50 protein-coding genes, 2 tRNA genes and 1 riboswitch (1 of these 53 only partly in view) are annotated in these 56825 nt (G+C 64.5%); of the genes, 28 read left to right on the top strand and 24 right to left on the bottom strand.

The genetic code is table 11. The annotated features are described in order from the left end of the window. Window positions 1-338: the 5' end (the start) of an MATE family efflux transporter gene (locus WI560_RS32190; RefSeq protein WP_375306372.1), read on the bottom strand. The gene continues 1039 nt to the left of window position 1, outside the view; only the first 338 of its 1377 coding nucleotides appear in the window; its start codon is at window positions 336-338; its stop codon lies beyond the left edge, outside the window. Between the two features lie 91 nt (window positions 339-429). Continuing rightward, on the bottom strand, window positions 430-1026 hold the full coding sequence (locus tag WI560_RS32185) for a DUF2239 family protein (RefSeq protein ID WP_375306371.1): 597 nt from the start codon (window positions 1024-1026) through the stop codon (window positions 430-432). A 166-nt stretch (window positions 1027-1192) separates the two neighbouring features. Here WI560_RS32185 and WI560_RS32180 point away from each other — a divergent pair, with 166 nt between their 5' ends. Next, complete coding sequence (locus WI560_RS32180; RefSeq protein ID WP_375158060.1) at window positions 1193-1858, top strand: glutathione S-transferase family protein; 666 nt, start codon at window positions 1193-1195, stop codon at window positions 1856-1858. 73 nt (window positions 1859-1931) lie between these two features. On the opposite strand, the gene ggt is transcribed toward WI560_RS32180, so the two are convergent. Next, window positions 1932-3680: a gamma-glutamyltransferase gene (gene ggt, locus WI560_RS32175; protein ID WP_375306370.1), complete on the bottom strand. Its 1749-nt coding sequence runs from the start codon at window positions 3678-3680 to the stop codon at window positions 1932-1934. 103 nt (window positions 3681-3783) lie between these two features. On the opposite strand from ggt, the gene WI560_RS32170 reads away from it, so the two are divergent. Then, window positions 3784-5169: an MFS transporter gene (locus tag WI560_RS32170; protein ID WP_375306369.1), complete on the top strand. Its 1386-nt coding sequence runs from the start codon at window positions 3784-3786 to the stop codon at window positions 5167-5169. A 141-nt stretch (window positions 5170-5310) separates the two neighbouring features. Here WI560_RS32170 and purH read toward each other — a convergent pair whose 3' ends face one another. The 3 genes from purH to WI560_RS32155 form a co-directional block, all read right to left on the bottom strand. Further along, window positions 5311-6903, bottom strand: a complete 1593-nt coding sequence (gene purH / locus WI560_RS32165; protein WP_375306368.1) for a bifunctional phosphoribosylaminoimidazolecarboxamide formyltransferase/IMP cyclohydrolase — start codon at window positions 6901-6903, stop codon at window positions 5311-5313. Window positions 6904-6928: 25 nt separating this feature from the next. Next, window positions 6929-7010, bottom strand: a riboswitch (ZMP/ZTP riboswitch). Between the two features lie 57 nt (window positions 7011-7067). Next, window positions 7068-8786: a heparinase II/III family protein gene (locus WI560_RS32160; RefSeq protein WP_257179157.1), complete on the bottom strand. Its 1719-nt coding sequence runs from the start codon at window positions 8784-8786 to the stop codon at window positions 7068-7070. Window positions 8787-8941: 155 nt separating this feature from the next. After that, a complete protein-coding gene (locus WI560_RS32155; protein ID WP_375306367.1) occupies window positions 8942-10288 on the bottom strand; it encodes an RsmB/NOP family class I SAM-dependent RNA methyltransferase in 1347 nt (448 codons plus the stop codon). 190 nt (window positions 10289-10478) lie between these two features. Between WI560_RS32155 and WI560_RS32150 the strand changes: the two genes are divergently transcribed. After that, a complete protein-coding gene (locus WI560_RS32150) occupies window positions 10479-10694 on the top strand; it encodes a DUF1674 domain-containing protein (RefSeq protein WP_257179159.1) in 216 nt (71 codons plus the stop codon). Between the two features lie 77 nt (window positions 10695-10771). Here the strand turns inward: WI560_RS32150 and cysN are convergent, their stop codons facing one another. The 4 genes from cysN to WI560_RS32130 all read right to left on the bottom strand — a co-directional run bounded on the left by cysN (window position 10772) and on the right by WI560_RS32130 (window position 16527). After that, window positions 10772-12667 (bottom strand): sulfate adenylyltransferase subunit CysN, encoded by a 1896-nt coding sequence (gene cysN, locus WI560_RS32145; RefSeq protein WP_375306366.1) that lies wholly within the window; start codon window positions 12665-12667, stop codon window positions 10772-10774. Further along, window positions 12667-13629 carry a sulfate adenylyltransferase subunit CysD gene (gene cysD / locus WI560_RS32140; RefSeq protein WP_375306365.1) on the bottom strand — a complete coding sequence of 321 codons (963 nt, stop codon included), beginning with the start codon at window positions 13627-13629 and terminating at the stop codon, window positions 12667-12669. The genes cysN and cysD overlap by 1 nt, the downstream gene beginning before the upstream one ends. 5 nt (window positions 13630-13634) lie before the next feature. Continuing rightward, window positions 13635-14654, bottom strand: coding sequence for a sulfotransferase family protein (locus WI560_RS32135; protein WP_375306364.1), 1020 nt, complete (start codon window positions 14652-14654; stop codon window positions 13635-13637). Between the two features lie 154 nt (window positions 14655-14808). Next, window positions 14809-16527, bottom strand: a complete 1719-nt coding sequence (locus tag WI560_RS32130; RefSeq protein WP_375306363.1) for a methyl-accepting chemotaxis protein — start codon at window positions 16525-16527, stop codon at window positions 14809-14811. Window positions 16528-16727: 200 nt separating this feature from the next. Between WI560_RS32130 and WI560_RS32125 the strand changes: the two genes are divergently transcribed. Next, window positions 16728-17309, top strand: a complete 582-nt coding sequence (locus WI560_RS32125) for a thermonuclease family protein (protein ID WP_375306362.1) — start codon at window positions 16728-16730, stop codon at window positions 17307-17309. Between the two features lie 54 nt (window positions 17310-17363). On the opposite strand, the gene WI560_RS32120 is transcribed toward WI560_RS32125, so the two are convergent. Both WI560_RS32120 and acs read right to left on the bottom strand, forming a co-directional pair. Further along, on the bottom strand, window positions 17364-17879 hold the full coding sequence (locus WI560_RS32120; protein ID WP_375306361.1) for a L,D-transpeptidase: 516 nt from the start codon (window positions 17877-17879) through the stop codon (window positions 17364-17366). A gap of 408 nt (window positions 17880-18287) precedes the next feature. Continuing rightward, entirely contained in the window at window positions 18288-20234 is a 1947-nt protein-coding gene (gene acs / locus WI560_RS32115; RefSeq protein ID WP_257179166.1) for an acetate--CoA ligase, read from the bottom strand. Between the two features lie 402 nt (window positions 20235-20636). Between acs and WI560_RS32110 the strand changes: the two genes are divergently transcribed. Continuing rightward, on the top strand, window positions 20637-21803 hold the full coding sequence (locus WI560_RS32110; protein WP_257197451.1) for a DNA topoisomerase IB: 1167 nt from the start codon (window positions 20637-20639) through the stop codon (window positions 21801-21803). 123 nt (window positions 21804-21926) lie between these two features. On the opposite strand, the gene WI560_RS32105 is transcribed toward WI560_RS32110, so the two are convergent. The 3 genes from WI560_RS32105 to tsaD all read right to left on the bottom strand — a co-directional run bounded on the left by WI560_RS32105 (window position 21927) and on the right by tsaD (window position 24502). After that, a complete protein-coding gene (locus tag WI560_RS32105; RefSeq protein ID WP_375306360.1) occupies window positions 21927-22340 on the bottom strand; it encodes an EVE domain-containing protein in 414 nt (137 codons plus the stop codon). Window positions 22341-22452: 112 nt separating this feature from the next. Continuing rightward, a complete protein-coding gene (locus tag WI560_RS32100) occupies window positions 22453-23433 on the bottom strand; it encodes an NAD(P)H-dependent glycerol-3-phosphate dehydrogenase (protein WP_375306359.1) in 981 nt (326 codons plus the stop codon). 1 nt (window position 23434) lies between these two features. After that, the gene (tsaD, locus tag WI560_RS32095; protein ID WP_375308962.1) at window positions 23435-24502 is read right to left on the bottom strand and encodes a tRNA (adenosine(37)-N6)-threonylcarbamoyltransferase complex transferase subunit TsaD; all 1068 of its coding nucleotides are present in this window, start codon (window positions 24500-24502) and stop codon (window positions 23435-23437) included. A 158-nt stretch (window positions 24503-24660) separates the two neighbouring features. Here tsaD and WI560_RS32090 point away from each other — a divergent pair, with 158 nt between their 5' ends. From WI560_RS32090 to WI560_RS32070, 5 genes are all read left to right on the top strand, one after another. Next, window positions 24661-25407, top strand: coding sequence for a uroporphyrinogen-III synthase (locus WI560_RS32090; RefSeq protein ID WP_375306358.1), 747 nt, complete (start codon window positions 24661-24663; stop codon window positions 25405-25407). A gap of 64 nt (window positions 25408-25471) precedes the next feature. Then, entirely contained in the window at window positions 25472-26692 is a 1221-nt protein-coding gene (locus tag WI560_RS32085) for a COG4223 family protein (protein ID WP_375306357.1), read from the top strand. Between the two features lie 36 nt (window positions 26693-26728). Continuing rightward, window positions 26729-28498 (top strand): heme biosynthesis protein HemY, encoded by a 1770-nt coding sequence (locus WI560_RS32080; RefSeq protein WP_375306356.1) that lies wholly within the window; start codon window positions 26729-26731, stop codon window positions 28496-28498. A 98-nt stretch (window positions 28499-28596) separates the two neighbouring features. Then, window positions 28597-28672 (top strand) — tRNA-Thr (locus WI560_RS32075). Between the two features lie 443 nt (window positions 28673-29115). Then, a complete protein-coding gene (locus WI560_RS32070; RefSeq protein ID WP_375306355.1) occupies window positions 29116-30414 on the top strand; it encodes a hypothetical protein in 1299 nt (432 codons plus the stop codon). Here the strand turns inward: WI560_RS32070 and WI560_RS32065 are convergent. The 3 genes from WI560_RS32065 to WI560_RS32055 are packed head-to-tail and all read right to left on the bottom strand — an operon-like array spanning window position 30395 to window position 34093. Further along, window positions 30395-31477 carry a hypothetical protein gene (locus tag WI560_RS32065; RefSeq protein ID WP_375306354.1) on the bottom strand — a complete coding sequence of 361 codons (1083 nt, stop codon included), beginning with the start codon at window positions 31475-31477 and terminating at the stop codon, window positions 30395-30397. The genes WI560_RS32070 and WI560_RS32065 overlap by 20 nt on opposite strands. After that, complete coding sequence (locus tag WI560_RS32060; protein WP_375306353.1) at window positions 31470-32123, bottom strand: hypothetical protein; 654 nt, start codon at window positions 32121-32123, stop codon at window positions 31470-31472. The genes WI560_RS32065 and WI560_RS32060 overlap by 8 nt, the downstream gene beginning before the upstream one ends. Next, entirely contained in the window at window positions 32120-34093 is a 1974-nt protein-coding gene (locus WI560_RS32055) for a hypothetical protein (protein ID WP_375306352.1), read from the bottom strand. The genes WI560_RS32060 and WI560_RS32055 overlap by 4 nt, the downstream gene beginning before the upstream one ends. Window positions 34094-34482: 389 nt before the next feature. Between WI560_RS32055 and WI560_RS32050 the strand changes: the two genes are divergently transcribed. Both WI560_RS32050 and WI560_RS32045 read left to right on the top strand, forming a co-directional pair. Further along, window positions 34483-34731 carry a hypothetical protein gene (locus tag WI560_RS32050; protein WP_375306351.1) on the top strand — a complete coding sequence of 83 codons (249 nt, stop codon included), beginning with the start codon at window positions 34483-34485 and terminating at the stop codon, window positions 34729-34731. Between the two features lie 1755 nt (window positions 34732-36486). Continuing rightward, entirely contained in the window at window positions 36487-36891 is a 405-nt protein-coding gene (locus WI560_RS32045) for a hypothetical protein (protein WP_375306350.1), read from the top strand. A gap of 133 nt (window positions 36892-37024) precedes the next feature. On the opposite strand, the gene WI560_RS32040 is transcribed toward WI560_RS32045, so the two are convergent. Continuing rightward, window positions 37025-38071 carry a polysaccharide deacetylase family protein gene (locus tag WI560_RS32040; protein WP_375306349.1) on the bottom strand — a complete coding sequence of 349 codons (1047 nt, stop codon included), beginning with the start codon at window positions 38069-38071 and terminating at the stop codon, window positions 37025-37027. 253 nt (window positions 38072-38324) lie between these two features. On the opposite strand from WI560_RS32040, the gene WI560_RS32035 reads away from it, so the two are divergent. Together WI560_RS32035 and WI560_RS32030 are read left to right on the top strand one after the other, a co-directional pair. Further along, window positions 38325-38633, top strand: coding sequence for a hypothetical protein (locus WI560_RS32035; protein WP_257179192.1), 309 nt, complete (start codon window positions 38325-38327; stop codon window positions 38631-38633). A gap of 175 nt (window positions 38634-38808) precedes the next feature. Further along, a complete protein-coding gene (locus WI560_RS32030) occupies window positions 38809-39024 on the top strand; it encodes a cysteine rich repeat-containing protein (protein ID WP_375306348.1) in 216 nt (71 codons plus the stop codon). A 47-nt stretch (window positions 39025-39071) separates the two neighbouring features. On the opposite strand, the gene WI560_RS32025 is transcribed toward WI560_RS32030, so the two are convergent. Beyond that, window positions 39072-40760: an MFS transporter gene (locus tag WI560_RS32025; protein ID WP_375306347.1), complete on the bottom strand. Its 1689-nt coding sequence runs from the start codon at window positions 40758-40760 to the stop codon at window positions 39072-39074. 147 nt (window positions 40761-40907) lie between these two features. Between WI560_RS32025 and WI560_RS32020 the strand changes: the two genes are divergently transcribed. The 7 genes from WI560_RS32020 to WI560_RS31990 all read left to right on the top strand — a co-directional run bounded on the left by WI560_RS32020 (window position 40908) and on the right by WI560_RS31990 (window position 48702). Continuing rightward, on the top strand, window positions 40908-42278 hold the full coding sequence (locus WI560_RS32020) for a hydrolase (protein ID WP_375306346.1): 1371 nt from the start codon (window positions 40908-40910) through the stop codon (window positions 42276-42278). 34 nt (window positions 42279-42312) lie between these two features. Then, window positions 42313-43683, top strand: a complete 1371-nt coding sequence (locus WI560_RS32015; protein ID WP_375306345.1) for a cytochrome P450 — start codon at window positions 42313-42315, stop codon at window positions 43681-43683. A gap of 50 nt (window positions 43684-43733) precedes the next feature. Further along, the gene (locus WI560_RS32010) at window positions 43734-45143 is read left to right on the top strand and encodes an adenylate/guanylate cyclase domain-containing protein (RefSeq protein WP_375306344.1); all 1410 of its coding nucleotides are present in this window, start codon (window positions 43734-43736) and stop codon (window positions 45141-45143) included. 220 nt (window positions 45144-45363) lie between these two features. Next, a complete protein-coding gene (locus tag WI560_RS32005) occupies window positions 45364-45894 on the top strand; it encodes a TerB family tellurite resistance protein (protein ID WP_375306343.1) in 531 nt (176 codons plus the stop codon). A gap of 183 nt (window positions 45895-46077) precedes the next feature. Beyond that, a complete protein-coding gene (locus tag WI560_RS32000; protein WP_375306342.1) occupies window positions 46078-46857 on the top strand; it encodes an SDR family NAD(P)-dependent oxidoreductase in 780 nt (259 codons plus the stop codon). A gap of 124 nt (window positions 46858-46981) precedes the next feature. Next, on the top strand, window positions 46982-47776 hold the full coding sequence (locus WI560_RS31995) for a glutamine amidotransferase (RefSeq protein ID WP_375306341.1): 795 nt from the start codon (window positions 46982-46984) through the stop codon (window positions 47774-47776). A gap of 113 nt (window positions 47777-47889) precedes the next feature. Then, complete coding sequence (locus WI560_RS31990) at window positions 47890-48702, top strand: enoyl-CoA hydratase (RefSeq protein ID WP_375306340.1); 813 nt, start codon at window positions 47890-47892, stop codon at window positions 48700-48702. A gap of 111 nt (window positions 48703-48813) precedes the next feature. Here the strand turns inward: WI560_RS31990 and WI560_RS31985 are convergent. Further along, window positions 48814-48889 (bottom strand) — tRNA-Ala (locus tag WI560_RS31985). Between the two features lie 200 nt (window positions 48890-49089). Here WI560_RS31985 and WI560_RS31980 point away from each other — a divergent pair. The 3 genes from WI560_RS31980 to folD are packed head-to-tail and all read left to right on the top strand — an operon-like array spanning window position 49090 to window position 50635. After that, window positions 49090-49380 carry a YggT family protein gene (locus tag WI560_RS31980; RefSeq protein ID WP_319339602.1) on the top strand — a complete coding sequence of 97 codons (291 nt, stop codon included), beginning with the start codon at window positions 49090-49092 and terminating at the stop codon, window positions 49378-49380. 15 nt (window positions 49381-49395) lie between these two features. Continuing rightward, the gene (locus WI560_RS31975) at window positions 49396-49740 is read left to right on the top strand and encodes a DUF167 domain-containing protein (protein ID WP_257197465.1); all 345 of its coding nucleotides are present in this window, start codon (window positions 49396-49398) and stop codon (window positions 49738-49740) included. A gap of 10 nt (window positions 49741-49750) precedes the next feature. Beyond that, complete coding sequence (gene folD, locus WI560_RS31970; RefSeq protein ID WP_375306339.1) at window positions 49751-50635, top strand: bifunctional methylenetetrahydrofolate dehydrogenase/methenyltetrahydrofolate cyclohydrolase FolD; 885 nt, start codon at window positions 49751-49753, stop codon at window positions 50633-50635. A gap of 157 nt (window positions 50636-50792) precedes the next feature. On the opposite strand, the gene ppa is transcribed toward folD, so the two are convergent. After that, window positions 50793-51329, bottom strand: a complete 537-nt coding sequence (ppa, locus tag WI560_RS31965) for an inorganic diphosphatase (protein ID WP_246923598.1) — start codon at window positions 51327-51329, stop codon at window positions 50793-50795. 194 nt (window positions 51330-51523) lie between these two features. Next, window positions 51524-52033: a GNAT family N-acetyltransferase gene (locus tag WI560_RS31960; RefSeq protein WP_024338772.1), complete on the bottom strand. Its 510-nt coding sequence runs from the start codon at window positions 52031-52033 to the stop codon at window positions 51524-51526. A gap of 266 nt (window positions 52034-52299) precedes the next feature. Between WI560_RS31960 and WI560_RS31955 the strand changes: the two genes are divergently transcribed. Genes WI560_RS31955 through WI560_RS31940 form a run of 4 tightly spaced genes read left to right on the top strand, consistent with a single transcriptional unit; the run spans window position 52300 to window position 55398 of the window. After that, entirely contained in the window at window positions 52300-53199 is a 900-nt protein-coding gene (locus WI560_RS31955) for a dienelactone hydrolase family protein (protein WP_375306338.1), read from the top strand. After that, the gene (locus WI560_RS31950) at window positions 53196-53663 is read left to right on the top strand and encodes a DUF2269 family protein (RefSeq protein WP_375306337.1); all 468 of its coding nucleotides are present in this window, start codon (window positions 53196-53198) and stop codon (window positions 53661-53663) included. The genes WI560_RS31955 and WI560_RS31950 overlap by 4 nt, the downstream gene beginning before the upstream one ends. Window positions 53664-53671: 8 nt before the next feature. Next, window positions 53672-54991 carry an SDR family oxidoreductase gene (locus WI560_RS31945; protein WP_375306336.1) on the top strand — a complete coding sequence of 440 codons (1320 nt, stop codon included), beginning with the start codon at window positions 53672-53674 and terminating at the stop codon, window positions 54989-54991. Next, the gene (locus WI560_RS31940; protein ID WP_375306335.1) at window positions 54991-55398 is read left to right on the top strand and encodes a thiol-disulfide oxidoreductase DCC family protein; all 408 of its coding nucleotides are present in this window, start codon (window positions 54991-54993) and stop codon (window positions 55396-55398) included. The genes WI560_RS31945 and WI560_RS31940 overlap by 1 nt, the downstream gene beginning before the upstream one ends. Before the next feature lie 179 nt (window positions 55399-55577). On the opposite strand, the gene WI560_RS31935 is transcribed toward WI560_RS31940, so the two are convergent. Beyond that, the gene (locus WI560_RS31935) at window positions 55578-56825 is read right to left on the bottom strand and encodes a flavin monoamine oxidase family protein (RefSeq protein WP_375306334.1); all 1248 of its coding nucleotides are present in this window, start codon (window positions 56823-56825) and stop codon (window positions 55578-55580) included.

Here is a 56825-nt window from a genome sequence, read left to right as displayed (position 1 = left end):
TGACGGGTGAAGAGGCCGCCGATCAGCGCAACCGAAGTGGAGAGCAGAAGGCCGATCGCGAGCGTCGTGCCTGCGATGCTTCTGATCTTGTCGTGCTCGCGCGCGCCGAAGGCCTGGCCGATCAGGACGGTCGCCCCGGTGCTGAGGCCCATGACGAAGGCGAACAGGAAGAACATCACGGGGAAGAACACCGAGACCGCCGCCAGCGCGTCGACGCCGATCATCTGGCCGAGATAGACGTTGCTGACGGTGCCGAACAGCGATTGCAGCGCGTTGCTCAGCATCAAGGGCGCGAGGAAGCGGAGGAATGTTGTCCAGAGCGGTTTTGGGGCGGACATGGATCAGCCTTTCGTCAGGGCATGCGAAGCCGTTGCCGCGCAAGGTGCGCGGCCCGGCCGTCGATGGAGGTTGTGAAGAGCGCCGCGCGGTTTACGCGCGGTCGCTGTAGGCGAGCTTGACGATGTGGTCGCGGATGTCGGCCGGCCAGTCGGCGATCAGCGCGGTGAAGCGCCGCCGGTCGTCTGCAAACAGCGCGCGCGAAGCGTCCTCGAACCGCGGCAGATTGCCGGCCATGGTCGACATGAAGTGATAGGCCGCATCGCGCGCCTGCCGCTCGCGGTCCTTGTCGCCGCTGGCGCGCCTCGCCTCGTCGACGAGCTTGCGCAGCGCGACTGAGGCGCCGCCCGGCTGCGCGCCGAGCCACTCCCAGTGCCGCGGCAACAGCGTCACCTCGCGCGCGACGACGCCGAGCTTGGGCCGGCCGCGGCCGCGCGGCTCGCTCGGTGGCGTGCTCTCCTCGACCGGCGGCGGGACGAGCTTGGCCAGCCGCGCCAGCACCTCGCGATCGCCGCCACGCAGATCGAAGTCGATCGATCGGCCCGTGGCGTCCTCGAAGATGATGATGGCTTCATCCGGCCGAGGCGCCACCCGCTTGACGACAAGCGCGACTTCGCCGGCGGGTCCGGACACTAGGCGACGTGGTCCCTGGAAGGCGGTGAAAGTCCTTTGCATTGAAATCATTGCCATATTGATGAGGCTAGGGGCCATTTAATACCCGGGTAAATTATAAAGGTCAATATACCCGGGTGAAAATATCCGCACCCCGGCTCGACATTGCGCCCCTGGGCTGGCACCAACGGCGCCGCCGCACGACCGCGCTTAGCCACCACGCCTAGCCCTGGGGACCTCACCGATGCTGATTGTTCACCACCTCAACAATTCCCGCTCGCAGCGCGTGCTGTGGCTGCTCGAGGAGCTAGGCGTGCCTTACGAGATCGTGCGCTACCAGCGGCAGCCGGACATGCGTGCGCCGAAGGAGCTGCGCGCCATCCACCCGCTCGGCAAGTCGCCCGTCATCACCGACAACGGCAACACCATCGCCGAGTCGGGTGCGATCATCGAATATATTGTCGCGACCTACGGCAATGGCCGGCTGATTCCGCCGCCGAACACGCCGGAGCGGCTGCGCTTCACCTATTGGCTGCATTATGCCGAGGGGTCGGCGATGCAGCCGCTGCTGCTGAAGCTGCTGTTCACGCTGATGCCGAAGCGCGCGCCCGCGCTACTTCGTCCGCTGGTGCGCAAGGTCTCGAACCAGGCGCTGACCACGCTGGTCAATCCGCAGCTCAAGCAGCACATGGACTATTGGGAAGGCGAGCTTGCGAAGAGCGAATGGTTCGCCGGCAACGAATTCACCGCAGCCGACATCCAGATGAGCTTCCCGCTCGAAGCTGCGCAAGCGCGCGGCGGGCTCGAGCAGGGCCATCCCAAGGCGATGGCATTCCTCGAGCGCATCCACGCACGCCCGGCCTATGCGCGTGCGCTGGAAAAGGGCGGGCCGTACGAGGTGGGGCGGTAAGCTTCGCGCCCGTCATTCCGCGGCAGTGGCAGCTATGGTGCGCATTGCGCACCTGGTCCTGCAAGCAAAGCGGTTACTGGCCGGCCGCTTCTGCGCCCCTTGTGCGGGGGTCGGGCGCGCCGAGCGGCCCGTTCGGCGACACGAGAATCGAATTGGCCGATGTCTGCCCCATCGGCTCGACGATCGCATGGCCTCTCGCCTTCAGTTCGAGCAGCACATCCTCGGCAAAGCCGCGCTCGATCCGCACTTCGTCGGGCAACCATTGGTGATGCAGCCGTGGCGCCGCGACGGCGGCCGCGACATCCATCTTGTAGTCCAGGACGTTCACGATCACCTGCAGCACGCTGGAAATGATGCGGCTGCCGCCGGGCGAGCCCGTCACCAGCACCGGCTTGCCGTTCCTGAGCACGATGGTCGGCGACATCGACGAGAGCGGACGTTTGCCAGGTCCGGGCAGATTGGCCTCGAAGCCGACGAGGCCGTAGGCATTGGAGGCGCCGACCGCGGCGGTGAAATCGTCGAGCTCGTTGTTGAGCAGCACGCCGGTGCCGTCGGCAACGAGGCCGACGCCGTAGCTGAAGTTCAGCGTGTAAGTGTTGCTGACCGCGTTGCCGCGGGAATCCACCACGGAGAAATGCGTGGTGTTGCTGCCCTCGCGCGGCGAGGGAGCCGCGGCTGCGAGCTCTTTCGACGGCGTGGCGCGATCGACCGTGATGCCGGAGCGCAGTTTGGCGGCGTAGTCCTTCGCGGTGAGCGTCTCGATCGGTGCGTTGACGAAGGCGGGATCGCCGAGATAGCGCGCGCGGTCCGCATAGGCCCGCTTCATGGCCTCAATCAAGAGATGCAGGGATGCCGGCGATCCCTGCTTCAAATCGCCAAGCTGAAAGCCCTCGAGGATGTTGAGCGTTTCCACCAAGACGGTGCCACCGGACGAGGGCAGCGGCATCGACACGATGTCGTAGCCGCGATAGGTGCCGCGCACCGGCGCGCGGATCACGGCCTGATAGGCCTTCAAATCGGCCGGCGTCATGATGCCGCCGGCATCAGCCACGGCTTTGGCGAGCTTTTCCGCGACCGGTCCCTCATAGAAGCCGCGCGGTCCCTGTGCCGCGATGGCCGACAGCGTTTCGGCAAGCTCGCCCTGCATCAACCTGTCGCCCTCGCGAAGCGGCGTGCCATCGGGCCGCGAGAAGATTTTGGCGGTCGAAGGCCAGCGTGCCAGCCGCCGGTGCCAACCGGGCAGCGTATCGGCGATGTCGTCGTTGACGACAAAACCGTCGTGCGCGAGCGCGATCGCAGGCTCGAGCAATTGCGCCAGCGTGAACCGGCCCGAACCGTATTTCTCCAGTGCCAGACTGAGTCCCCTGACCGTGCCGGGCACGCCGACGCCAAGGGCGGAATCCCGCGACTTCGCCGGATCGGGCTTGCCGTCGGCGCCGAGAAAGATCTGCGGCGTGGTCGCCGCCGGCGCCGTCTCGCGGTAGTCGATCGTGATGTCTTCGTTGCGGTCGGCGGAATGGATCACCATGAAGCCGCCGCCGCCGATATTGCCGGCACGCGGATAGGTCACGGCCATCGCAAAGCCGGTCGCGACGGCCGCATCGACCGCATTGCCGCCGCGCCGCAGGATCTCGGCGCCGACTTGCGCGGATATCTTCTCCTGCGCGACCACCATGCCGTGTTCGGCGGCAATGGCGCGCACCGTGCCGGGCGCGGCTGGAACATAGGCCTGTCGCGCATCCTGGGCAGTCGCGGCTGCGAGACCGAACGCCAGAGCGGCTATGACGGCGAAAAATGTCCGCCGTGTCGAATGTGACGACATTATCAAACTTCCGCCGGGACCTCGGACCAGTTCACACGCCTCGCCGCAATGCTATACGGTCTGGCTCAAGAGAGGCAAAACTGTTCGTGATGAGGCCTGCGTGATGACGACGATCGCCCCGGATGCGCGCATGGCCGATGTGCTGCGGACCTATCCGCCCCGTACCGCCGTCGTCAGCTGGATCTTCTTCGATTGGGCCGCGCAGCCCTATTTCACGTTGATCACGACCTTCGTGTTCGCGCCCTATTTCGCCACCAGCATTGCGCCGAATCCCGCCACCGGCCAGTCGCTATGGGCGTTTGCGATGGCATCGGCGGGCCTTGCAATCGCGCTGTTGTCGCCGGTGCTGGGAGCCATCGCCGACGCCGCGGGCCGCAGGAAACCATGGATCGCGGGATTCGGCACGGTGCTGGTGCTGGCATCGTGCACGCTTTGGATCGGCAGGCCCGGCGATGTCGCCGTCATTCCGTTGCTGCTCACCGCGGTTGCGCTCGCCAGCGTCGGTGCCGAGTTCGCCACCGTCTTCAACAATGCGATGATGCCGACCCTGGTGCCGCCGGAGCGGATCGGCCGGCTCTCCGGCACCGGCTGGGCGACCGGCTATGTCGGCGGCATCGTCAGCCTGATCATCGTGCTCGGCCTGCTCGCCGCCAATCCCGAGACCGGCCGCACGCTGCTCGGCCTCACGCCATTGTTCGGGCTCGATCCCGTGACGCATCAGGGCGACCGGGCCGCCGGGCCGCTGACCGGGCTGTGGTTCATCATCTTCGTGACGCCGATGTTCCTGTTCACGCCGGACTATCCGGCCAAGCGCCCACTGCGCGAGGCGCTGCGCGAGGGCCTGTCGGAGCTCAGGCAATCGATCAAGCATCTGCCGAGGCAGAAATCGCTCGCGGCATTCCTGCTCGCCAACATGATCTACACCGACGGTCTGGTGTCGCTGTTCGCCTTCGGCGGCATCTATGCCGCCGGCACGTTCGGCTGGCACACGATCCAGATCGGCACGTTCGGCATCATGCTCGCGATCGCCGGCGCATTCGGCGCATGGTTCGGCGGCAAGCTGGATGATCGTCTGGGGCCGAAGCGCGTCATTGCCGGCAGCCTGCTGCTTCTCTTGCTGTCCGTGGCGGCGATCCTGCTGGTCGACAAGGACAGCGTGTTGTTCGTCAAGGTCGCGCCGCCGCAAGCGGGCGGGGGCTTGTTCTCGAGCGCGGCCGAGCGCGCCTATCTCGTGCTGGGCTGCCTGATCGGCGCGGCCGGCGGTCCGCTCCAGGCCGCCTCCCGCACGCTGCTGATCCACCTCGCACCGAAAGATCGTATCGCGCAGTATTTTGGCCTATTTGCACTGACCGGGAAGGTGACGTCCTTCATCGGACCGCTTCTGATCGGAATGATCACGGCGGTGACCGCGAGCCAGAAGGCCGGCATGGCCGTGCTGGTGGTGTTCTTCGTCGCAGGTCTGGGATTGCTGATGCGGGTGCGGGATTAGCGTCCCCATCGTCATTCCGGGGCGCGCCGAAGACGCGAGCCCGGAATCCATTTCTCTGCATGGGACGCAGCACGATAGATCCACAGGTGCGCAATTGCGCACCGTAGTTCGCGCCTCGCGCGTCCCGGAATGACAACAAGCTCAGTGCCTGAAGTGCCGCGTACCCGTGAACACCATGGCAATGCCGTGCTCGTCGGCGGCCTTGATCACCTCGTCGTCGCGCATGGAGCCGCCGGGCTGCACCACGGCGGTGGCGCCGGCCTCGATGCAGGCGAGCATGCCGTCGGCGAAGGGGAAGAAAGCATCCGAGGCTACAACCGAACCCTTGGTGAGCGGCTCGGCGAGCTTCAGCTCGCTCGCCGCGTCCTGCGCCTTGCGCGCGGCGATACGGGCTGAATCCACCCGGCTCATCTGCCCCGCGCCGATGCCGACGGTGGCGAGATCCCTCGCGTAGATGATGGTGTTGGACTTGACGTGCTTGGCGACGCGGAACGCGAATTTGAGGTCGCGCATCTCGGCATCGGTCGGTGCCCGCTTGGTCACGACCTTGAACGTCATGTCGTCGACCACGGCATTGTCGCGGCTCTGCACCAGCAGGCCGCCGGCCACCGTCTTGGCGGTGAGGCCCGGCGCACGGGGGTCGGGCAGGCTGCCGGCGAGCAGCAGGCGCAGGTTCTTCTTGCCGCCGATGATGGCGATCGCTTCCTCGGTGGCGTCGGGCGCGATGATCACCTCGGTGAAGATCTTGGTGATCTCGCGCGCGGTGTCGGCGTCGAGCGGACGGTTCATCGCGATGATGCCGCCGAAGGCCGAGGTGGAATCGCAGGCCAGCGCCCTGCGATAAGCCTCGACGAGGTTCGATCCTTCGGCGACGCCGCAGGGGTTGGCGTGCTTGACGATGACGCAGGCCGCGGTGCGCTTGGCGTCGAACTCGCCGATGCATTCATAGGCCGCATCGGTGTCGTTAATGTTGTTGTAGGAGAGCTCCTTGCCCTGGAGCTGCCGCGCGGTCGAGACGCCCGGGCGCTTGTCCGGCGTCGCATAGAACGCCGCGGTCTGGTGCGGGTTCTCGCCGTAACGCAATGACTGGATCAACCTGCCGCCGAAGGCGCGGAAGTCGGGTGCGTCGATATCGAGCTGCCGGTTGAACCAGTTCGAGATCGCGGCGTCATAGGCCGCGGTGCGTGCATAGGCCTTTGCCGCAAGCCGCCGGCGCAGCTTCAGCGTGGTCGCGCCGTTGTTGGCGGCGAGCTCGTCGAGCACGGCCTGATAGTCCTGAGCCTCGACCACGACGGCGACGTCGTCATGGTTCTTAGCGGCGGCGCGGATCATGGCGGGGCCGCCGATATCGATGTTCTCGATGCAATCCTCGAAGCCCGCGCCTTTGTCGACGGTCGCTTCGAACGGATAGAGGTTGACGACGAGCAGGTCGATCGGCGCGATGCCGTGGGCCTTCATCGCCTCCGCATGCTCCTTGTTGTCGCGGATCGCGAGCAGGCCGCCATGCACCTTCGGATGCAGCGTCTTGACGCGGCCGTCCATCATCTCGGGGAAGCCGGTGAGGTCGGAGACGTCCTTCACCTTGAGACCGGCCGCGGCGATCGCTTTCGCGGTGCCCCCGGTCGAGACCAGCTCGACATCATGCGCGGCCAGCGCCTTGGCGAACTCGATGAGGCCGGTCTTGTCTGAGACGGAGAGAAGGGCGCGGGTGACGCGGCGGGGGCGGTCAGTCATGAGCAAGATCCTCTGTCTTAAGGAGTGTCTATGCCCAGGCGCGCGGCGGCTATGGCCCGCGCTTCCCGATGGTGCTCCATCCAAGGTCGCCAGTCGCGCGAGCGAGCGCTCGATAGCAGTTTTCGGCCGTATTCACAACGACCGGATCGGGCTGAATCGCACGTTTACAGCGGTAGTTCCGGCTCGCGCCGCGCATTTCTCCGGGCGTTGGTCACCGCCGGCGAGGCGGTGGAACGCACAAAGCTCCAGCGGATCGAGGGCGCCTGCCGCGCATCCTGCCGGATCACGATCTGGGCGGTGCGGCGGGGGCCGTCGTTGCCGGCCAGGAACACGCTGTCCTCGAGATCGACCTTGTCGTCCAGCGCTTCAAAGGTCCAGACGTCGCGGTTCGGCAGTACCAGCATGACGCCGCGGGCGTCCGACAGCCGACTGGCCTTCACGGCCGGATGGAGATGGAAGCGCAGCGCGAAATCGGCATCCGCGCCCTTGAAGCGTCCGCCCTGCGGCGGCGACAGCGTGTCCTCGCCGTCGATGCGCGCGCCGTCATTGGCGATCATCAGCACGCGGCGGTGGATCGCGCCGAATTTGGCGAGGTAACCGTCATGCGACGTCGTCAGCAGCGTGCCGTTCTGCACGATCTCACGATAGCTCTCGACCTCGACGGGTCCGCTGGTCACGGGCGAGCCATGCAGCAGCCGCTTCATCGCCGACATCTCGACGAACTGACAGGACGAGGTGTCGTGGTAGGTCAGGGTGGAATGGGCTGCGGTGCCGCGTGCGAACGGTCGCCAATTGTCGCGCCCCGTGGTCGGCATGCCGCAATTGGTGACGATGCGGCTGATGCCGGAGGACAGCTCGAACGACAGGCAGCCGGCATGGGCGTCGTGACTGACGCTGGCCGGCGGCGGCGGGCCGGTGTCGATGATCACAGTGGTCTGGCCGGCATCGAGGCGCTGAAAGCCGGTATGCGGCATGTTGGCCATCGGCGCGCCGTGGGTGTCGTCATAGGCGAGCAGCGTGGCGAGCAGATCCGAAGATGTCGCGCTCATGCCGTTGAACAGCGCGAAATTGCCGTCGCCGTGCCGGAAGAAGCGCAGCATCGGCATCATGCGGTCGATCGCATTCAGCAGCGCCGGCGGCGGCGCGATGTTGCGCGCGGCAAAGGTCTGCCGCAGCGGCAAGAGGTCGATCAGGAGCTCGATCAGTGCGCCCGGGTTGCGGGAGATGTGGCCGCCATCGGGCAGGATCTGCCGCTGCAATTCGTCCGACAGCTTCTTCGATGCGCTGCGGATGTGACGCGTCTGGTTGGCAAGGCACAGCGCCGCATAACACAGCGCGATCAGCACCTGGAGCTTCGGCACCCCGTCCGGAATGTCGACCATGGTGTAGCGCAGGAACCGGATCTCGCGGGCGAGTGCGCGCAAGTAACGGCGGTAGAACTTGTTGTCGGTCTCGCTCAGCACCAGCGGCGCCTGCGACAGCAGCGAGATCACGCGCCTCGCCAGCACGTCGGCGCGCCGCGCGACCGGGCGGCGCTTGTTGGCGGGGTTGGCGATCCAGTCCTCGATCAAAGCGCGCGCATTCGCCCGTGTCAGCGCGGTGTCGGCGGCGCGCAAATGGCGCAGCCAGCCGAAGCCGAGCAGCGCAACCTCCCAGTCCTCCGACGGCGGCTCGAGATCGAAGATCGAGCGGCCGTGGCAATTGACGATCTTGCCAGCGAAGACGAAGCGGCCGGCATAGATCTCGGCGGCGCGGGTCGCATCCGCGGTGCGCAGATCGTGCGGCGCGATGATCAGCCGGTCGGTGCGGCTGGGCCAGACCCGCGACAGCGCAACCGAACCGCCGCTCGCGCGCGCAAGCATGTTCCGCGCGAAGCGGTTCATGACCAGCGTCGAGATATGTCTGCGTTGAGCGACCGACACGCCGTGCCTTGAAGGGGGAGAGAATTAGCGACGAATCCCTATTAATCCCAAAATCGGCCGTCTGACACCACCTTGAACGGCGCGAATCAGCGCCGATCGCAAAATCCAGTGCAAAATCAGGATTTAACCAGCCGGGCCGCGAAAAATCCGTCGAGCCCGCCGAGCTTGGGATCGGCATGCGGCAGATGGCAGGGCAGGGTGCGCAGATCGCCCTCCGGGCTGAGGATTTCGTCCAGGCCCGCGACCTCCGCCGCCGCGATCGGGACGCGGCGAAGCGCCGGCTCGGCCGCCAGCAGCGTCGCCACGGCCTGCTCGCCTTCTTCGGGTTCCAGCGAGCAGGTGCAGTAGATCAACGTGCCGCCCGGCTTGAGCAGCGACACCGATTTTCGCAGCAGCCGTTGCTGGAGCGCGGTCAGGGGCGCGATGTCGGATTCCTGCCGCAGCCAGGCCACGTCGGGATGGCGGCGGATCGTGCCGGTCGAGGTGCAGGGCGCATCGATCAGGACACCGTCGAAGCCCTCGGCGGGGCCGGCCCATTCCACGGCGTCGGCGACAACGGTCTCGGCCTGGAGCGACAGCCGCGCCAGGTTCTCGCGCAGTCGTGCCACCCGGGCCGGCGAGCGGTCGATCGCCGTGACCTGCGCGCCCGCCAGCGCCAGTTGCGCGGTCTTGCCGCCGGGAGCGGCGCAGAGATCTGCAATGGACTTGCCTTTGACATCGCCGAACAGCCGGGCCGGCAACGCGGCGGCGGCGTCCTGCACCCACCATTGTCCCTCGGTGAAGCCGGGCAGCATCGTCACCGCGCCGTGCAGCAGCATCCGCACCGTCCCGGTCGGCAGCATCTCGCCGTGCAGGCGGCTCGCCCATTGCGCGGGATCCGACTTCACGGTGAGATCGAGCGAGGGCTCGTGGCCGAGCGCCAGCGCCATCTCGCGTGCGGTCGCTTCGCCATAATGCGCGCTCCAGCGCGCGAGCAGCCATGGCGGAAGGTCGAGCGATTGCGTGGCGACCTCCTCGACCAGCGCCTTGCCCTCGCGCGCGCAGCGACGCAGCACGGCATTAACGAGGCCGGCATAGCGCGCGGCACGGCGGTCGGATTGCACCAGGCGAACGGAGAGATCGACGGCGGCGTGATCCGGCACGTCCATCCAGAGGATCTGCGCCGCGCCGATCAGCAGCGCGCTCTGCGCGCGCGGCGCGTCGGAAGGAATGCCCTTGTCGAGCAGGCGCGACAGCACATGGCCGAGCGTGCCGAGCCGGCGCAGCACGGTGGCAACCAGCCGCCGCATCAACGCCCGGTCGCGGTCGGCCAGCGACTTCAGTCCGGGATGGGCACCGCTGCCGTCGAGCTGATCGTCAAGCGTGCGGCGCTTGTGCAGCACGCCGTCGACGATGTCGGCGGCAATCCGTCGTGCCGCAAGGCCTGGCACTTCGGGCGGAGGAGCAAAACGTTGAGATGGCATGCGGAAGCAAGGTTCTGAGCGAGCGGCAGTTCCGCCGCAATGGGCGCATGCCTTGAGAAGGCAATCTCTGGCACGCGAATATGCCAAATGTAAGAATCGCTTCCGGCTTTTTCAGCCCTTTCGGGCCTGATTTCAGGAATGCGTTATTGCACGTCGCATTGCGGCGCGTCCTGCGCTAGAAGACCGGACGATGAGTGACCAGCCTCCCGTTCCCGATCGCAAGCCGCTCACGCCGGCAGCCCAGCGCGCGCTGGCCGAAGCCGAGGCACGCCGGCAGGCTGCTGCCGCGGAAGCCGGCAGCGAGGCCAAGACCACGGCCAAGGCGAAGGAGCTGCAGGGACCGAAGGGTCCCGAGCCGACCCGCTACGGCGATTGGGAACGCAAGGGCATCGCCTCCGACTTCTGAGCCTTTTGCTTGACCTTTCCCGCAAGCGGAGAGGGAGCGCACCTCCTTCGTGGCTGCATCGGATCCAGGGCCGGTCGTTACAGGTAATTGCGTTCTTGCAAGTAACCGATGATGCGCTCACAAGCCGCGTCGGTCGACAGCTCCGAACTATCGATGGTGATTTCCGGCGCCTGCGGCGCCTCGTAAGGTTGGTCGATGCCGGTGAACGCCGGTATCTCGCCTGCCCGTGCCTTGCGATAGAGTTCCTTGGGATCGCGACGTTCGCATTCGGCGAGCGGGGTCGCGACATGGATCTCGATGAATTCGCCTGCCTCGACCCGCTGGCGCGCCAGCTCGCGCTCGCTGCGGAATGGCGAGATCAGCGCGACCAGCGCGATCATGCCGGCGTCGACGAACAGCGCGGCGATCTCCCCGGCGCGCCGGACGTTCTCGGCCCGGTCCGCGCTGGAGAAGCCGAGGTCGCGGTTGATGCCGTGGCGAAGATTGTCGCCGTCGAGCAGCGCGGCGTGGCGGCCGAGCTCGGCGAGCCTGCGGTCGACGAGATCGGCGATCGTCGATTTGCCGGCGCCGCTCAGTCCTGTGAACCAGAGCACGCATGGCCGTTGCTGCTTCAGCCGCGCGCGCACCGATTTGTCGACGGCAAGCCGCTGCCAACGAACGTTGGTGGCGCGGCGGAGTGGATGCTCGATCATTCCCGCCGCGGCGGTGCGGTGGCTGATCGGGTCGACCAGAATGAAGCTGCCCATGTCGCGGTCGTCGCGATAGGCCTCGAACGCCAATGGACGGTCGAGGTTGAGATGGGCGAAGCCGATCTCGTTGGCACCGAGCGTCGCAGCGCTCTCCTGAGCCATGGTGTCGATGGCGATGCGGTGCTTGAGCGTCGTGACCACCGCACCGGTCGAGGCCGTGCCGCATTTGAGCGCATAGCGCCGGCCCGCGACCATGGGCTCGTCGTCGAACCAGACGAGGTGGGCGGCCAATTGATCCGAGAGCTGCGGCGCGGGACCGGCCGTCAGCACGTCGCCGCGGCTGACGTCGATCTCGTCGGCCAATGTGAGCGTGATCGATTCGCCCGCCGCCGCGCGATCACGTTCGCCGCCGGGGGTGAGAATGCGCGCGACCCGGGTCTGACGGCCCGAGGGCTGCACCGCGACGGTCTCGCCGGTCGCAATCGTTCCGCTGGCGATCCGCCCGCAGAAGCCGCGAAACTCCGCGTTCGGCCGGTTGACCCATTGCACCGGCAGCCGGAACGGCCGCTGCGAGGCGTCGCCGGACACGTCGACCGATTCCAGATAGGCCGTGACGGTCGGCCCGGTGTACCAGGGCATCCGCGCGCTCGGGGCGACGATGTTGTCGCCGTCGGGCGCCACCACCGGAATGCACTGGACCTGCGATATCCCGAGCTGCCCGGCCATGGTCAGGTACTCGGCAGTGATGGCCGCAAAGCGATCTCCGTCGAAGCCGATCAGGTCCATCTTGTTCACGGCGAGCACGACGTGACGGATACCCAGCAGCGACAGGATGTGGCTATGGCGCCGCGTCTGCGTGATCACGCCCTTGCGGGCGTCGACCAGCACCACGGCGAGCTCGGCGTTGGAGGCGCCCGTCGCCATGTTGCGCGTATATTGCGCATGCCCTGGCGTGTCGGCGACGATGAAGCGGCGCAGCCTGGTGGCAAAGAAGCGGTAGGCGACGTCGATGGTGATGCCCTGCTCGCGTTCCGCCTGCAAGCCGTCGACCAGCAGCGCGAAATCGAGATCGCCGCCGGTGGTGCCGACAGTCTTGCTCTCGGACGCCAGCGCGTCGAGCTGGTCGTCGAGCAGCGTCTTGGAATCGTAGAGCAGGCGGCCGACCAGCGTGCTCTTGCCGTCGTCGACGCTGCCGCAAGTGACGAAACGCAGCGTCGGACGGTCGTCCTGGTCCAGCCGCGGCGCACCGGAGGCGGCGATCGTGGGGGCTTCATGATAGGACATCAGAAATAGCCTTCCGCTTTCTTGCGCTCCATCGATGCCGGACTGTCCCGGTCGATCATGCGTCCCTGCCGTTCGGAGGTGCGCGAGGCCGTCATCTCCCGCACGATCTCAGGCAGGGTTGCCGCCGTCGAGATCGTGGCACCGCTGAGCGGATAGCAGCCCAGGGTCCGAAATCTGACCGAGCGCCATTGCGGCTGTTCACCTGCATGCAGCGGCAGCCGTTCGTCGTCCACCATGATCAACGCGCCGTCGCGCTCGACCACGGGGCGCGAGGCCGCCAGATAGAGTGGAACGATCGGGATGTCCTCGAGCAGGATGTAGTCCCAGACGTCGAGCTCGGTCCAGTTCGACAGCGGAAACACCCGCATGCTCTCGCCGGGCGCGAGCATCGTGTTGTACAGGCTCCACAGCTCGGGCCGCTGGTTCTTCGGGTCCCAGCGATGCGCCGCGCTCCGGTGCGAGAACACACGCTCCTTGGCACGCGACTTCTCCTCGTCGCGCCGCGCTCCCCCGATCGCGGCGTCGAAGCCGTGACGTTCGAGCGCCTGCCGCAACGCCTGCGTCTTCATGACGTCGGTGTAGCGGGCCGAGCCGTGGGTGAAGGGGTCGATGCCCTCTCGCAATCCGTCGTTGTTGGTATGGACGATCAGATCGAGGCCGAGCTCATGCGCTCGGCGGTCGCGAAATGCGATCATCTCGCGGAACTTCCAGGTGGTGTCGACGTGCAGCAGCGGAAACGGCGGCTTGCCGGGATGAAACGCCTTCATCGCCAGATGCAGCAGCACCGAGGAATCCTTGCCGATCGAGTAGAGCATGACCGGCTTGCGGAACTCGGCTGCCGTCTCCCGCAGGATGTTTATGCTTTCCGCCTCCAGGCGCCGGAGATGGTTGGCGACGTGAAGCTGCTTGCCGCCTGCACCTTCACGGAGGGTGGGATCGGCGATGGTGGGAATGTCCAGCATTACGATCACGCGGCCGCAGCAAACCAGTCGCCGAACAGACGTTGCGACAGCGCCGCATTCAGGCCGAGGTCGCGAACGCAGGCTGCGACCGAGGCGCGATAGGCATCGTTGACACCACAGCGCTCCAGAACCTCGCGTTGCGCTTCGCTCAGAGCGGCGGTGGCACGGCGCTGGTAGCGATAGGCACTGTCGGAGGTGTGCAGATTGGGCACCTTGTAGATGGTCGCTTCGCTCGGGAAGATGACGCGCGCATTGTTCGCTTGCGCCTCTCCCGGTTCCCGCCAGGACGTCACGGCATTCTCGTTGAAGCTGTCCGAAAGGCCGATCCGGTCGAACAGCACGCGGATCGACGACACGGCCTCCTTGCTCACTTCGTAGACGTAGTGAGTGACGGCAACGTCGTGTCGCTGGGCGTAGCTGGCGAGCTGAGCCGCGCTGAGCGCGGCGACGACATAGTGCCGCAGCAGTACATCTGCAGGCGCGCGCGAGATCAGCTTGTCGAGCCACGACGCCAGTGAACTTGCCGGCTCGCGGTCGAGCATGATGAGGTGCAGCCGGTGCGGCGGATAGCCCGCCTCGATCAGCAGCTTGAGCGGATTGAACAGGCTCTCGGCGAGCACGTAAGGTCCGATCGTTTCCTTGCTGAAGATATGCGGCTCGTCGTTTGCCGACGGTACGATCCACGGCGCCGGCCTCTTGCCGACGAGCGCATCGCGCAGCATGGCCTTCAACGGCTGATAGTACGACGGCATCCCCGTCATGCCGAACAGATTGCTCAGGGCCGTCGATCCGACGCGCGCCTTGCCGCATGCAAAGTAAAGCATGGGAAAATCTTGCGGTGGACGATGCTTGAAGCCGTCGGCCAGGCACTCCGTCACCTCGCGCATCAGCGTTTCGAGCGCGACGGTCCTGGTTTGGAATCCGTCCACCGGCGAAAGCAGCGTGGTTTCGAGCGAAGGATGTTGCTGACGAACGAGATCGGCGATTCGCTCGAGCGAATCGGGGGACGATGCGTCGATGTTCATGGTGGGGGACTCGCTGAACAAGTTCCGCAAGCAAGTTGCTTACGCTTCGATATTCAACCTAGCGTTGACGATGACGCCGGTCAAACCCGGGTAATCCCGGGGGTTGTGAACGTCCGGCGAGCACGGCAATTGTGCTCGCCGCGTCGTTGCGGACCTATGCGGCGCGCACGGTCTCGAGGAACTTCTCGACCTCGGTCTTCAGGAGATTGCTCTCGCGCGACAGCGAGCGCGCCGACGCCAACACCTGTCCCGACGCCGCGCCGGTCGCGCTGGCGCCCTGGCTGACGTGGGCGATCTTGTCCGCGACTTCGACCGTTCCCTTGGCCGCTTCGCTGACGTTTCGCGCAATCTCGGCCGTCGCGGCGCCCTGCTGTTCGATCGTCGCGGCAATGGTCGTCGAGATGTCGGAGATGCGGCCGATCGTCGTCCCGATTTCCTTGATCGCTCCGACGGAGTCCTCCGTTGCCGATTGCATGCCGGCGATCTGTGCGCTGATTTCCTCGGTCGCGCGCGCGGTTTGCGCCGCGAGCGCCTTGACCTCGCTCGCCACGACCGCAAAGCCGCGGCCGGATTCGCCGGCGCGGGCGGCCTCGATCGTTGCGTTCAGCGCCAGGAGGTTGGTCTGCTCGGCGATGGCCGTAATCAGTTTGACGACGTCGCCGATGCGGCCCGCCGCCTTGAGCAGCTCGTTGATCCGGGCATCGGTGCGCTCGGCCTGCTTGACCGCATCGCCGGCGATGCGGCTGGAATCGTGCACCTGGCGGCCGATCTCGACGACCGACGTACTCATTTCCTCGGCCGCGGACGCCACGGCTCCGACATTGGTGGAGGCTTCCTCCGAGGCGGCGGCGACCATTCCGGAGAGCTGCTGAGTCTGTTCGGCCGTGCCCGACAATGTGCCGGCCGCGGCTTCGAGCTGCTGGGAGGCGGTCGACACCGAGTCGATGATGCCGCCGACCGCAGTTTCGAACGCGTTTGCGAGCCGGGTCATCTCCTGCTTGCGCTGGGCGGCGGCTGCGGCTTCCTGGTTCTTCTGCTCGGCTTCCATCTGCTCGATGCGAATCAGGTTTTCCTTGAAGGTCTGTGCTGCGCGGGCGTTGTCGCCGACCTCGTCGCCGCGGCTCGTGTAGGGAATTTTGATCGCCTTGTTGCCTCCCGCGAGTTGCAGGAGCACGTCGCCGATGCGCCGGATCGGGCGGGCGACGTTCAAGACGGAAAAGACCGCGGAGCCGATCAGCGTCAGGACGACGAAGAGGCCGACGATCAAGGCGAAGTTCGCGACCCGGTCCAGTTCGGCCAGCATCTCGCCCTTGCGGCGCGCGGCGAATTCGTTGGCGACGCCGACGAGATCGTCGATCCGCTTGCTGACCTCCTGGGCTGCCGGCCGCATCTGCTCGGCGAGAACGCTTGCCCTGGCCGACTCGGCTGCAAGCTTGGCACCGCCTGCAGGGGCGGCAATGACGGCCTTTTGCGCCGCCGCCAGCTCGACGCCGCTGGCCAGATACGCATCGACGAATGTCTTGGTCTCGCGGTAGGCGTCCTGCGTGACCTTCCGGGTCGCCCGCTCCATCGCGGCGTGGATCTCCGTGCCGGCTTCGCCCGCCCGGGTGCGGAGAAGCTCGAGGAGCCTGTCCACCTCACCGGCTGACGGTGCCGAGCTGAGCTCGAGAGCGGCGAGCTGCGCCCGTGCCATCGCCGTCTGCGCCGACTGCGCATTGCCCTTGTTGAGATAGTTGATCGTGACGAGACGATTGGATTCCGCAATCGAGCGGTTGCCCAGCATCTGATTGGTCAGCATGCCGCCGACCAGCACGACGCTCACGCCCGTGACGATGCCGAGCTTTGTTCCAATGCGAAACCTGAATGACCCCACGGCAATCTCCCCACGATTTGACGTATAACAGGTATGCGCAACCAATGATTGAGAATTTGAAAAGATTCGCGGCCGTCCAGTAGAACTACGGCTGACATGCTGTCGAAGCGGAAATTTCGTGCAGGCTCGCAGCGGATCCGGTTCCGCCGGGTGCGCGCTCGCGCTTGTGAGTTCCCCCGACTCAGTCCTAGCGTGAGTTAATGCGTTTCCAGGACCGCCCCCATTCCCGTCGGCCGCAGTTCAGCGGCTCGCCGTTCGGCCGCCGCTTCACCGGCCTGCTGCCTTGGATGTTCGTGGTGGGCATCGCGGTGGCCGTCGTGCTCACATTTCGTCATGGAACGCACTGGCTCGTTCCCGATGCCGATCGTACCGGCGATGCCGAGATCGTTCTTCAGCAGACCGGCCACGCGGACGTGCGTCCCGTCGAATTCATCCGTGCCATCGATGGCGATACTTTTCTCGCGCGTGTCCGTCTGCGCGAGGGACGCGACCACGTCGTGCGCATTCGGCTGCGCGGCATCGATGCGCCCGAGCTGAAAGCATCCTGCCGGGAGGAGCTGGACAAGGCGGAAGCCGCGGCCCGCGCGTTGCGCGATCTGCTCGGCCAGGGCGGCGTGACCATCACCAATCTCGGCCCCGACAAATATGGCCGCGTGCTCGCCGACGTCGCGACGCGGCGGACCGCGAACGTTTCCGCGGCGTTGCTCGCCGGCGGCTTTGTGCGAAGCTACAATGGCGGCCATCGCGACGGCTGGTGCGCACGCAGCTGGCGCCTCTGGTAACAAAAAAGCCGCGTCCGAAGACGCGGCTCGTTCTTGTCGCGGCCGACCGCGGGATCAGCGTGTCACGACCACCGTCGTGCCGACGGAGACGCGGCTGTAGAGATCGGTGATGTCGTCGTTGAGCATGCGGATGCAGCCATAGGAGACGAAGCCGCCGATCGAGCCCGGCACGTTGGTGCCGTGGATGGCGTATTCGCCGCCGGCCAGCGTCATCGCCGCGACGCCCATCGGGTTGCGCGGCGAGCCGCCGGGAATCATGTCGGGAATGTTGGGCTTGTCGCGCTTGACCTCGGCCGGCGGCGCCCAGGCCGGGTTGCGATACTTGCCGTCGATGCGAGTGGTGCCGGCCCATTGCTTGCCGGACTTGCCGACGCCAACCGGATAGCGCACGGCGTGGCCGTTATCGAGAATGAGATAGAGTTTGCGCTCGCTGGTTTTGACCACGATCGTGCCTGGCGAATAGTCCGCGAGGTGCGTGCCCACCATTTCCGGCCGCGCTTCTGCCGCCGTCGACATCAAGACCCCAGCTCCGATGGTGGCGGCCATCGCCACCGCAATCCTCATCGACATCGATCTCCCCCTTGCCACAATCGGATCATCCAAAATGACGCAGAACCTGCAATCGCCGCCGCGCCAAGTCCTCGTGAGGGGACATTCTTAACCGCGCCCGTTAACCGGATGGTTTCCACGCACGGCCACCGAAGGCCGGCCAGCAGGGGGAACAAAGGAAATGTTCGAAATAAAGTAAATGACCTGAAAACAACACTCGGCGGGAAATATACCGGCGCGGCGCTGCGTGCGCTGACAAGCGCGTGAGGTTATGAACGGCCGTTGGTTGAAGGCGAGCTCACACCCGCTCTCATGTCCGGACAAGCGGAGCGCCGATACGGGACTCAGTTCTTCGCGTTTGGAACGATGGGCCCCGGCTCGGCAGCGCATCACTTGCGTGCTGCGCTGCGTCCGGGGCACGGGATTGCCTTATGCCGGCTTCCGGTTCTGCCGGTTCTTGACGAGGTCGTCGACCACGGCGGGATCGGCCAGGGTCGAGGTGTCGCCCAGGCTGCCCGGCTCGTCCTCGGCGATCTTGCGCAGGATGCGGCGCATGATCTTGCCGGAGCGGGTCTTGGGCAGGCCCGGTGCGAACTGGATCTGGTCGGGCGAGGCGATCGGGCCGATCTCCTTGCGCACCCAGGTGACGAGCTCCTTGCGCAGATCCTCGGTCGGCTCGATGCCGGCCATCAGGGTGACATAGGCGTAGATGCCCTGGCCCTTGATGTCGTGCGGGAAGCCGACCACCGCGGCCTCCGAGACCTTCTCATGCGCCACCAGCGCGCTCTCGACTTCCGCGGTGCCCATGCGATGGCCGGAGACGTTGATGACGTCGTCGACGCGACCGGTGATCCAGTAATAGCCGTCGGCATCGCGGCGGCAGCCGTCGCCGGTGAAGTACTTGCCCTTGTAGGTCGAGAAATAGGTCTGCTCGAAGCGGGCATGGTCGCCGTAGACGGTGCGCATCTGGCCCGGCCATGAGCGGGTGAGGCAGAGATTGCCTGAGGTTTCGCCCTCCAGCACCTTGCCGTCGGCATCGACGATCTCGGGCACCACGCCGAAGAACGGCTGGGTCGCCGAGCCCGGCTTGAGCTTGGTCGCGCCCGGCAGCGGCGTGATCAGGATGCCGCCGGTCTCGGTCTGCCACCATGTGTCGACGATCGGGCAGCGGTCGTCGCCGACGACGCGGTGATACCATTCCCAGGCTTCCGGGTTGATGGGCTCGCCGACCGAGCCGAGCAGACGCAAGCTCGCGCGCGAGGTCTTCTTCACCGGCTCGTCGCCCGACTGCATCAGCGCGCGGATCGCGGTCGGCGCGGTGTAGAAGATGTTGACCTTGTGCTTGTCGATGACGTTCCAGAATCTGGAATTATCCGGGTAATTCGGCACGCCTTCGAACATCAGCGTGGTCGCGCCGTTCGCGAGCGGCCCGTAGAGGATGTAGCTGTGGCCGGTGACCCAGCCGACATCCGCGGTGCACCAGTAGATGTCGCCGTCGTGATAATCGAAGACGTATTGATGCGTCATCGAGGCGAACACGAGATAGCCGGCGGAGGTGTGCAGCACGCCCTTGGGCTGGCCGGTCGAACCCGAAGTGTAGAGGATGAACAGCGGGTCCTCGGCGTGCATGTGCTCGACCGGGCATTCCGTCGTCACCATGGCCGCCGCCTCGTGATACCAGAGGTCGCGCGTCGGATTCATGTCGATCTTGCCGCCGGTGCGCTTGACCACGACGACCCAGTCGACGCCGTCGGCCTTGGCGAGCGCCGCATCGACATTGGCCTTCAGCGGCACCTTCTTGCCGCCGCGCAGGCCTTCGTCCGCGGTGATGATGACCTTGGATTTGCAGTCGTTGATGCGCTGGGCGAGGCTGTCCGGCGAGAAGCCCGCGAACACCACGGAGTGGATCGCGCCGATGCGCGCGCAGGCGAGCATCGCGTAGGCCGCTTCCGGAATCATCGGCAGGTAGATGGTGACGCGGTCGCCTTTCCCGACATTGCGGGTGCGCAGGATGTTGGCCATCCGGCAGACCTCGTCGTGCAGCTCCTGGTAGGTGATGTGCTTGGATTGCGAGGGATCGTCGCCTTCCCAGATGATCGCGGTCTGGTTGCCGCGCTTGGCGAGATGCCGGTCGATGCAATTGTAGGCGACGTTGAGGATGCCGTCCTCGAACCACTTGATCGAGATGTTACCGGGTGCGAACGAGACGTTCTCGATCTTCGTCGGTGCGTGCATCCAGTCGATGCGCTTGGCCTGCTCCGCCCAGAAACCGTTCGGGTCCGAGATCGAGCGAGCGTACATCTCCTTGTACTTGGCCTGGTCGACCCAGGCGCGCTTTGCCCACTCCGCAGGGACGTCGTAGATCTTCTCGGACATGCTTTCCCTCCACATACGGCAGGCCGAACGCTAGCGACTGGCGAGCCGACTTGATCATTGACTGATTATGCGTCGGGCTAACCGGACCCGACAAGGAGCACAAGCTGTACCTTCGGCGGGCTGCCCGCCATGCGGAGGATCAAGCCCACCTGCGGTGGCTGTCGCAGATTTGAAACAGGCCCCACGGGCGGCGTTCAGGCTTTGACCCGACCCTCAGGAATGGGCCGGTGCAGAGCGCCCACGCGACGCAGCCGGTATTTGGCAACCTCCTGTCACCGATTCGGGACTCGCAATGCGGTTCGGAACACCCTAAATGGCCAACCCGGGTCCGGAGAGACCCTTCGGAACAAAAATCAGAATTGCGGCATTGACCGATAACAGACAGGGCTAAGGCATAAGACTATGATGGATCAGCAGAATCTCGGGACGATACGGCCCGCTTCAGCCGATCCTGCGGCCATTGCGCTGGCCAAGGCCCTCGGACAATGGCCCAAATCGGCCCCTTTCAGGCGTCCCAGCCCCAAAAAGACCTTTGATGCGGCGCCGGCGACGGTCGAGGCGCTTGCCAAGGAGCTCGGCCTGCGGCTTGGCGACCAGAACGAGCTGACCATTCGCCGCATCAGGCGCGGCAAGGGCTATTCCTTCGTCCGTCCCAACGGCGCCCACATCCGCGACGCCCGCACCATCCGTCGGCTGCACGCCATGGCGGTGCCGCCGGCCTATCGCGAGGTGCGCTACTCGGCCGATCCGAGTTCGCATCTTCAAGCCGTGGGCCGTGATGCCGCGGGCCGGCTGCAATATCGCTATCACGCCGATTGGGAGAAGGTCCGCGAGCATCGCAAGGCGCATCGCCTGGAAAAGCTCGTCGGCGCGCTGCCCAAGATCCGGCGCAAGGTCTCGGCGTTCCTGTCGGGCGACGCGCCGACGCGCGAGTTCGCGCTCTCGGCCGTGATCGAGCTGATCGCGCGCACCGCGATCCGCCCCGGCAACGAATCCTATGCCCGCCTCAACGGCACCCGCGGCGCCACCACGCTGCTGAAATCCAACGTCACGCTGGAAGACGATTGCTTCGTGCTGACCTTCAAGGCGAAGGGCGGCAAGGCGGTGCGCAAGGAATGCGACGCGGCCAAGCTGGTGCGCGCCATCGGCATCTTGCAGGGCGTCCCCGGCAAGCGGATGTTCCAGTATCGCGACGCCAACGGCATCGTGCGCGCGGTCAGCACCACGCAGGTGAATGCGTTCCTGCGCGAGATCGCCGGCATCAAGATCTCGCTCAAGGATTTTCGCACGCTGATGGCCTCTGCCGTGGTCGTGGAATCCTTGTCGCGCATCACGCCGGCGACCAGCCAGCGCGGCCGCAACAAGCAGGTGCTGGACGCGATCCGCGCCGCCGCCGACAAGCTCTCCAACACGCCGGCGATCTGCCGCAAGAGCTACGTCCACGACACCATCGTCACCGCCTTCGAGGAGGGCATCCTCGAACGCTTTGCCGCGACCATGAAGGGCCAGCGCTCCCAGGCGCGGCGCGAGCAGCTGCTGGCGCAAGTGGTCGCGACCGCGGCGGTGTAACGCCGGTGCCGTAGGGTGGGCAAAGCGAAGCGTGCCCACCATTTCCAACTGATATCGAGAGAATTGGTGGGCACGGCGCGGAGTGCGCCTTTGCCCACCAAACGAGAGCTATACCCGCAGCGACTACAGCCCGCCCATCTTGCAGACGAGCTTCCACTCCTCCGCCGTCACCGGCTGCACCGAGAGCCGCGAATATTTCACCAGCGCCATATCGGCCAGCTTCTTCTCGGCCTTGATCGCGGCCATCGTCACCGGTTTCTTCAAGGGCTTGTCGGCCTTGATGTCGACGCAGACGAATTTGCCGGTCTTGTCGGTCGGATCGGGATAGGCCTCCTTGATGACCTCCGCGATGCCGACGATCTCCTTGCCCTCGTTCGAATGATAGTAGAACGCCTTGTCGCCCTTCTTCATGGCGACGAGGTTCTGGCGCGCGGTGTAATTGCGCACGCCGGTCCAGGCCTCGCCCTTGGCGCCCTTCGCCACCTGCTGGTCCCAGGACCACACCGACGGTTCGGATTTCACCAGCCAGTAGTTCATAGCGTGCCCTATCATTCGTCATGGCCGGGCTTGTCCCGGCCATCCACGTCTCTCATCCAGTCAATATCAAGACGTGGATGCCCGCGACAAGCGCGGGCATGACGAGACGACGTCATTCCTCAGACTTGAAGGGGCGCGTCAGCAACCCCGAAATCGCCGCGTCGATCGTGCTCCGGCCGCCGAGGATCGCCGCGACCGCTTCCGAGACCGGCATCTCGATGTTTCGCGAAGCTGCGAGCTCGATCAAGACCGGCGCGGTGAACTCGCCCTCGGCGAGCTTGCCGGCGGGCGACGGCTCGCCGCGTCCGAGCGCGAGCCCCAGCGCGAAGTTGCGCGATTGCGGGCTCGCGCAGGTCAGGATGAGGTCACCGAGACCGGAGAGTCCCGCGAGCGTCTCGCTGCGTGCCCCGAGCGCGCGGCCGAGGCGGGTCAGTTCGGCAAAGCCGCGCGTCGTCAGCGCGGCCTGGGCGGAGGCGCCGAGCTTGCGCCCGACCGCGATGCCGACTGCGATCGCCAGCACGTTCTTGGCGGCGCCGCCGATCTCGACGCCGCGGATGTCGGTGGAGTGATAGGGGCGGAATGTCGGCGAGCCCAGCGCCTGCACCAGGGCGCTCGCCAGCCGCTCATCGCCGGCCGCCAGCGTCACCGCGGTCGGCAGGCCGCGCGCGACGTCGTCGGCGAAGCTCGGTCCCGACAGGATCGCCGGCTGCGCGCTGGGGGCGGCTTCCGCAATCACGTCGGTCATGAATTTGTGAGTGCCGTGCTCGATGCCCTTGGCGCAGGCAACGATCGGCGCCGGCCTTGCCAGATGCGAGGCCAGCATGTTGACCGCGCCGCGCAGATGCTGCGCCGGCGTCGCAATCAGCAGCATGTCCGCGCGCGCAGCGAGCGCCAGGTCGCTCGTGACGACGATTTCAGCGGCGATCCGCACGCCGGGCAGCCGCGGATTGTCGCGCGTCGATGCGATCCGCGCGGCATGTTCGGCGTTGCGCGCCCACAGCGTCACGGCGCGCCCGGCCCGTGCGGCCACGGTCGCCAGTGCCGTGCCCCAGGCGCCCGCGCCGATCACCGCGACGGATTGGAACGCGGACATTCTAGTATCCCGCCCGCGTCTTGCCGTAGCCTGCCGGCGCCGTCGCGTTGGCGTCGAGCAGCCAGCGCGCCCGCGGCTGCGCGTCCATCGTGTCGGTCATGCCGAGCGCGAGGCGCTCGGCGCCGGCCCATGCGATCATCGCGCCGTTGTCGGTGCAGAGCGCTGGCGGCGGCATGATCAGTTGCGTCCCGGCTTGCCGTGCGACCTCGTCGAGGGCGCCGCGGATCGCCTGATTGGCGGCGACGCCGCCGGCGGCCACGAGCGCGCTGGGAGCGCCGAATTTCTCGCGGAAAAGTCTCAAGCCGACGTTCAACCGGTCGGCCGTCGATTCGAGCACCGCAGCCTGAAAGCTCGCGCAGAGATCGCTGATGTCCTGCGGCGTGATCTCCGGCAACCGGCTCACCTCGGTGCGCACCGCCGTCTTCAAGCCCGACAGCGAGAAATTGGCATCGGGTCTGCCCTGCATCGGCCGCGGGAACGCAAAGCGGGTGGCATCGCCGCTCGCCGCCGCGCGCTCGACCTGCGGGCCGCCGGGATAGGGCAGGCCCAGCATCTTCGCGACCTTGTCGAAGGCCTCGCCGATCGCATCGTCGACGGTGGTGCCGAGCCGCACATATTGGCCGACGCCGGTGACGGCGACGATCTGGGTGTGGCCGCCGGAGGCGAGAAACAGGCAATAGGGAAATGCGATGCCATCGGTGAGGCGCGGCGTCAGCGCATGCGCCTCCAGATGGTTCACTGCGACCAGCGGCGTGTCGTGGACCATCGCGATCGCTTTTGCAGTGGTGAGTCCGACGATGACGCCGCCGATCAGGCCCGGCCCCGCGGCGGCCGCGACGCCGCCGAGCTCGCCGAAGCCGATGCCGGCCTCGCGCATGGCGCGATCGACGATGCCGTCGAGCAGGTCGACATGGGCGCGGGCGGCGATCTCCGGCACCACGCCGCCGAAGCGGGCATGCTCCTCGATCTGCGACCGCACGATGTTGGAGAGGATCCTGCCGCTGCCGTCAGAGGCGCGCTCGATCACGGCCGCGGCGGTCTCGTCGCAGGTGGTTTCGATGCCCAGCACCAGCATTGGCGAATTGTTATCCAATTTGCGCCCTTGCGCTCATCCGTAAAGCAGAGTTCTGGTACGTCCGGTAGCATTCCGGGACCAGATTGCGCAATCGTCACGAAGCAAGCCGTCCGGGTCGTGCGTCACCGCCAATTGGTTCGGGAACACCAGCGATGTCCATTCTTGTCACACGGCCGCATCCCGACAATGAAGCGACCGCGGCAAGTCTGCGCGCGCGGGGGCATGCGGTGCTGCTTGCGCCGGCGCTCAAGTTCGAGCCGGTCGCCTTTCATGACAAAGGTGAAGCTCCCTATGGCGCCGTCCTCGTCACGTCGGCCAACGCGATCCGCGCCGTCGCGCCGCAATTGCGCGACCTTGGTGTTCTGGAGCTGCCGTTGTTTGCGGTCGGCGAACATACGGCCACTGCTGCGCGCGACGCCGGCTTTACCCGGGTGATCGTCGCCGGTGGCGATGCCGCGTCCTTGCGCGACAAGGTGATGCAGAGCGCGCGCGACAAGGTGTTGAAGAAAAAGAGCACGCTGCTGTATCTCGCGGGCGCGGATCTGTCGCGCGACCTCGGCGGTGAGCTCGATGCGGAGGGTTTCTCCGTGGTCACGCAGACCACCTATCGGATGACGCCCGTCAAGCATCTGCCGCGCGAGGTCTGCGAGGGCTTTGCCGCCCACGGGGTCGAGGCGGTGCTGCACTACTCCCGGCGCAGCGCCCGGGCGTTCCTGGATGCGGCCAGGGACGAGGGCGTCGAAATCTCGGCGCTGGCGATACCGCAATGCTGTCTGTCCGAGCCGGTCGCGGGCGCGCTGCGCGAGGCCGGCGCGTCGCAGGTTCTGGTTGCCGCGACACCGGACGAAAATGCCTTATTTGCCACCTTGGAGCGTGCTTTGCAGACCCGTTTGGCGTAAGAGGTCGGGCCGAATCCGACGCAATCTAGTTCACCTTGATATGGAAGTGTGAGGAACCGTCACGATGGCCGACGACAAGCCTGAAGACACAGGATTGGCGCCCGACAGCGGTCGTGCCAAGCGCACTCCGCCCACCATTGATCTCGAAGCCACGGAAGTCGCGACCCAGCCGCAGGAGATGGCGGCCGAGCCCGAGGCCCCACCGGCGCCGGAGCACGCCGCGCCTGAACAGGCAGAACCCGACCAGGTTGACGCAGAGCCGGAGCGCGTCGAAGCGCAGGCTCCGGCGTCGTCGATTTCCCCCTGGGTCATCGCGCCGGTCTCCGGCGCTGTCGCGGCTGCAATCGTGATCGCGGTCGGCTGGATGCTGGGCTGGCCGGCGGTGCAGGCGCCGCCGGCCGCGCCGCAAGTCACGAGCGCGACGGTCGAAGCGCTGAGCGGACGCGTCAGCGCGGTCGAGGCCAAGGCCGGCAGGCCCGCGACCGATCCGTCCATGGCGGCGCGGATCGACGCGATCGAGAAATCGATCGGCAGTTTGCGGAGCGACATCGCCAATCTGCGTACGCAGGCCGACAAGACGGCGAGCGCACTGAACGACGTGAAGTCCGCGCCAGCTGCCGCTGCGCCCGATCTTTCCGCGCTCAACGAACGCATCGCGCAGCTCGAACGCGCCAGCAGAGCCGAACGGGCGGAGCTCGCGCAACAGGGCGAGAAGATCGCCGATGCCACGAAGGACGACAAGCCGCTGCGCAGCGTGGTGGCGGCGGCTTTGCTTGACGTCGCTGTTCGCCACGGCGATCCCTATCAGCAGCAATTGGCCGCGGCGCGGTCGCTGGCGGCCAAGCCCGACACGCTGAAGCCGCTCGAAGCGTTCGCATCGTCGGGCATCCCGACGCCGGTCGCGCTGAGCCGCGAGCTGCTCACCATCGTGCCGAAGCTGTCGCCGCCGGCGGAAGCCCCGGCCGCGAGTGCCGGCATCGTCGAGCGTCTTCAGGCGGGAGCCTCAAAACTCGTCCGCATCGAGCGCACCGACGGCGTGGGCAACGACCGCGGCGCGATCGTCGCGCGGGTGACGGCGGCGGCGCTGCGCAACGATTTCGTGGAGGCGCGGCGCGAGCTGAAGTCGATGCCGGAGGCCGATCGCACTGCGGCACAGGCCTGGCTCGACAAGGCCGATGCCCGCGACGCCGCGCTCGCCGCGTCCCGCAAATTCGCCGACGATGCGATGGCGGATCTCGCCAAATCTGATCCGGCCAAATCTGATCCGGCCAAGCCTGCTCAATAAGATTCGCGCAACAATCGGCGCGTAATAGGGATCGTCATGCTTCGCATCGTCCTCTTTCTCGTCCTGATCGCGCTGGCGGCGGCCGGCGCGGCCTGGGTTGCCGACCAGCCCGGCGATCTCGTCCTGACCGCAGGCGGTTTCCGGATCTCGACGACGCTTCCCAGATTCGTGTTCTTGCTCGGCCTCTTTGCCGCGGCTGTCGTGCTGGTCTGGAGCATCCTGACGATGGTCTGGCGCACGCCGAAGCGCCTGCGGCGGCGCCGCCACGACAAGCGCCACGCAAAGGGCCGCCAGGCCATCACTCAAGGCCTGCTCGCGATCGGCCATGGCGATACCGCGCTCGCCCGTCGTCACGCCGAAGCGGCGCGGCGGCATGCACCGAACGATCCGCTCGCGCTGCTGCTGCACGCGCAGTCGGCGCAGCTCGAAGGCAATCGCGAGGAGGCGCAGCGCGTCTTCCGCGTCATGGCCGAGCGCGAGGACACGCGCCTGCTCGGCCTGCGCGGCCTGTTCATCGAGGCGCAGCGCGCCGACGACGCGGTCGGCGCGGTGATGATCGCGGAGGAAGCGATCAAGCTGTCGCCGTCCTCGACCTGGGCCTCGCATGCGGTGCTTGGCTTCCGCTGCGCGCGTGGCGACTGGAGCGGCGCGCTCGCGATACTCGACTCGAATCTGCGCGCAGGGCAGATCGACAAGCAGATCTATCGCCGGCAGCGCGGCGTGCTGCTGACGGCGCGCGCGCTGGAGCTGGAGACCATGGACCGCGACGTCGCGCGCGAGAGCGCGATGGAAGCGGTCAAGCTCGCGCCGACCCTGGTGCCGGCCGCGGTGCTCGCGGCGAAATTCGAGAGCGAGGCGCATCAGGTGCGCCGCGCCATGAAGCTGGTGGAAGCCGCCTGGCTCGCCAATCCGCATCCCGATCTTGCCGAGGCCTATGCGCATGTGAAGCTCGGCGATACCGCCTGGCACCGCTTGCAGCGGATCGAGACCCTCGCCGCGAAGACGCCGGCCGACAAGCCCGGCCATGTCGAGGGTCAGCTCGCGATCGCACGTGCCGCGATCGACGCCTCCGAATTCGCCCGTGCACGCGAGGTGCTCGCGCCCTATCTCAACGATCCGACCCAGCGCGTCGCGCTGCTGATGGCCGAGATCGAGCGCGCCGAGCATGGCGATAGCGGCCGCGCCCGGGCCTGGACCCTGCGCGCGGTGCGCGCCCGCCTTGATCCGGCCTGGACCGCGGACGGTTACGTCAGCGACACTTGGCGCCCGGTCTCTCCGGTCACCGGCCGCCTCGATGCGTTCCAGTGGCAGACACCGGTCGCCAGCCTGCCCTCGGACAGGAGCTCCACGATCGAATCTTCGGCCTTCGAGGAAGCCATGCTGGCGGCGCCGCCACCGAAGCGCGTGACGGTGGCGGTCAGTGAAGCCCCGACGGAACCGCCCGCGCCGGAGGCTCCGGCTCCCGCCGCCCAGGACAATACGCCGCCTGAGACCAAGGAAGCCGCCAAAGAAACCATCGAGGAAACGATGAAGGCCGAGCCGGCGGTCATGCCCGCCGAACCGGTCCAGCCGGCTTCCGAGCCCGCCGAATCGTCGCCGCCGGCGGCCACTCCGGTGTTCCGGACCCGTGCCGACCTCGGCAAGCCCGCTTCAGCGCCGATTCCGGCGGTCATCCCCCTCGTCCGGGCCCCCGACGATCCCGGGATCGACGACGAGGGTCCGAGCGATGAATTTACGGAACAAATCGGTACACCCAAGGCCCAGGCCGGGGGCTGGCGCGGGTTCTGGTCACGCTGGGGCGCGTGAGCGCAATTCGAAGCCGCTTGTCCTTGCCAATTCGGGCCATGCCCGATATCAGGAGCGCGCGTATCGGGGCTGGCATCGCCCAAGCCCCGGCAGGGTTCGCCGCAATAGCTCAGTCGGTAGAGCACGTCATTCGTAATGACGGGGTCGGGGGTTCGAATCCCTCTTGCGGCACCACCTATTCCACTGATTTATAAGATGATTTTTCCAGCCACCTCGTGTTGTCGCGAGCGCAATGTCGTGAAAAGGAACCACCGAGGAACCACCGCTCGCCCGCATCAATTTTTTTTATTTCGGATAGCCCCCTCTGCGGCAAGCTCCGTCCTGGCTTGAATCAGCAAAAGACCGATTTTCTACTACGCCCGAAGCTGGCCGGCCCCCTTCCTGCCTCGCATGTCGAGCGTTGCTCTTCCTACATGATGAAGGCTCCGCAACAGACCCGGTTCGCAGTTCTAGAACATCGTCCGATGTTCAGTGAACATTGCGATCGACTACCAAGCTGCGTGTCAGATCGAGACGTTGCGGCTGCCAGCTCTCTCAACTTATAGATCAATTTACAAATTGAGCATATATCTGGCGTGAGAGTCGATTGACGTCATTACCTGCGGTCTGTTGCAATAATGGATTCCCTTCCAAGTCGGGATCAAGCATCTCAATCTGTTCGTGACTGGTTGGAAGGTCGACAGCCGGAATATCTGTCGACAAACGCAGGTACTCGGGAGGCGGCCTATCAAGGATGGCGCCCGTTCAAGGAAGCCTTTGCTCCAGAGCTAATTGAACAAGCAGCTCGTGAAACGTCGGCGGTGCTTGGCCGAAAGGTGCGTACTTGCTTGGATCCGTTTGGGGGCTCCGGGACAACCAGTCTTGCGTGTCAATTTTTAGGGATCAAACCTACAACCGTTGAAGTAAACCCCTACCTCGCCGATCTGATCGAAGCGAAGCTATCCAGCTACGACGTGGATCGTCTGATTCGAGACTTTGATTCAGTCGTTTCCGCCCCAATCGGGCGGGTAGGTAGTCCGTTTGCATATGCGCCGGCTACCTTCGTTGAGCCCGGCGTAGATGGCCGGTTCATCTTCCCAAGGCCAATCGCGCGGAGACTGGCTTCTTACGCGGATCGAATTGCAAGCGTGAGGAGTCTCGTCAACCGCCGTCTTTTTCGCGTGCTGCTTGGAAACATCGCTGTTGAAACATCCAATGTGGTGGTGAGTGGAAAAGGTCGGAGATATCGACGCAATTGGCAAGAGCGAGATGTATCGCCGGACTCCATCGAGGATGCCTTCAAGGCCGCCGTCCTTCGAGCTATCTACGAAATTTCGAAGTTTCAATCTCGCAAAGGCAAGAACTTCGAGCTGATACGAGGCGATGCTCGAACTTCGATACCCGCGCGCAGGAAGTTCGATTTGGTCGTTACCTCGCCCCCATATCCAAACTCGTTTGACTATACAGATGTCTACAACGTCGAGCTGTGGGTGTGCGGTTATCTGAAAAGCTACGCGGACAATCGTAAGCTGCGCATGCGCACCCTCCGCAGCCACGTCCAGATCCATCGAAAATTCGACGTGCCGAATGTTAAGTCGAAAATCCTAGAAGACGTGGTGGGACAACTGAAGGCTACTCGACTAACGCTATGGAACAAAAAGATTCCAGAGATGATCGAGTCCTACTTCGCTGACATGGAAGCTGTTTTGTACAGCATCCAAAAATCACTAACGGCTGGAGGAAGGGCCTATGTCGTGGTTGGAGACAGTAGATACGCTGGCATCCGAATCCCCGTCGCTGACATTCTCTCGGAGATATCGGCCGGCCTCAACTTGCGTACAGTCACTAAGAATCCGTGCCGTTCGATGAGGGGGTCTCCCCAACAGGGCTCAAGGGCGGACTTGAAAGAAACGCTGCTCATATTGAGCCGGACTTAATGTTCTGCTTCCGAGACGCCTTGGTGTGTCGGTAGAGATACCAGCGCCAAAGGTGGATGTTTGCGTTCTTTGCGTCCTCATCGATGTGACCGAAGAGGCTCTTCTCGTCCTCTTCTTCCTTCTGCATGTCGAAGCAGCACAGCGCGGCGTTCACCGCGTTGAGACGGCTCTTGTAGGCGATCGCCTGATCAAGCCCGTCTGATATTGCCGTTGGCACGTTCGCCATCGGCACTGCGTTCCCGGTGCTCGTCATATCACAAAGTGCTTTCAACTCGAGCACCCAGTGCGTAACCGTAGCGGGCAAATTGCCAGCAGTCGTGTCCTTCCGGTAGACTATAATGTCGGCTCGGCCATCCGCCGTTTGCGTTTCCGAACGAACATCGTACCTTGGGAAAGCCGACTTCAAAAAGTCTGACAAACGGCCCTGAATACGCTCCTCGGGTCGAGGCTCGGGTATCCCCTTGTTCGCCTCGCTCCAAATTCTCATGGCGTGGCCCTCAACGACGAGTGCTGGGGTTCGAAGGGACCGATCATAGAAGCGGTCGAGCACGCCCTTTAAATCGACGGGTGAGATCGGCAACTCGGCAAAGATCACTTGCTCGGATTGGGTCGCGTTGGACAGTCCTTCGCGATAGAGGGTTCCGATTGGCGCGCCCGTCCGCCAATCCACGACAAGCGCAGGCATTGCACCAAGACCGGCATCCCTTATTGCTTGAAAAAGCGATGTTTGGTCGCTCCAAGCAAGTTTTGCCTCGAACGTTGTCGTCAGACTAGCTGTCGAAATCCAAATGCGTCCAGCGACCGGATCGGACCCGTTCTTTAGCAACGGAAATTCGACGCATTCGCATCTTGTAACGTCGTCAGCGAGTGCTTCGCTACGAAGAAAGACGCTGAATGTCTTAGATTCGCCGTAAGCCGCACGGACGAAAATCAAATTGGAAACGTGTCGTGAAAATCTGGCCGTTGGAGTCGCGCCAGCCTCGGACGGAGGAGCGGCAAGTGAGCGTACAAAATCGGCGATCTCCTCGGATGAGATGCCGCCAAAGTCCTGATCGTCATCCATTCGCGGCTCTCTTCTTGATGAGCCGCATGTACATGGCCAGCTTTTCCGCCTTGTTGAGAACCATTCTGTTCGGCATGTACTGTTGAAATGCTTGCGCGGTACTCCACGCTGCGTTGCCGAAAGTGGGTTCGACCCATTCCGCAAAATCGACAATACGCCCAGACGCAACGGCCGGATCAGAATAGGCAGCATCCAGTATAGCTGCCTCGGTTCGCTCATCTGGCGTGATTTCAACAAACGCCGCTGCAAGCTCATCGAGGAAACGTGCCGTCATCTGCTCGTCTGGGAGCGCGTCCACCACATCCAAAACGGGTTGAGCATTCGTCTTCGAAAGTCGCAGCGAAGGTTCGATGGAGCTCGCTTCTCCATGGCCTGTGCTCTTTAGGCTCACAACTGTGAGGACCGTACGGCCGATGAGATAGTCGATCTCGCGTTGGAGTGCCGGATAAAACGGTCCAGTCCTTTCCTTGAGGACGCTGCCATCTAGCGGCGTCAGGTCCCAAATTGGACTCAGAACGTTTGCGAAGAAGGCGAATGAGTGTATGGAGCGGGATGGTATTGGCGTCGCCCCATTCCTCTCCAGCGCAGCCATGATTTGCACAAGCCGTGCGCGAGTCATCAGGGAAACTGTCGTGGTCTCCCTCATCGTGTTCCGCTCCGCAAGATGGATGCGAGCTTTGTTTTGTATTCAGCGGTCGAGCCCACCAAAGTCGCCGTTGGGATTGCGATATCGATCAGATTGATCACCCGCTCACGGCGTTGAGCAAGGGTCGAAAACGAACGTAAGGTATTTGGTATGAACCCACCCTCGACCACATTGCATGCTAAAATGACGTTTGAGGTTGTCCTTCGATGACCAAAGCTATCGAACAATTCGCCGGCTCGGTCTGCAAACAGAGCGTCAAGCGATCCCTCCGGTCCATCGACCACCAAACTGCAACCGCGATCGCTAAAGGTCTCTAGAAGGCTCATTCTGAAGACAATGTCGAGATACTCCCGTTGTGAGAGCGAAACCTGATCGGCGGTGCGCCTTATAAAGTTGCCACTGCTCGCGCCACTAGTCATTTCAACTTCGAAGGCAGGAAATTCGAAAACCTTGCCCCCCTGGCCGATCCTATCCTTTCGTGCCGAGTAAACTAGCCGAACCTCCTGCCCGAAGAACGCCCTTACACGACGATGGAAGTTCTTCTCGAGTTCAGTCCGGTGATTTTCAGCGGCGCGCTTTAGCCTTTTTAGCAGCCCCTCAATCTTTTGTTCGGCCAGCTCGCGGTCTCGGCGAAAGTTTTGGACCTCTCGCCGGAGACCTTCAATCCTAGTTTCCTCGCGCGCCAAGGCATTCTGATCGCTGGTTGGAAGCCTGGCTCGGAGCCGGCGGACCTCCTTCTGCGATTCGTCAGTCTTCCGACGGACCTCGTCCAGCTTCTCCTCGCACTTGCGGTGTCTCTCCAGGGCAGCATTGAAACGCTCCAATGCGCTATTCAAATCCTTCTGGCGGCTCGCCAGTCTACGGAAGCGATCTTCGGCTTGGGACTGAAGAACGCCGGTCGTGGAGACTACTTTTCCATCTGAGTGCTTCTCTGATCCGCAAACGAGACAGAGGTTTTTCTTACGCCGGTCTTCGAGAGTTTCTGCCGCCCCATCTGCTTCGTTGCCGCAAGCAGGACAAATCCTCTCCGCGATAATCTTTAGAAGGACGTACTGTTCGTTCGCTTCAATTCCAGAGAATGCATGGCGTAAGACTTGAAATTTTGTTTGCTGATAAGCTTGGAGCGCGTCTTCGACAGCTCGTTCTGCCCGTTTGACCTCGATTCTTCGATCGATCCGTTCTTCGTCGGCCGAGGCCAACTCCGTCTGAGCGGCCAATTCCTGCTGCTCCAGGGATTCGAGCAGCGCGATTGCCTGAACCAGTCTAGCCTGTGTTTCAGCGGACGTTTTTGTTCTAACGATCTCTGTATCTCTCTTAGAAACTAGCTTGTAGAGCGCCGCATTTAGGTTTCGCGCGGTACTGTCATTAGAAACGATATCGGCCTCAAGCTTTCTCAGGTCCTCCGAAATGGTCGGGGTGAGCAGCGCCCGGAAAATCTCAAATTGCGCGGATACATCCCAAATTAGAGAGGTGCGATTTTCGAGGAAGAATGTGATTCTATCTAGTGCGCGGACTGAATCGTCGAAATTGGCCAGCCCCATAAGATCAGCTAGTACCTGACGGTATTGATCCTCGTTCACAATGTGGTTTTCGGAGTCATCGGACCGATAGGCATCGGTCAATCGAAGATCCTTAAGCTGTCGAGTGATATGAAGTGTGACCCCGCCAAATCGTACGGATGCAGTTGCGGTGGCCTTGCTGGCATCGGTGACGCGATGGGAAAAGAAACGGCTATCGAACGGCAGCAGGTCACTTCTAGAACCTGTGAAACCTGGTCCGCGCAGGCTCACAGCTCCAACGAGCAGGTGCTTCAGAATGAGAAGAAGGGTGCTTTTTCCGAGGCCGTTGACGCCAAGAAGAATCCAGGGTCCCTTCGAGAAGTGAGCCTGAAGCCCTGGTTCCTCGTCCCTCCCAGGATAAAGCTGATAGTCGGCAATTACGACCTTCTCAAAATATGGAAAGCAAGCCAATTGGGAGCGTCCCCCTCGCTCTATTGCCAGAATGGCCGATTAGTTGTAGGCGACTGTAAGCACACGTCGCGCTGCTGCCAAGACAATATTTTCGCTACGATTAATGTGTAGAAGCAGCGGGTGCAGGGGGAGCTGCAAGTTACCCTTCGAGCGAAGTTCACTGTCTGATCTAGGTTCTAGAGCTTTGGTTGCTCCTTCTATTCGACGAACGTCGAACGAAAGTGGTCTAGCCAAGCCTGAGGCTTTGAACTGCGTTAGAATCCCCGGGTGCCGAACGCAGATATGAGCCGAGTGTCGTGGCATGAATGGATCTCGTGCTTGTTCGATCCAGCCTTGCGCAGCGCATCAGTGAAGACTAGGTCTCAACGAAACCAATGAGGAGGCGCTTAATGGCAAAGAATCCATGGGAATTTCTGGACGGCTGGGCAAACGAAAATGTTCATGCGACGGTTTATGATGACAACGCGACGGCCGAGCAGCTGGCATTTGACTGCCGGCAGGCGGCGAAGGACGCTGGAGTGAACGAGGCTGGCGTGGTGAAGGCAGCAGGCGGAAACCTGAAGTCATTCATGTTGAACCGTCTGAACGAAGCCGTAAACAGAGAAGTGGATCGCCAAGTCGCGAGGGATAAATCATAGAACGTACTTGGTACGAGGCTTGATGCGTCGTAGCGCTCGTCGGCCATTGACGGCCTGCGAGTCTAAAGAAATGCTGGTGCAACGGCTGCTAAGTCGTTGCGCTTTGCATAGAGGGCGGAGAACGCGCATAGGCCTGTGTCACCGGGAGCGTTATTGACGTCTCTCAAACTGGAGGAAATCGAGCAGTTCGTCGTGCCGATGTTCCTAAAGAAAGTACGGCTCAGCGCCTCAATAATTTGCGTCCGCGCTTGCGAATCCAAGTCGTCGAGTCAGGGTGGCGAGCTGCAATCAAACGCCTAATTGCGGAACCGCAGTATTCGCTTAGGATGCGTCAGCTATCGATTTTCTGATCTGAATCCTTCAATGATGACACCCCTAGCGATTGCGAAGATGTCCCTCGCAGCGAATGCGGTCATAGAGGATGTGTTGCTTCACGGCTCACAGGGAATGCGGACGGTCCCGCGGACGGAGGTCGGTCTGGTCGCCGCATTTGTTCTGGGTGGCGTCAATAGGATCGCTGCGGATTGGGCGCCGATCCTCTCTAAATCTAAGATGTCGTTGAATTTGACTGGCGTGTTCTGTCATGCGGCGCCGCTGGTGCGATTTCGGCCCGCCGGAAGGAACGTGCAAACGTGTGAGTTAGCTGATCTGCTGATTGTCGTGGACTTCACCGGTAGCGGCAAGACCAAGCGCGTCGCCACCCTGGTTCAAGCGAAGATGGCTTCGAAGGCGAGGCGCGTCAGTCTGAAGGGATCATCTAGCACACGCCAATTGGAATTGTATCAGGCTTGGCCTCAGTTTAGCTTCACCGATACTGTGTACGGTACCGATCAGTATCTCCTCGCGACAACAGCTGGAGCGCAATCAGGTACGTTCGGCGTCATTGATCGCCACTTCAAGAAGACACACGCCGCTCCGCCAATCTGGACACAACACCAGGCCCGGCCAACGCCGAGCGAGGTCGTAAATGAACCGATGCTCGGGACGTTTATTGCCGAAATGGCGGGAGGAGGAGCGCACGGTCGCAGAGCTTGGCCTGGTGGCCGAGACGACTGGAGTAAGGTCGTCGACCTGCTACTTGGTGTAACGTACAAAAAAGTCTTTCGGCATAGCCCCACCTTAGGTCCGGCCAGTCCTCTGCGAGGTAATACCGCGTTGGCTTGCTTCTTAGTCACCGGCGATACTGCACCAGCGTCTGGTCGGAGAAGAGGAGGTGATTGGCAGCCACCATTCGATGGCTTTGAATACGTTGATAGCCCGACCCCTGGGGGGATCAGTCTCGTTCACGTCCAGATAGGTCAATCTGAGCCAAGCTAAATTGGCGGTCGTCTGCTCTTTGCATAAAGACTCGAATTGTTTCCCCCATTTCTCCAGAAGTGCTCGATTTGCAGGGTTCTTCTTGAGAAAAAATTCCGGCCTGGACACATAGGTAACGAAACGTACCTGAGACATGGGTGACAACCTCGTGCCGATCGGGGTGTCGAGAGGTTTCAAAGCTTTCACTCCAATCTCGATCGCGTTTGCGGCTCTGATGCTGTGGGCTCGGCGGCGATCCGTTGCGCGCGTGGACGCGGAAAGGGCGTGCGCCTGCTCAACAGCATGGGTTTTACGGACGTGAGCCTGCGGATCTATCGGCGCGGGTGTTGACCGCGGCCGGCCGGTTCGAAATTGTGCCGCGCTTATGTGAGGCCAATCACTTAACCCCGAGCACGTTGCCCGTAATGTCCCGGTCACGCCAACACGGGGAGACTTCACATGCGCAAGATCATTCTGGTTGCCGCCATGGTCCTGAGTGCCGCATCGGCCCAGGCTGACGGCTCTCGCAGCCTGTCGCTGGCAGCGTCGGGCGCTCAGAGTCCCGCTCCGCTGCCGGCGCCGACATCGGCGACCAGCACTACGGCGCAGGCGAGCGAAGCTGCGCCGGCTGCCGAGGCGCCGAAATATTCCGATCGTCCGCCGGCCGTGACGCTGTCTGCGCCGCCGGCCACGACAACCGCACCTGCGGCTGCCGCGCCTATGACCACGGCCACCGCGCCGTCGGCCACGACGGCCAAGCCGGCCACCAGGAAAACCGCAGCGTCTGACAAGCCGAAGCCCAAGCGCAGCTGGACCGAGCGGCGCATCATCAGCGAGCTGCACCGTCACGGCATCTATTGGTAAGACGCAGACATTTACCTCGATCTCGCCGTCATGCCCGGGCTTGACCCGGGCATCCACGTCTTCGCGCCTGATCCAAAAACGTGGATGGCCGGGACAAGCCCGGCCATGACGCAAAAGTTTGGATTTGGCGCGGTTACTGCGAGACCGTCTGCACGACACTCGCGATCGGACGCGTATTCGTGCCTGCCGTCGGCACCTTCATGTCCTTCATCAGCGCCTCGTCATATTCCGGCAGAGTCTGCATCGTGGTCTTGGCCTTCATCTGCACGACCTTGTAGCCGCCGGCCTTGAGGCGCGCGAGCAGCGCCGGCAGGGCTATGCCGGTGTTCTTCTGGAAATCGTGCATCAGGATGATGCCCTTGCCGAGCTTGTCGAGCCGCGTCATCACCGTCTCGATGATCTTCTCCGGCGTGGCCCCCTTGCGGAAATCGAAGGAATCGACGTCGGTCGAGAACATCGCGACGTTGCGGGTGCCGAAATAGCTCACGATCGCCGGATTGTGCTGAAGCTGCGGGAAGCGGAAGAACGGAGCCGGGTTGGCACCGAGCGCGAACTTCACAGCGCTGACGCCCTTCTCGACCTCGTCCTTGGCCATCTGTTCGGTCATCTTCTTGCCGTTCAGATTGACGTGCGACCAAGTGTGCGTGCCGACGGTGTGACCCTGGGCCAGCACCTGCTTCAGGATCTCCGGATGGTAGGTCGCGTGCTTGCCGACCGAGAAGAACAGGCCCTTGGTGCATTCGTCGGCGAGCGCTTTCAGCACCGCGGGCGTGTTCACCGGCCAGGGACCGTCGTCGAAGGTCAGCACGACCTCCTTCTCGGTGAGGAAGTCGAACTGCTTGAAATGATCGAAGCCGAAGCCGGGGCCGCCGGTCGTGTCGATCTCGACCACGCGGGAGACGCCGAGCGCGTTCGGGTTGGCGCAGGCCTGCTTCGGCTGCGCCGGCATGGGAGCGGGCGCCGGGGCGGCTGCCGCCGGCTTGGCCGCCACCGTCGCGGTGGTCTCGACGTCATCCCTGGCGGCGAACTTTGCCGGTGCCGGCAATGGATCGGCGGCACGGGCAGCAACTGTCTTGGGAGCGCCCTGATCGGCGCGCGCGGAATAATAAAACCAACCGCCGGCGGCGATCACGACCGCCGCAACTACACTGGCCAGCATCAGGCCCAACGCATTACGCATCGCTACTCTTTCCAATTACGCAACCAAACCTGCGGAATTTCCCGCGCGACACGCCATTAATGCGAAGTAACAGTTAACGTGACACCAACGCGACGGCGGTTGTGCAGGAATTTCAGGACGGTGCGCCAACGTGACCGAGGTCACAGTCGGAGCGGGGCGCGTGACGGTCATCACGGTGGAAACTGTTTTGTCGGAGCATCGTCGTTCCCATCAACAACGGGCCCGCTCTGCGCGGTGCCAATGGGAGCTTCAAATGACCAAGTCTTCGAGCACCAAGTCCTTCTCTGCCAGTCTCCGCGACGCCAGCCTGGCGCTGGGCATTGCCGCCATCGTCTCGATCGCTTCGACGAGCTCGAGCTTCGCCTTCTCGGCCGAGGCGCAGCAGATGTGCACTGGCGATGCCTTCCGCCTGTGCTCGTCGGAAATCCCCAACATCCCGAAGATCACGGCCTGCATGATCAAGCATCGTTCGGACTTAAGCGCCGGCTGCCGCGCGGTGATGGACAAGAATCTCGCCAAGGGCGCCTCGCGCAAGGTCGCTGACGCCCAGGACAGCCAGTAACAACGCGCGACGACAACGCTCGTCGCGCCGGTCAGCTCCCCGCCCGCGATGGACCCCGGCGTCATGCCGGGGCTCCGCGGCGGCACCCTTCCCGCCCGGCAATAAAGCCGTTGCAGGTGCGGGATCGTCGCACTAGCTTCCCCCGCACATCTTTCCGGGTAAGAGGCATTACGCGATGACCAGATTTCTTTTCATCATTCCCTTGCTCCTGAGCGCCTCGGTCGCATCCGCGCAGCAGCAGCCCGGCCACGATGCCTGCGCGCGCGATGTCAGCCGCTTCTGCCGCGCCGTGATGAACAACGGCGACGGCGCCGTGCTCGCTTGCCTCAAGCAGAATCGAACGCGGCTGAGCAAAGGCTGCGACAAGGTGCTGACCGAGAACGGGCAGTGATCGTCATTTCGGGCTCGCGCCTGAGGCGCGTCCCGAAAAGCCGAGAATTACGTGCTGCTTCCCGCCGCGGTCGCGACCACCGGCAGCACCTCGCCGCTGGCGCGATCCGGCGTCTCGTCCTGCCAGCGCACCGAGCCGAACGGCCGCTCCAGCATGCGGCGGATCCGCACCGGCTCGGGGCCGACGTGGAAACCGATCGCCTGCTGATGCAGCGCGCGTTCCGACTGGGTCGAGCGGTTGCGCTGGCGCAAGTAGTCGAACCAAGTCGGACAGTGGTAGCGCTCGGTCCACAGCTCAGGATCGGCGATGTCGCGCGCGATCGACCAGCCATAGGCGCCATTGCGCTGCCGCGAGAGCTGCACGTCCTGCATCACGTTGTGGAATGCGCGCGCGTTCTCCTGCGCGACTCGATATTCGATCTCGACCACGAGCGGCCCGCTGCGGCCTGTCAGCGACAGCTTCACCTCGGGATCGGCCAGCATGTCCGCATCCTCGTTGCGGGCGCCGACGCGCGGCATCGTGAGCCAGATGCCGAGCAGCGGCGAGATCAGCATCAGGCCGGCTGCGGTCAGCAGCGCGACCTCGACACCGGCGTAGTCGGTGAGATGACCCCAGCCCCAGGCGCCGATCGCGATGCCGCCGGCGATCGCGGCCTGGAACGCAGCGAGCGAGCGGCCGGCGACCCAGCGCGGCGCCGAGAGCTGCACGCCGATGTTGAACAGCGCAATCGCGGCCATCCAGACCGCGCCGGCCAGCACCAGCGCCGCTGCCGTCAGCACCGGCTCCGTGCTCAGGGCCAGCGCGGCCATCGCGAACGCCATCGAGATGGTGCAGGCGCGGATCGCGGCCTCGCCGCTCATGCGCTTGCGCAGTTCGTGGATGTTGAGCGCGCCGATCACGGCGCCCATGCCGAAGGCGCCGAGCATGATGCCGTAGGTCTGCGCACCGCCGTGCAGCAGGTCGCGCGCGACCAGCGGCATCAGCGCCATGATGGCGCCGCCAATCAGGCCCATCACCAGCGTGCGCAACAGCACGATCTTGATCGGCGGCGAATTGGTGATGTAGCGGAAGCCCGAGACCATGGCGCGATTGAGCTTTTCCCGCGGCAGCCGTGAAGGTTCGACCGAGCGGCGCCATAGCAGCAGCACCACCAGCAGCGGAAGATAGAGGATCGCGTTGCAGGCGAACGCCGCCACCGCGCCAAGCGCGGCGACGATGACGCCGCCGACCGCGGGACCAAAGCTTCGCGCGATATTGTAGCTGATGCCGTTCAACGCGACGGCCGAAGGCAGCGCGTCGGGCGGCACCTGTTCGTTGACAGAAGACTGCCACGCCGGGCCGAACAACGCGTTGCCGCTGCCGACCACGAAGCAGAAAGCCAGCAATGTTTCCGGGGTGATGAGATTGAATCCGGCCAGCACGGTGAGCGCGCTGGCGCCGACCAACGCGATCGACAAAGAGATCAGCGCAACGATGCGGCGGTCATACATGTCGGCGATGGCGCCGGCCGGCATCGAGATCAGCATGATCGGCAGCATCAGGGCGGTCTGCACCAGCGCCACCTGGTCGGCCGATGCCGACATCTGTGTCATCGCCCAGGCTGCGCCGACGCCCTGAATCAGCAGGCCGAGATTGGATAGCAGGCTGGCGAGCCAGATGCGCCGGAACACAGTGTAGCGCAGCGGCGCGGTGATGCCGTCGGCGGCCATCTTCTGACGGTTTGGCTGCTCGGTCATATCCCCTTCCATATGGGCTGGCAGAAGCGGTCCTGGGCGATCTTAGGCAATTCCGGCGAATTCTTTGATGCCTGCGAAAGTCGTTCGCTGTCCAGTGGTTAGGCCGCTATAAGCGGTGCAAAGAGACGGTTTGCCGGGGAGGAACAGATGAAGTTGTCGCGACGGATGATCTTGCTGGGGGCCGGCAGCTTGCCCTTCGCAAGTGCGAGCTTGCGGACGGGCGCAATCGCCCAGACCATTGCTGCTGCGCCGGGCAATGAGCCGCCGCCGATCCTGTTCGTGCACGGCAATGGCGACTATGACGCGCTCTGGATGACGACCTTGTGGCGGATGGAATCCAACGGCGTCGCGCGCGAGCGCATGGCGGCGATCAATTTCACCGATCCCAATGCGCGCACCGACGACAAGGTCGAGCAGGCGAACCGCTCCTCGACCGAGGACCAGCGCCGCGAGCTCACGGCTGCCATCGCCGAGCTCAAGCGCCGGACCGGCGCGGCGCGTGTCGCGCTGGTCGGCAGCTCACGCGGCGGCTATGCCATTCGCAACGTGATCAAGAATGGCGGTGCCGGCGACGTCAGCCACGCCGTCTTTTGCGGCACGCCCAACCACGGCGTGTTCGCAACCGACGACCAGCCCAACAACGAATTCAATGGCCGCGGTGCGTTCCTGCGTGCGCTCAACGAGGGCGAGAGCGAGGTGACGCCGGGCGTCGCCTTCCTGACGCTGCGCAGCGACGGCATGGACAAATACGCCCAGGCCGACGGCCGTTTCATCGGCAAGCCCGGCACGCCGACCGGCGTCACCAACGAAGGGCCGGAGCTGAAGGGCGCCACCAACCTCGTGCTCGGTGCGCTCGACCATCGCGAGGTGGCCTTTCACCCCAGGGCATTCCGCGAGATCTACAAGTTCATCGCCGGCCGGGAACCCGCGCGCATCGCAATCGTGCCGGAGCCGGTCGTCAGGCTGAGCGGCCTCGTCACCGGCACGCCCGGCGGCGTGCCGACCAATCGGCCGGTGGCGGGCGCAACCGTCGATATCTTCCGCGTCGATCCTGATACCGGTGAGCGCAAGGGCGGCGCCGTGCACAGCGCGACCACGGGCGCCGACGGCCGCTGGGGGCTGGCGCAGGTCGAGCCGTCCTGGTCGCTCGAATTCGTTCTGACGTCGCCGGGCGCGCCGATCACGCACATCTATCGCTCGCCCTTCCCGCGCTCGTCGGATGTCGTCCATTTGCGCGCCGCACGGCCGCTCGGGCCGGCCGACAAGGACGCCGGCGCGGTCGTCATCATGTCGCGGCCGCGCGGCTATTTCGGCCGGCCGCGGGACGTGGTGCTGCTGGATGGCAAGGAGCCGGCCGACGTCAAGCCGGGCGTGCCGACCGATTCGGCGGCAACATTGCGGCTTGCAGCCGGCGAGGTTGGACGTAACATCGTGGCTCAATTCGGCGAAGAACGGATTGTGGCGCGGGCCTGGGCCGCCCAGGAGAACAGGATTGCGATTGCCGAGCTGACTTACTAGCTGTTTGCCTGCGTACACCCTGCGGGAGAGAGCCATGAATATCGCCAGCGTGCGTCGGCCCATCATCCCTCCGGCTCCTCCGCGTGCGCCCGACGACATGTCGTTCTTCGGCCGTCTCGCCGTGATCCGGCGCAACATGATCGCGACCTGGGGCCAGCGCGCCTATGAGGAAGACGTCATCAAGGGCCGCTTCTTCCTCCGCAACAGCTTCATCCTGAACCAGCCGGACGCGATCCGGCACGTCCTGCTGACCAACTACGAAAACTACACGCGCACGCCGGCGGGCATCCGCATGCTGCGTCCGGTGCTGGGTGACGGGCTCCTGATCGCGGAGGGGCATTCCTGGACGTTCCAGCGCCGCACCCTCGCGCCGGCCTTCACGCCGCGCGCCACCGCGAACCTCGTTCCGCACATGACGGCGGTGCTTGACGAGACCATCGCCAAGCTGGACGCGCGCGTGGGAGAAGACATCGACCTGCGCGAGATCATGCAGCGCATGACGCTGGAGATTGCCGGGCGCACGATGTTCTCGTTCGGCATGGACCGGCATGGCGCGACCCTGCGCAATTTCATCATGGAATATGCCGCCCGGCTGGGGCGACCGTATCTCCTCGACATGGTGCTGCCGGTGTCCTGGCCGAGCCCGATGGATTTCGCCCGCGCCCGTTTCCGCAAGCGCTGGACCGAGTTCGTGGCCATGCTGATTGCCGAGCGGCGCGCGGCCGGCAAGAAGGACGGCGCGCCGCCGCGGGACCTGTTCGATCTCATGGACGCGGCGCGCGATCCTGAGACCGGCAAGGGCTTTTCCGACGAGCAGCTCGTCGACGAGGTCGCGACCATGATCCTCGCCGGTCACGAGACCACGGCGACGGCGCTGTTCTGGGCGCTCTATCTGCTCGCGCTCGATCCCGACACGCAGGAGGAGGTCGCCTCCGAGACGCGCGGCGAGCATCTCGACAGCATGGCCGACATCGACCGGCAGAAGCTCACCCGCGCGGTGATCGACGAGACCATGCGGCTCTATCCGCCTGCGTTCCTTGTCGCGCGCGCCGCGCGCGACAAGGACAATGCGGCCGGAATCGAGATCGGCAAGGGCGACATCATCATGATCGCGCCCTGGCTGCTGCACCGGCACGAGAAGCTGTGGGATCAGCCGAACGCGTTCATTCCAAAACGCTTCCTGTCGAACGAGGCACCCGACCGCTTCGCCTACCTGCCGTTCGGCGCGGGACCGCGCGTCTGCGTCGGCGCGCCGTTCGCGCAAGCCGAATCCGTGCTGGCGCTGGCCCGGCTGATCGGCGCCTTCCGGGTCGAACTCGCCGACACGGCAAATCCGGTGGTCCCGCTCGGCGTCGTCACGACCCAACCGGACCACTCACCCATGTTCCGCATTACGCGCCGGTGACAGGCCCCTTGCCTGGCGGCGGCGTGATCGGCCCGAGATAGAGTCCTGCCATGAGCGACATCCAGGCCCAGTTTTCCGTTCTGAAGCAGACCGCCGATCCGAAGGTGGTCGATGCGATCGTGCGCCTCATCGAGGATGGCGAGGATCACGAGCTCAACCGCGTCAACGTCCTCGATTTCTCCACGCAGCACGGCCTCGATGAGGAGCGCGCGATCTCGGCCTTCCTGCATTCGGCGCGGCTCGGGCTGTTCGATCTCGGCTGGAATGTGCTGTGCCCGGGATGCGGCGGCGTGCTCGGCGCGCATTCGACCCTGAAGGCGCTCAAGCCCGACGACTATCATTGCGCACTCTGCGCCTGCGGCTACAAGGCTTCCGTCGACGATCAGGTCGAGGTCTCCTTCACCGTCAATCCGCGCGTCCGGCGCATCGCGGCGCACGACCCCGATACGCTTCCGGTGTGGGACTACTTCAAGCAGGTGTTCTGGAGCTCCGGCGTCGACTTCAACAAGGAATCGTTCGCGACGCTTGCCAACGAGGTGACGCTCGACACGATGGAGCTGCCGGCAGGCGAGAAGGCGACCATGTCGCTGCAGCTGCCGAGCGACTTCGTGATCATCTTCGAGCCGGTGACGCACGCCGCCCATTTCATCGACGTTCAGGGCGAGCCGACCAAGGACCGGCAGCAACTCGCCATCATGTACAACAAGGTGCAGGCCCCGACCGGGACCACGACCATGCGGCCCGGCCCGCTGCGGCTGTCGCTGGAGAACCAGGCCGGCGTGCGCGTGTTGCCGTCGGTGTTCATCGCGGCCGAAGCGCTCCACCATCTCATCGGCAAGCGCAAGCCGTTCCTGACCGCCAAGCGGATGCTGTCGAACCAGACCTTCCGCGACGTGTTCAAGGCGGACAATCTCAGTCTCGATCAGCGGCTCCAGATCACCTCGCTCACCTTCCTGTTCACCGATCTAAAGGGCTCGACCGCGCTCTATGAACGGGTCGGCGATCTCGCCGCCTTCGACCTCGTGCGCGCGCATTTCCATGCGCTGCTCGGGATCATCTCTTCCGAGAAGGGCGCGGTGGTGAAGACCATCGGCGATGCCGTGATGGCGACCTTCGTCCGTCCCGAGCACGCCATCGTCGCGGGCTTGCGGATGCGCGCGGCCATGGACGAGCTCAACAAGCAGCGCGGCACCGACGATCTCATCGTCAAGATCGGCATCCATGAGGGTCCTTGCCTCGCGGTGATGCTCAATGAGCGGCAGGATTATTTCGGCCAGACCGTCAACATTGCCGCCCGCGTGCAGAGCCTGTCGACGGCGCAGGAAATCCACATCACCGGCCCGGTGCTCGACGCGCCCGCAGTCGCGGAGGTGCTGGAGCAGCGCGCGATCAAGCCGATCCAGAAGCAGGCGGCGCTGCGCGGCATCGCCGACAAGATAGTGGTGTACGAGATTCCGTGAGTTAGGATCGCCATTCCGGGGCGATGCATTAGCATCGAACCCGGAATCTCGAGTTTCCGGGTTCGCGCTCTGCGCGCCCCGGAATGACGGTGAAGAGATTGCCGAAACGTAATGCAGTGCGGGGAACTGACGCACGTTGCGCCGGTTGAGTTTCCTGCTCATATAATGCCGGTAGCAGTCCCCGCTCCTCGCGGCTGCATCGATTTCGGTAAGGACCATTATGCTCGACGGCCTGCGCCAATTCATCGCCGACATTGTCGCCCCCCATGACCAGAGCCGCACCTTCGGTGACAGCGACTATCGGTTGGCAGCGACCGCGCTGCTGGTCCACGTGGTCTCGCTGGACGGCCAGCCGACCCCCGCCGAGCGGCGCAAGCTGCACAGCCTGATCGAAAGCCATTTTGGGCTCGATCACGGCGCTGCGGATCGCCTGATCGCCGACGCCACCGAGGTCGAAGGCGAGGCGGTGGACCTCTATCACTTCACCAGCATCATCATGCGCTCGCTCGACGAGGAGGGTCGCAAACGCATCGTTCGGATGATGTGGGAGCTGGTCTTCGCCGACGGCCAGGTCAGCGAGTTCGAAGACAATGTCGTCTGGCGCGCCTCCGATCTGCTCGGGATTTCCCAGCGGGACCGGATCGAGCTGAAGCATATTGTGGCCGAGCATGTCGGTGGCCAGGGGAAGGATGCGCCGTCGGCGGCTGACCCTATCCCGCCTGGTGGATTGCTTCCCACGCGAGCCACATGACGAAACTTTAATGTAGGCCGGGCGTCCCTGCTTGGCTGATTCGCCTGCAAATACCTGTCCTTCCTGCTCCCCTGTCGCCCGCTCAAGCCGCCATTCCGCCGGCGCCGCTTGCCTGTCGCGCTCGGCTTATGCTCTCGTTCAGCTATTGCGGGGCCAAAGACTTCCATTCAAGAGACTTCGATCGTGACTGAGCGGGTAACGTTGATCACCGGAGCCTCGGCGGGCATAGGGACGGAGCTGGCGCGCGTATTCGCCGCCAACGGACATCGCCTGGCATTGACGGCGCGGCGCGCGGATCGATTGGAGGCGCTCGCGCGCGAGCTCGCCGCCAAAGGCGGCAAGAAGCCGATCGTGATCGCCTGCGATCTTGAGGACCCCGCCGCCGGCGAGACGATCGCGGCAGCGCTCGCCGCCGAGGGCGTCGAGCTCGACCACCTCGTCAACAATGCCGGCTTCGGCGTGTTCGGCGATGCCGTCGAGCGCGACCGCGACGAGCAGATCGGGATCGTCGATGTCAACGTGCGGGCCCTGACGGATCTGTCGCTGCGCTTTGCCGATCAGCTGATCAGGAACAAGGGCGGTCTTCTCAACGTGGGCTCGGTCGCGGGCTTCCTGCCCGGTCCTGGCATGGCCGTCTATTATGCCTCCAAGGCCTACGTGATTTCCTTCACCGAAGCGCTCCGGGCCGAGCTCGCGCCGCGCGGCGTTCGCGTTACCGTGCTTTGCCCGGGCCCCGTGCCCACCGAATTCCAGGCGCGCGCCGGCGTCGGGTCCCAACACGATACCGCCCTTCTCAATGTTTCAGCCGCCGATGTCGCGCAGGAGGCGTACCGTGGCCTGATGGCCAACAAACGGGCAGTGCTGCCCGGTCTGGGCATCAAGATTGTGCCGTTTGCGCTGCGCTTTTTCCCGCGCGGCTTCATCCTGGCCGCGACGAGCCGGTTCCAGAGGCGCAGGCATTAGAGAATCCTGGAGCTCCCGTAATGGCCCGGAGCTTGCTTTACCTTCGATGTGTGCGCGAACTCACACGATGTTAACCGTCGCTTAGCTATGCTGGCGGTCTGAACCTATAGCACTCGCAGAGACCATGTCGTTCCGGACGGACAGGTTTGGTGGCGCAGAATTGGTGCCCTTCCGAAAGAAGGCGCCGAGCACTGCCGCCTCCGAAAGCCGGTTGCCGGTCTTGCTCGTCCTGCATCAGGAATGCTCGACCCCCGGCCGGGTCGGCAATGCGCTCCGCGCGCTTGGCCACGCCCTGGACATTCGCCGTCCCCGCTTCGGCGATCCGCTGCCGGAGACGCTCGACGAGCATGCCGGCGCCGTCTTCTTCGGCGGCCCGATGAGTGCCAACGATCCCGACGATTACATCCGGCGCGAGATCGACTGGCTCGAGATTCCGCTGCGCGAGCAGCGGCCGTTCCTCGGCATCTGCCTTGGCGCCCAGATGCTCGCGATGCAGCTCGGTGCCCGCGTCGCGCCGCATGCCGATGCGCTGACCCAGATCGGTTACTATCCGATCCGCCCGACCGCCGCGGGCCGCGCGCTCTGCCCGGCCTGGCCGGCTCAGGTCTATCACTGGCACCGCGAGGGATTCGAGCTGCCTGCCGGCGCCGAGCTGCTCGCGGAGGGCGACGATTTTCCGGTTCAGGCGTTCCGCGCCGGCAATGCCTTCGGGGTGCAGTTTCATCCTGACGTGACCTACGCGATGATGCATCGCTGGACCACGCGTGGCTACGACGGCTTCAGCGCGCCCGGTGCGCGGCAGCGGCACCATCATTTCGCGGATCGTGCCGTCTACGATGCCGCAGAGCGCGCCTGGCTCGATCACTTTATCGACCGCTGGCTGGCGCGGCGGCCGGTGCTGGCCCAAGCCGCCGAGTAACCTGCGCCTCTCGCGCAGGCTCTTGGCGCAAGTCCTCGCGCCGCCCCCTGATATGCTAGGCTCTCCGCCAACGAGCGCGCACCAATGCGTGCCGGCAAACAAGGGAGAGCGTCATGGCCTACGAGCACATTCTCTATGAGGTGAGCGACAAGATCGCGACCATCACGCTCAATCGCCCTGATCGCATGAATGCGTGGACGCCGACCATGGAGCGCGACGTGCGTCATGCGATGGAAGCGTCAAGCGCCGACGACAATGTTCGCGTCATCGTGCTCACCGGCGCGGGCCGCGCGTTCTGCGCCGGCGCCGACATGGATGCGTTGAAGGGGCTCGACCCTGACGACGTCAGGCGCGCCTCGAACCTGCCGCCCTTCGACATGAACCGCCGTCCGGACTGGCAGACGCGCTACGGCTATTATCCCTCGCTCAGGAAGCCGGTCATCGCCATGCTCAACGGCGCCACCGCGGGCATCGGCCTCGTCCACGCGCTCTACTGCGACCTGCGTTTTGCCGCCGACAATACGGTGTTCACCACAGCCTTCGCGCGGCGCGGACTGATCGCCGAGCACGGCATCAGCTGGATGCTGCCGCGCATCGTCGGTCATGCCAATGCGATGGATCTCTTGCTTTCGGCTCGGCGCGTGTCGAGCGAGGAAGCCCTTCGGATCGGGCTGGTCAACCGGCTCTGCTCGCCTGAGAAGTTGCGCGAGGAGACCTACGCCTATGCCCGCGATCTCGCCGATTTCGTCTCGCCGAGTGCGATGGCCGTGATCAAGCGCCAGCTCTACGAGGTGCCGTTCCAGACCCTGGCCGAGGCGACGATCGAAGCCAACCGGGAGATGATGGTGGCGCTGGCCGGCAGCGATTTCCGGGAGGGGGTGGCGAGCTTCATGGAAAAGCGGCCGCCGAGGTTTACGGGGAGGTAAGGGGAGTATTTTTGAGCCGTCCGTCTTCGCCCTTTGGGCTACGCCGGACACCACGCTTCGCCCTTCAGGCTCCGTCGTGGCTGCGCCACGCGTAGCCCGAAGGGCGAAGCGTGGTGGAGCCAGGCGGGATCGAACCGCCGACCTCGTCATTGCGAACGACGCGCTCTCCCAGCTGAGCTATGGCCCCTTTGCTGGCCGCTCTGGTCAACGCGGCCGACAACCGGGCGCCATTTAAGTCCCCGCCAAGGTCAAGTCAAGGACGGGTGTCACCCGGTTTTAGCCATTCGGGGCGTGACTCCCTTGTTTGGGCGGGGGGGAACCGATATCTAGCAAAGGCGTCAATCCGACCGCAGCCAGAATTTTCAAAAGCCAGAGTCTTCAAAAGCCATGCGTGCCGTTCTCGACATCGTCATCATCGTGCTCGACCTCTACGTCTGGCTGCTGATCGCCTCCGCGATCCTGTCCTGGCTGATCGCCTTCAACGTCGTGAACACGCGCAACCAGTTCGTGTCGGCGGTGGCGGAGTTCCTGTACCGGATCACCGAGCCGGTGCTGGCGCCGATTCGCAATCTCCTGCCCAGTCTCGGCGGCCTCGACATCTCGCCGATCATCCTGATCCTGATCATCATGTTCATCGAGCGGGTGATCCTGTACTACATCTACCCCAACGTGGTCTGAGCGGGCTGGAGCGCCTTGGTTGCCCGAGAAGCCGGCAAGGAGCCTTGGCGCTACGCGGCCGCAGGAATCAGCATCGCATTGCGGGTGACGCCGCGCGGCGGCCGCGACGACATCGACGGGATCGAGCAGCTGGCCGATGGCCGCAGCGTGCTCAAGGTGCGGGTGCGCGCCATCGCCGATGGCGGCGAGGCCAACAAGGCCGTGCTGGTCCTGCTGGCGAAATCGCTCGGCGTTCCCAAGGCCAGCGTGAGACTGCTGTCCGGTGCCACCTCGCGGCTGAAGCAGATCGCGGTCGACGGCGATCCGGCACGGCTCGGCGAAGCCCTGCGCCAGCTCGTCGCGGCCAAATCGAAAGACTGAGGGAACGGACATGACCGCTGAGATCATCGATGGAAAAGTCATTGCCGCGGAGCTTCGGGCCCGCGTCGCCGACGAGGTCGCCCGGGTCAAGCGCGAGCACAATCTGGTGCCGGGCCTTGCGGTGGTTCTGGTCGGCAACGACCCCGCCAGCGAGGTCTATGTCCGCTCCAAGCACACCCAGACCCAAGCCGCCGGCATGGCCTCCTTCGAGCACAAGCTGCCGGCCGACGTTTCGCAAGCAGATCTCCTGGCGCTGGTCGCAAAGCTCAACCGCGATCCCGCCGTGCACGGCATCCTCGTGCAGCTGCCGCTGCCGAAGGGCCTGAACACCGAAGCCGTCATCAACGCCATCGATCCCGCCAAGGACGTCGACGGCCTGCATCCGAACAATGCCGGCCGGCTCGCCGGCGGCTTCCAGGCGCTGTCGCCGTGCACGCCGCTCGGCTGCATCATCCTGACCAAGAGCGTGCACGCTTCGCTGGAAGGCATGAACGCCATCGTCATCGGCCGCTCCAATCTGGTCGGCCGTCCGCTGGTGCAATTGCTGTTGAACGAGAACGCCACGGTGACGATCGCGCATTCGCGATCGCGCGACCTGCCGGGGCTCGTGAAGCAGGCCGATCTCGTCTATGCCGCGGTCGGCAGGCCCGAGATGGTGCGCGGCGACTGGCTGAAGCCGGGCGCGACTGTGATCGATGTCGGCATCAATCGCATCCCGAAGGAGGACGGCAAGACGCGCCTCGTCGGTGATGTCGCCTATCAGGAAGCGCTTGGGGTGGCCGGCGCCATCACGCCGGTGCCGGGCGGCGTCGGTCAGATGACGGTAGCCTGCCTGCTGGTGAATACGCTGCGCGCGGCCTGCGCGATCGCGGGGCTACCGAAGCCTGCGGTGTGAGTTTTCGTGCCCCGGACGCAGCGCAGCGCTTCCCTGGCGATGCGAAGCATCGTCCAGTAGCGGTGCGCTGCTGAGCCGGGGTCCAGTGGCGGCGTGGGTCCCGGCGCTGCGACGCGTCACTTCGTGCCGCATCGCGTCCGTCCGGGACACGGATGCCTCAGCCCTTCTTCTTCTTCTCGCGGTCCATGCCTTCGAGGATCAGCTTGTGCGCGTCCTCCGGGCCGCCCCAGCGCAGGATCTTCACCCATTTGCCCTTCTCAAGATCCTTGTAGTGCTCGAAGAAGTGCTGGATCTGCTGCAGCGTGATGTCGGGCAGGTCGGAGTACGACTTCACCTTGTCGTAGCGCTGCGTGAGCTTCGACGACGGCACCGCCAGAATCTTCTCGTCGCCGCCGGCTTCATCCTCCATGAACAGCACGCCGACCGGGCGCACGCTCATGACGGCGCCGGGAATGATGGCGCGGGTGTTGACGATCAGGACGTCGCAGGGGTCGCCGTCATCCGACAGGGTGTGCGGGATGAAACCGTAATTACCGGGATAACGCATCGGCGTGTAGAGGAAGCGGTCGACCACCAGCGTGCCGGCCTCCTTGTCCATCTCGTATTTGATCGGTTCGCCGCCCACGGGGACTTCGATGAGGACGTTGACTTCGTGCGGTACGTTTTTCCCGATCGAGATCGCATCGATACGCATTCAAGGCTCCGTTGTTGCCGAGGTAAAATCGCGCCCCGGCAGCCGATTTTGGCGCTGTCATACGCGGGCTTGGCCCGCTGATCCATCGCGTTTTTGTGAAATAATGAATCCGGAAATCACCGGCGCAAAGGCAGCGGTATCAACGGACAGGAAACGATGCCGTTTCTGCTTTCAGCAGCTCAATTGGTCCAAGTCTAATTGGTCCAGGCGAAGGCAACCTTGTCGAGCGCCTTCGGCCCGAATCGCTCCGACGAGCGCGCCACCATACGGCCCCCGAGCGCCCGGTAGAACTCGGTCGCGGGGTCGTTGTCCGAGAGCGCCCACACCACCATGCTCTTCAGCCCGCTCTGCATCAGGTCGCGGCGGGCGGCGGCGAACAGGCGACGGCCGAAGCCGAGGCCCTGGAATTCCGGGCGCAGATAAAGCTCGTAGATCTCGCCGTCGAAATGCAGGCTGCGGGCGCGGTTGCGACCGTAATTGGCGTAACCCGCGATCTTGTCGCCGAACACCAGTACGCTGACGCGGCTGCCCTTGCGGATCGCACTGTCCCACCATTGCGGGCCCCGGCGGTTGATCAGCTTTTCCAGCTCGGCGCCGGGAATGATGCCCTGATAGGCGGAGCGCCAGGCTTCGTCATGCGTGGACGCCACCGCAGTTGCATCTGCAGCTTTGGCCGGCCGGACCTCGATCAGGGTTGTGCTCATGGACACAATCAAACCAAGTCGCCGCCTCGGCGGCAAGTCCTATCGTTAATTATCGGTTAACGTGTGGACTTTGTGCATCAGTGCCTTAACCATGTTGTGCCGAAAAAAGACAGGATGCCGACTCAAATCGCCTCGGCGCGCCGTGCGTCGGTGCAAAACTCGTTCTGCGGCAATGAATGAACGACAATGGCGGGGCAAAAAGTCCGCCCAGAGTGATTCGTTCCAACTAGTGTGGCGGTCGCTTCTCGTGTCGCCCTCGGCCATTCATGCGGCTCCTCAAGATCATCGCGCTCCTGCCTCTGCTGGCCTTGCTGGCTGCGTCGCCTCTGTGCGCCCAGGTCACGTCTGGCCCGTCCGGCGAAGAGGGCGAGCCGCTTCGCCGACAGAAATGGCTTGTGCCGTCGCTGGATACCGGCATCGCCGCCCATGCCGTGCTGTTTCGCCCCGCCGGCCCAGGTCCGTTCCGGCTTGCGGTCATCGCGCACGCCTCGACGCAGAACGGCTTGCGTCGAGCGCAAATGCCGCAGCCGGAATACCGCCCGCTCGCGGCCTATCTCGTCGCGCGCGGCTATGCCGTGCTGGTGCCGGAGCGGCTCGGCCATGGCGCGACCGGTGGCCGCTATGTCGAGGATCAGGGCGGATGTGACGTGGCCGACTATGCGCGTTCGGGCCGTGCAACGGCCGGGCAGATCCAGCTCGCGCTGGACCATTTGCGAAAGCAGGATTTCATTCGCAACGAGGCCGCCATCGTGATCGGCCATTCCGCCGGCGGCTGGGGTGCGCTGGCGCTCGCCGATGCCGACCCGAAGACGATCGCCGCCATCGCGGTGTTCGCGCCGGGGCGCGGCGGCCATGCCAATGATGAGCCGAACCGGATCTGCGCACCAGCCAAGCTGCTTGCCGCTGCCGCGGAGTTCGGCAGAGGCGCGCGTATCCCCGTCACATGGCTCGTTGCGGGCAATGACAGCTACTTCGCACCGGCATTTTCGAAGAGTCTGGCCGACGCGTTTCGCGGCGGTGGCGGCAAGGTGGACTTCCGCACCTTGCCGGCGCTCGGCAGCGAGGGGCATTGGATGATCGAGAGCGAAGCCGGGGTCAAAGCCGCAAGCGGAGATCTCGCGCGTGCGCTGAACCCGGACCGGCCCAAGGCGACCAAGAAGCCATGACGCCGTATGTCCTGGTCAAGTTTATGCATGTGCTCGGCGCCATCGTCATCCTCGGCACAGGCACCGGCATCGCCTTCTTCATGCTGATGGCGCATCGTACGAACGATGTGGCGTTCATCGCACGCACCGCATCGGTCGTGGTGATCGCTGATGCGATCTTCACGTTCTCCGCCGTGCTGCTCCAGCCGGTCACGGGCGGCCTATTGATGATGCTCTCGGCGATACCGATCACGGAGCACTGGCTGCTCGCCTCGCTGGCACTTTACGCCGTCGCCGGCCTGTTCTGGATCCCCGTCGTATTCATGCAGATCGAGATGCGGGATCTTGCGCGCAAAGCGACCGATCAGCGCAGCGCGCTGCCGCAGCGCTACTTCATGCTGTTCCGCCGCTGGTTCGCTTTCGGCATCCCGGGCTTTGGCGCGACCATGCTGATCCTCTGGCTGATGATCGCAAAACCGTTTTGAGGGACGTGATGGGTGAGCGGACCATTCTGGTGCTCGGCGCCTCCGGCCTGATCGGCCGCTTCGTCACCGACGACCTTCGCGCGCGGGGATTCCGCGTCGTCGGCGTGGCGCGCAGCCTGTCGCCGTCGCAAAGAATGAGCGCGTTGGACATCGAGCTGCCGATCCTTTCGCTGGATGCAGCTGCGCTGGCGCGGCTCCTGCGCGAGCACGCCGTCGACGTCGTCGTAAATTGCCTCGGCGTGCTTCAGGACGGGCCAGGCAGCGATACGGGCGCCGTGCATCGCGATTTCGTCGCGCGGCTCCTTGCCGCGATCGCTAACAGCGGCTGCGCAATCCGGCTGGTGCACATCTCAATTCCGGGAGCGGCGGAGGCCGACCGCACCGCGTTTGCGACGACCAAGCGCGAGGCCGAGCGCCTGATCGCGGCGTCCGGCATTCCCCATGCCGTCCTGCGGCCCGGTTTCGTCGTTGCACCGTCAGCCTACGGCGGCAGCGCCTTGCTCCGCGCGCTCGCGGCCTTCCCGTTCGATCTTCCGGGCAAGGAGATGGCAACACCGTTCCAGCCCGTCGCGGTGGAGGACATCTCGGCCACCATCGCCTGGCTCGCCGCGCGGGACATCGACGACGCGTCCGTGAACGCGGTGAGCTGGGATCTGATGCAGGCAGAGCCGGTCACGATGGCCGGCGTCATCGAGCAATTTCGCCGCGCGTTGGGCACGTCCGGCTGGCCGCGCATCGCGATGCCTGCGGCGCTGCTCGATCTCGGCGCCAGGACCGGTGATCTCGCCAGCTATCTCGGCTGGATGCCGCCGATGCGCTCCACCGCCATCGCCGAACTGCGCCGCGGCGTGCGCGGTGATCCCTCGGCCTGGATCGCCGCCACCAATATCGCGCCGAAGACGCTTGCCGAGACGATCGGCCGTCATCCCGCGACCATCCAGGACAAATGGTTCGCGCGCCTGTTCCTGATCAAGGCGCTGATCCTTGCGAGCTTGGTCGCATTCTGGCTCATCTCCGGCTTCATCGCGCTGTTCGTGTCCTATCGGGCCGCCGCCGGCATCCTGACCGCGCACGATTTTCCGCCAGCGCTGGTCGATCCCATCACTGTCGGCACCAGCCTGATGGACATGAGCATCGGCGTGCTGATCGCCTTCCGCCGCACCGCGGCGATCGGTCTCGTTGCGGGCATCGTCGCTTCGCTCGGTTATATGGCCGGCGCGGCGATCCTGACGCCGGACCTCTGGATCGAGCCGCTCGGCGCGCTGGTCAAGACCGGTCCAGCGATCGTGCTGATGCTGGTCGGCCTCCTGATGCTGGATAATCGCTGATGCCCCAATGGCCCGACGACGACGTCATCCTGTTCGACGGTGTCTGCATCTTCTGCTCGCGCTGGGTCCGCTTCGTGGCCAAGCGCGACACCGCGAAGCGGTTTCGTTTCACTCCGATCCAGTCGGACTATGGCGCACGTCTGGCGCGCACATTCGGCATCGACCCCGCTGATCCCGACACCAACGCGGTCGTCCACGGCGGCGAAGTATTCACGAAGTCCGACGCCGCACTGACGGTGCTGTCGCAGCTTCCCGGCTGGCTCTGGGCGCGGGCGCTTTTCGCGGTGCCGAAGCCGCTGCGCGACGTCATCTACAGCCTTGTCGCGCGCAACCGCTATCGCATTTTTGGCAAGTACGATGCGTGCTTCGTGCCGGATGCGGACTTGCGAGCGCGGGTGATCGAGTGATGCGACAGCGGCGCCACATGATTGGTGTCGTCCCGGCGAACGTCGGGACCCATAACCACAGGGCCGAGTTTGGCGAAGACTGGCAGTTAAGGATCAAGCCGCGGTACGCACACCACACGCGACTGAAAGATCACGCGGTATGGGTCCCGGCGTTCGCCGGCAATACATTGGTGGGGAGGCTAGCGCTTCCCGATTGCAGCCAGCACTTCCGCAGCCGCCCGCTCTCCGCTGTCTCGTGCGCCGTGCGCCGTCGTGAAGAAGGTCGGCGAGGTCGCCTCGCCGGCAAAGAACAGCCGCCCGTTCACCGGCGCGGCCAGTACGGCACGATCGCCGGCGTGGCCGGGCAGCGCGTGCGAATACGAACCCCGCGCGAACGGATCGCGCGCCCAGCGTGACGCGTAGAGCGGCTTAAGCTTGCGCCGGATATCGTTGCCGAGGAAGCCCGCGATCTCGCTGATGGCTTGCGCGGCGATGGCACCTTCGCCGGAATCCTCCAGCGCGCGGGCAAAGCTGCCGCCGAAAAAGCCTTCGATGCAGGGCTGGCCGAACGGGCGGATGTGGTAGGTGCCCATCTCGGTGCGCATGGTGGCGCCGCGCAGATTGGCTTCCTTCGGAAAGGCTTCGGCGTCCTCGAGCGCCAGCGTCACCTTGTCGTCGACGCCGAGCGGCAGGCCGGCTGCGGCGTCGACCTTGGACGGCAATCGCGGCGAAAAGCGCAACCTCTCATCGGCGATCAGGTTGGTCGGCACGGTGACGATCGCCGTGTCCGCGGTCAGCGTGCCCTGCGATGTCTCGATGCGGATGCGCTTGCCGGAATGATCGATCAGCGTGACGTTGCAGTTCAGGGCCACCGGGCAGGGCGCGCCATAGGCCGAAACAAGCGCGCCATAGCCGCGGCGGACGCGCCAGTTCAGGTCCGTGTCCTCATAGGCGTCCCAGTCGCGCGTGGACATGTCCTTCAGCTCGCAGCCGTTGATGTAGGTCGAGATCGCGTCGATCATGGGATTCCAGCGATTGCCCACTTCGAGGCTCAGGCTCGCGGGCTCGTCCTGGCCCTTTTGCGCGGCCTGCCAGAGGCGCTCGTAGAACGCGTCCATCGCGCGCATGAAATCGTCGCGCTCGGCTGGCGGAAACGCGTTGCCATAGGCGCGCTCGCGCCAGGGCGGCAGGTCCTTGTTGAGCTCGAAGCCAAGCTGCCTTGCGATCGCGACGAAGGAATTCTTGTCGGCAGAGTGCAGCCAGCCGCAGCCGACGTCGAAGGTGACCTCGGGCGAGGCCTGCACCGTCCAGGCTCGGCCGCCGAGCCTGTCACGCGCCTCCAGCACGATCGCCGAGAGGCCGGAGCCCGCCAGCGCATGCGCCGCGCCGAGGCCGGCGGCACCGGCGCCGATGATCGCGACGTCGACGGAGGAGGGGAGGGAGCTCAT

The sequence above is a fragment of the Bradyrhizobium sp. A11 genome, from assembly GCF_042077125.1.
In the GTDB taxonomy this organism is placed as follows: Bacteria; Pseudomonadota; Alphaproteobacteria; order Rhizobiales; family Xanthobacteraceae; genus Bradyrhizobium; species Bradyrhizobium japonicum_B.
This window is presented reverse-complemented; position numbering and strand designations above follow the sequence as displayed.

What these genes read in the sequence shown, in the direction of transcription:
- WI560_RS32185 (WP_375306371.1), bottom strand. Translation starts at nt 1,026, where the DNA reads ATGGCAATGATTTCAATGCAAAGGACTTTCACCGCCTTCCAGGGACCA.
- WI560_RS32180 (WP_375158060.1), top strand. Translation starts at nt 1,193, where the DNA reads ATGCTGATTGTTCACCACCTCAACAATTCCCGCTCGCAGCGCGTGCTG.
- ggt (WP_375306370.1), bottom strand. Translation starts at nt 3,680, where the DNA reads ATGTCGTCACATTCGACACGGCGGACATTTTTCGCCGTCATAGCCGCT.
- WI560_RS32170 (WP_375306369.1), top strand. Translation starts at nt 3,784, where the DNA reads ATGACGACGATCGCCCCGGATGCGCGCATGGCCGATGTGCTGCGGACC.
- purH (WP_375306368.1), bottom strand. Translation starts at nt 6,903, where the DNA reads ATGACTGACCGCCCCCGCCGCGTCACCCGCGCCCTTCTCTCCGTCTCA.
- WI560_RS32160 (WP_257179157.1), bottom strand. Translation starts at nt 8,786, where the DNA reads ATGAACCGCTTCGCGCGGAACATGCTTGCGCGCGCGAGCGGCGGTTCG.
- WI560_RS32155 (WP_375306367.1), bottom strand. Translation starts at nt 10,288, where the DNA reads ATGCCATCTCAACGTTTTGCTCCTCCGCCCGAAGTGCCAGGCCTTGCG.
- WI560_RS32150 (WP_257179159.1), top strand. Translation starts at nt 10,479, where the DNA reads ATGAGTGACCAGCCTCCCGTTCCCGATCGCAAGCCGCTCACGCCGGCA.
- cysN (WP_375306366.1), bottom strand. Translation starts at nt 12,667, where the DNA reads ATGTCCTATCATGAAGCCCCCACGATCGCCGCCTCCGGTGCGCCGCGG.
- cysD (WP_375306365.1), bottom strand. Translation starts at nt 13,629, where the DNA reads ATGCTGGACATTCCCACCATCGCCGATCCCACCCTCCGTGAAGGTGCA.
- WI560_RS32135 (WP_375306364.1), bottom strand. Translation starts at nt 14,654, where the DNA reads ATGAACATCGACGCATCGTCCCCCGATTCGCTCGAGCGAATCGCCGAT.
- WI560_RS32125 (WP_375306362.1), top strand. Translation starts at nt 16,728, where the DNA reads ATGCGTTTCCAGGACCGCCCCCATTCCCGTCGGCCGCAGTTCAGCGGC.
- WI560_RS32120 (WP_375306361.1), bottom strand. Translation starts at nt 17,879, where the DNA reads ATGTCGATGAGGATTGCGGTGGCGATGGCCGCCACCATCGGAGCTGGG.
- acs (WP_257179166.1), bottom strand. Translation starts at nt 20,234, where the DNA reads ATGTCCGAGAAGATCTACGACGTCCCTGCGGAGTGGGCAAAGCGCGCC.
- WI560_RS32110 (WP_257197451.1), top strand. Translation starts at nt 20,637, where the DNA reads ATGATGGATCAGCAGAATCTCGGGACGATACGGCCCGCTTCAGCCGAT.
- WI560_RS32105 (WP_375306360.1), bottom strand. Translation starts at nt 22,340, where the DNA reads ATGAACTACTGGCTGGTGAAATCCGAACCGTCGGTGTGGTCCTGGGAC.
- WI560_RS32100 (WP_375306359.1), bottom strand. Translation starts at nt 23,433, where the DNA reads ATGTCCGCGTTCCAATCCGTCGCGGTGATCGGCGCGGGCGCCTGGGGC.
- WI560_RS32090 (WP_375306358.1), top strand. Translation starts at nt 24,661, where the DNA reads ATGTCCATTCTTGTCACACGGCCGCATCCCGACAATGAAGCGACCGCG.
- WI560_RS32085 (WP_375306357.1), top strand. Translation starts at nt 25,472, where the DNA reads ATGGCCGACGACAAGCCTGAAGACACAGGATTGGCGCCCGACAGCGGT.
- WI560_RS32080 (WP_375306356.1), top strand. Translation starts at nt 26,729, where the DNA reads ATGCTTCGCATCGTCCTCTTTCTCGTCCTGATCGCGCTGGCGGCGGCC.
- WI560_RS32070 (WP_375306355.1), top strand. Translation starts at nt 29,116, where the DNA reads ATGGATTCCCTTCCAAGTCGGGATCAAGCATCTCAATCTGTTCGTGAC.
- WI560_RS32065 (WP_375306354.1), bottom strand. Translation starts at nt 31,477, where the DNA reads ATGGATGACGATCAGGACTTTGGCGGCATCTCATCCGAGGAGATCGCC.
- WI560_RS32060 (WP_375306353.1), bottom strand. Translation starts at nt 32,123, where the DNA reads ATGAGGGAGACCACGACAGTTTCCCTGATGACTCGCGCACGGCTTGTG.
- WI560_RS32050 (WP_375306351.1), top strand. Translation starts at nt 34,483, where the DNA reads ATGGCAAAGAATCCATGGGAATTTCTGGACGGCTGGGCAAACGAAAAT.
- WI560_RS32045 (WP_375306350.1), top strand. Translation starts at nt 36,487, where the DNA reads ATGCGCAAGATCATTCTGGTTGCCGCCATGGTCCTGAGTGCCGCATCG.
- WI560_RS32040 (WP_375306349.1), bottom strand. Translation starts at nt 38,071, where the DNA reads ATGCGTAATGCGTTGGGCCTGATGCTGGCCAGTGTAGTTGCGGCGGTC.
- WI560_RS32035 (WP_257179192.1), top strand. Translation starts at nt 38,325, where the DNA reads ATGACCAAGTCTTCGAGCACCAAGTCCTTCTCTGCCAGTCTCCGCGAC.
- WI560_RS32030 (WP_375306348.1), top strand. Translation starts at nt 38,809, where the DNA reads ATGACCAGATTTCTTTTCATCATTCCCTTGCTCCTGAGCGCCTCGGTC.
- WI560_RS32025 (WP_375306347.1), bottom strand. Translation starts at nt 40,760, where the DNA reads ATGACCGAGCAGCCAAACCGTCAGAAGATGGCCGCCGACGGCATCACC.
- WI560_RS32020 (WP_375306346.1), top strand. Translation starts at nt 40,908, where the DNA reads ATGAAGTTGTCGCGACGGATGATCTTGCTGGGGGCCGGCAGCTTGCCC.
- WI560_RS32015 (WP_375306345.1), top strand. Translation starts at nt 42,313, where the DNA reads ATGAATATCGCCAGCGTGCGTCGGCCCATCATCCCTCCGGCTCCTCCG.
- WI560_RS32010 (WP_375306344.1), top strand. Translation starts at nt 43,734, where the DNA reads ATGAGCGACATCCAGGCCCAGTTTTCCGTTCTGAAGCAGACCGCCGAT.
- WI560_RS32005 (WP_375306343.1), top strand. Translation starts at nt 45,364, where the DNA reads ATGCTCGACGGCCTGCGCCAATTCATCGCCGACATTGTCGCCCCCCAT.
- WI560_RS31995 (WP_375306341.1), top strand. Translation starts at nt 46,982, where the DNA reads ATGTCGTTCCGGACGGACAGGTTTGGTGGCGCAGAATTGGTGCCCTTC.
- WI560_RS31990 (WP_375306340.1), top strand. Translation starts at nt 47,890, where the DNA reads ATGGCCTACGAGCACATTCTCTATGAGGTGAGCGACAAGATCGCGACC.
- WI560_RS31980 (WP_319339602.1), top strand. Translation starts at nt 49,090, where the DNA reads ATGCGTGCCGTTCTCGACATCGTCATCATCGTGCTCGACCTCTACGTC.
- folD (WP_375306339.1), top strand. Translation starts at nt 49,751, where the DNA reads ATGACCGCTGAGATCATCGATGGAAAAGTCATTGCCGCGGAGCTTCGG.
- ppa (WP_246923598.1), bottom strand. Translation starts at nt 51,329, where the DNA reads ATGCGTATCGATGCGATCTCGATCGGGAAAAACGTACCGCACGAAGTC.
- WI560_RS31960 (WP_024338772.1), bottom strand. Translation starts at nt 52,033, where the DNA reads ATGAGCACAACCCTGATCGAGGTCCGGCCGGCCAAAGCTGCAGATGCA.
- WI560_RS31955 (WP_375306338.1), top strand. Translation starts at nt 52,300, where the DNA reads ATGCGGCTCCTCAAGATCATCGCGCTCCTGCCTCTGCTGGCCTTGCTG.
- WI560_RS31950 (WP_375306337.1), top strand. Translation starts at nt 53,196, where the DNA reads ATGACGCCGTATGTCCTGGTCAAGTTTATGCATGTGCTCGGCGCCATC.
- WI560_RS31945 (WP_375306336.1), top strand. Translation starts at nt 53,672, where the DNA reads ATGGGTGAGCGGACCATTCTGGTGCTCGGCGCCTCCGGCCTGATCGGC.
- WI560_RS31940 (WP_375306335.1), top strand. Translation starts at nt 54,991, where the DNA reads ATGCCCCAATGGCCCGACGACGACGTCATCCTGTTCGACGGTGTCTGC.
- WI560_RS31935 (WP_375306334.1), bottom strand. Translation starts at nt 56,825, where the DNA reads ATGAGCTCCCTCCCCTCCTCCGTCGACGTCGCGATCATCGGCGCCGGT.